This window comes from Rhodococcus sp. C26F (assembly GCF_053345925.1).
This window is the reverse complement of sequence record NZ_JBKFBA010000038.1, coordinates 1-53,948: the sequence shown is the minus strand read 5'-3', so window position 1 is coordinate 53,948 and position 53,948 is coordinate 1. Positions and strand designations below refer to the sequence as shown.

General features: G+C 65.1%; 45 protein-coding genes and 2 pseudogenes. 14 read left to right on the top strand and 33 right to left on the bottom strand.

Translation table 11 applies throughout. From position 1 onward, the window contains the following. Positions 1-407: 407 nt before the first annotated feature. The 6 genes from ACLBYD_RS25550 to ACLBYD_RS25525 all read right to left on the bottom strand — a co-directional run bounded on the left by ACLBYD_RS25550 (position 408) and on the right by ACLBYD_RS25525 (position 6,034). The gene (locus ACLBYD_RS25550) at positions 408-992 is read right to left on the bottom strand and encodes a hypothetical protein (protein ID WP_237211420.1); all 585 of its coding nucleotides are present in this window, start codon (positions 990-992) and stop codon (positions 408-410) included. Between the two features lie 163 nt (positions 993-1,155). After that, the gene (locus ACLBYD_RS25545) at positions 1,156-1,797 is read right to left on the bottom strand and encodes an ABC transporter ATP-binding protein (RefSeq protein ID WP_237211421.1); all 642 of its coding nucleotides are present in this window, start codon (positions 1,795-1,797) and stop codon (positions 1,156-1,158) included. Then, positions 1,794-2,660 (bottom strand): ABC transporter ATP-binding protein, encoded by an 867-nt coding sequence (locus tag ACLBYD_RS25540; RefSeq protein WP_237211422.1) that lies wholly within the window; start codon positions 2,658-2,660, stop codon positions 1,794-1,796. The genes ACLBYD_RS25545 and ACLBYD_RS25540 overlap by 4 nt, the downstream gene beginning before the upstream one ends. Next, positions 2,657-3,493 (bottom strand): ABC transporter permease, encoded by an 837-nt coding sequence (locus tag ACLBYD_RS25535; RefSeq protein WP_237211423.1) that lies wholly within the window; start codon positions 3,491-3,493, stop codon positions 2,657-2,659. Before ACLBYD_RS25535 ends, ACLBYD_RS25540 begins: the two co-directional genes overlap by 4 nt. Further along, on the bottom strand, positions 3,486-4,544 hold the full coding sequence (locus tag ACLBYD_RS25530) for an ABC transporter permease (RefSeq protein WP_237211424.1): 1,059 nt from the start codon (positions 4,542-4,544) through the stop codon (positions 3,486-3,488). The genes ACLBYD_RS25535 and ACLBYD_RS25530 overlap by 8 nt, the downstream gene beginning before the upstream one ends. After that, positions 4,541-6,034 (bottom strand): ABC transporter substrate-binding protein, encoded by a 1,494-nt coding sequence (locus ACLBYD_RS25525; protein ID WP_254584634.1) that lies wholly within the window; start codon positions 6,032-6,034, stop codon positions 4,541-4,543. Before ACLBYD_RS25525 ends, ACLBYD_RS25530 begins: the two co-directional genes overlap by 4 nt. A gap of 509 nt (positions 6,035-6,543) precedes the next feature. Between ACLBYD_RS25525 and ACLBYD_RS25520 the strand changes: the two genes are divergently transcribed. Further along, the gene (locus tag ACLBYD_RS25520; RefSeq protein ID WP_064257640.1) at positions 6,544-6,846 is read left to right on the top strand and encodes an ArsR/SmtB family transcription factor; all 303 of its coding nucleotides are present in this window, start codon (positions 6,544-6,546) and stop codon (positions 6,844-6,846) included. 374 nt (positions 6,847-7,220) lie between these two features. On the opposite strand, the gene ACLBYD_RS25515 is transcribed toward ACLBYD_RS25520, so the two are convergent. From ACLBYD_RS25515 to ACLBYD_RS25490, 6 genes are all read right to left on the bottom strand, one after another. After that, the gene (locus tag ACLBYD_RS25515; protein ID WP_447818594.1) at positions 7,221-7,634 is read right to left on the bottom strand and encodes a hypothetical protein; all 414 of its coding nucleotides are present in this window, start codon (positions 7,632-7,634) and stop codon (positions 7,221-7,223) included. 317 nt (positions 7,635-7,951) lie between these two features. Next, entirely contained in the window at positions 7,952-8,584 is a 633-nt protein-coding gene (locus ACLBYD_RS25510) for a hypothetical protein (RefSeq protein WP_237211427.1), read from the bottom strand. Between the two features lie 231 nt (positions 8,585-8,815). Beyond that, positions 8,816-9,505: a hypothetical protein gene (locus ACLBYD_RS25505; RefSeq protein ID WP_237211428.1), complete on the bottom strand. Its 690-nt coding sequence runs from the start codon at positions 9,503-9,505 to the stop codon at positions 8,816-8,818. A gap of 168 nt (positions 9,506-9,673) precedes the next feature. Then, a complete protein-coding gene (locus ACLBYD_RS25500; protein WP_447818593.1) occupies positions 9,674-10,123 on the bottom strand; it encodes a hypothetical protein in 450 nt (149 codons plus the stop codon). A 363-nt stretch (positions 10,124-10,486) separates the two neighbouring features. After that, the gene (locus tag ACLBYD_RS25495) at positions 10,487-12,928 is read right to left on the bottom strand and encodes a tyrosine-type recombinase/integrase (protein WP_237211430.1); all 2,442 of its coding nucleotides are present in this window, start codon (positions 12,926-12,928) and stop codon (positions 10,487-10,489) included. After that, a complete protein-coding gene (locus tag ACLBYD_RS25490; protein ID WP_237211431.1) occupies positions 12,921-14,120 on the bottom strand; it encodes a tyrosine-type recombinase/integrase in 1,200 nt (399 codons plus the stop codon). Before ACLBYD_RS25490 ends, ACLBYD_RS25495 begins: the two co-directional genes overlap by 8 nt. 127 nt (positions 14,121-14,247) lie before the next feature. On the opposite strand from ACLBYD_RS25490, the pseudogene ACLBYD_RS25485 reads away from it, so the two are divergent. Continuing rightward, positions 14,248-15,563: pseudogene (locus ACLBYD_RS25485) on the top strand (IS256 family transposase). Positions 15,564-15,643: 80 nt separating this feature from the next. On the opposite strand, the gene ACLBYD_RS25480 reads toward ACLBYD_RS25485, so the two are convergent. The 3 genes from ACLBYD_RS25480 to ACLBYD_RS25470 are packed head-to-tail and all read right to left on the bottom strand — an operon-like array spanning position 15,644 to position 19,263. Continuing rightward, positions 15,644-16,684 (bottom strand): flavin-containing monooxygenase, encoded by a 1,041-nt coding sequence (locus ACLBYD_RS25480; protein WP_237211432.1) that lies wholly within the window; start codon positions 16,682-16,684, stop codon positions 15,644-15,646. A gap of 16 nt (positions 16,685-16,700) precedes the next feature. Then, positions 16,701-17,918, bottom strand: coding sequence for an MFS transporter (locus ACLBYD_RS25475; protein ID WP_237211433.1), 1,218 nt, complete (start codon positions 17,916-17,918; stop codon positions 16,701-16,703). A 4-nt stretch (positions 17,919-17,922) separates the two neighbouring features. After that, a complete protein-coding gene (locus ACLBYD_RS25470) occupies positions 17,923-19,263 on the bottom strand; it encodes an NAD(P)-binding domain-containing protein (RefSeq protein WP_237211567.1) in 1,341 nt (446 codons plus the stop codon). Between the two features lie 94 nt (positions 19,264-19,357). Between ACLBYD_RS25470 and ACLBYD_RS25465 the strand changes: the two genes are divergently transcribed. The 5 genes from ACLBYD_RS25465 to lspA all read left to right on the top strand — a co-directional run bounded on the left by ACLBYD_RS25465 (position 19,358) and on the right by lspA (position 23,770). Then, positions 19,358-20,263 (top strand): metalloregulator ArsR/SmtB family transcription factor, encoded by a 906-nt coding sequence (locus tag ACLBYD_RS25465; protein ID WP_237211434.1) that lies wholly within the window; start codon positions 19,358-19,360, stop codon positions 20,261-20,263. Continuing rightward, the gene (locus ACLBYD_RS25460) at positions 20,257-20,586 is read left to right on the top strand and encodes a DUF2703 domain-containing protein (RefSeq protein ID WP_237211435.1); all 330 of its coding nucleotides are present in this window, start codon (positions 20,257-20,259) and stop codon (positions 20,584-20,586) included. Before ACLBYD_RS25465 ends, ACLBYD_RS25460 begins: the two co-directional genes overlap by 7 nt. Positions 20,587-20,937: 351 nt before the next feature. Continuing rightward, positions 20,938-21,315 (top strand): ArsR/SmtB family transcription factor, encoded by a 378-nt coding sequence (locus ACLBYD_RS25455; RefSeq protein WP_237211436.1) that lies wholly within the window; start codon positions 20,938-20,940, stop codon positions 21,313-21,315. Next, positions 21,312-23,270, top strand: a complete 1,959-nt coding sequence (locus ACLBYD_RS25450) for a heavy metal translocating P-type ATPase (protein WP_237211437.1) — start codon at positions 21,312-21,314, stop codon at positions 23,268-23,270. Before ACLBYD_RS25455 ends, ACLBYD_RS25450 begins: the two co-directional genes overlap by 4 nt. Continuing rightward, entirely contained in the window at positions 23,267-23,770 is a 504-nt protein-coding gene (lspA, locus tag ACLBYD_RS25445; RefSeq protein WP_237211438.1) for a signal peptidase II, read from the top strand. Before ACLBYD_RS25450 ends, lspA begins: the two co-directional genes overlap by 4 nt. A 96-nt stretch (positions 23,771-23,866) precedes the next feature. Here the strand turns inward: lspA and ACLBYD_RS25440 are convergent, their stop codons facing one another. From ACLBYD_RS25440 to ACLBYD_RS25415, 6 genes are read right to left on the bottom strand one after another with little or no spacing between them, the layout of a single operon-like run. Next, the gene (locus ACLBYD_RS25440) at positions 23,867-24,901 is read right to left on the bottom strand and encodes an ArsO family NAD(P)H-dependent flavin-containing monooxygenase (protein WP_237211568.1); all 1,035 of its coding nucleotides are present in this window, start codon (positions 24,899-24,901) and stop codon (positions 23,867-23,869) included. A 29-nt stretch (positions 24,902-24,930) separates the two neighbouring features. Then, positions 24,931-25,914: a thioredoxin-disulfide reductase gene (trxB, locus tag ACLBYD_RS25435; protein WP_237211439.1), complete on the bottom strand. Its 984-nt coding sequence runs from the start codon at positions 25,912-25,914 to the stop codon at positions 24,931-24,933. 52 nt (positions 25,915-25,966) lie between these two features. Next, the gene (locus tag ACLBYD_RS25430) at positions 25,967-26,398 is read right to left on the bottom strand and encodes an arsenate reductase ArsC (protein WP_005195323.1); all 432 of its coding nucleotides are present in this window, start codon (positions 26,396-26,398) and stop codon (positions 25,967-25,969) included. A gap of 28 nt (positions 26,399-26,426) precedes the next feature. Beyond that, complete coding sequence (locus tag ACLBYD_RS25425) at positions 26,427-27,086, bottom strand: arsenate reductase ArsC (RefSeq protein WP_237211440.1); 660 nt, start codon at positions 27,084-27,086, stop codon at positions 26,427-26,429. Positions 27,087-27,109: 23 nt separating this feature from the next. Next, the gene (gene arsB / locus ACLBYD_RS25420; protein WP_237211441.1) at positions 27,110-28,195 is read right to left on the bottom strand and encodes an ACR3 family arsenite efflux transporter; all 1,086 of its coding nucleotides are present in this window, start codon (positions 28,193-28,195) and stop codon (positions 27,110-27,112) included. Next, positions 28,192-28,593 (bottom strand): ArsR/SmtB family transcription factor, encoded by a 402-nt coding sequence (locus ACLBYD_RS25415; RefSeq protein WP_237211442.1) that lies wholly within the window; start codon positions 28,591-28,593, stop codon positions 28,192-28,194. The genes arsB and ACLBYD_RS25415 overlap by 4 nt, the downstream gene beginning before the upstream one ends. A gap of 79 nt (positions 28,594-28,672) precedes the next feature. On the opposite strand from ACLBYD_RS25415, the gene ACLBYD_RS25410 reads away from it, so the two are divergent. From ACLBYD_RS25410 to arsA, 3 genes are read left to right on the top strand one after another with little or no spacing between them, the layout of a single operon-like run. Beyond that, entirely contained in the window at positions 28,673-29,092 is a 420-nt protein-coding gene (locus ACLBYD_RS25410) for an arsenate-mycothiol transferase ArsC (RefSeq protein WP_237211443.1), read from the top strand. A gap of 19 nt (positions 29,093-29,111) precedes the next feature. Beyond that, positions 29,112-29,522, top strand: a complete 411-nt coding sequence (gene arsD / locus ACLBYD_RS25405; protein ID WP_237211444.1) for an arsenite efflux transporter metallochaperone ArsD — start codon at positions 29,112-29,114, stop codon at positions 29,520-29,522. A gap of 11 nt (positions 29,523-29,533) precedes the next feature. Further along, complete coding sequence (gene arsA, locus ACLBYD_RS25400) at positions 29,534-31,309, top strand: arsenical pump-driving ATPase (RefSeq protein WP_237211445.1); 1,776 nt, start codon at positions 29,534-29,536, stop codon at positions 31,307-31,309. Between the two features lie 65 nt (positions 31,310-31,374). On the opposite strand, the gene ACLBYD_RS25395 is transcribed toward arsA, so the two are convergent. The 3 genes from ACLBYD_RS25395 to ACLBYD_RS25385 form a co-directional block, all read right to left on the bottom strand. After that, positions 31,375-32,001, bottom strand: a complete 627-nt coding sequence (locus ACLBYD_RS25395) for a hypothetical protein (RefSeq protein ID WP_237211446.1) — start codon at positions 31,999-32,001, stop codon at positions 31,375-31,377. A 365-nt stretch (positions 32,002-32,366) separates the two neighbouring features. Continuing rightward, positions 32,367-32,873 (bottom strand): hypothetical protein, encoded by a 507-nt coding sequence (locus tag ACLBYD_RS25390; protein WP_237211447.1) that lies wholly within the window; start codon positions 32,871-32,873, stop codon positions 32,367-32,369. A 333-nt stretch (positions 32,874-33,206) separates the two neighbouring features. After that, positions 33,207-34,175 carry a DUF4192 domain-containing protein gene (locus ACLBYD_RS25385; protein WP_237211448.1) on the bottom strand — a complete coding sequence of 323 codons (969 nt, stop codon included), beginning with the start codon at positions 34,173-34,175 and terminating at the stop codon, positions 33,207-33,209. A 210-nt stretch (positions 34,176-34,385) separates the two neighbouring features. Between ACLBYD_RS25385 and ACLBYD_RS25380 the strand changes: the two are divergent. Both ACLBYD_RS25380 and ACLBYD_RS25375 read left to right on the top strand, forming a co-directional pair. After that, positions 34,386-34,523: pseudogene (locus tag ACLBYD_RS25380) on the top strand (DUF2510 domain-containing protein); the annotation flags it as partial. Between the two features lie 39 nt (positions 34,524-34,562). Then, positions 34,563-35,066, top strand: a complete 504-nt coding sequence (locus ACLBYD_RS25375; protein WP_232238176.1) for a hypothetical protein — start codon at positions 34,563-34,565, stop codon at positions 35,064-35,066. A 202-nt stretch (positions 35,067-35,268) separates the two neighbouring features. On the opposite strand, the gene ACLBYD_RS25370 is transcribed toward ACLBYD_RS25375, so the two are convergent. The 5 genes from ACLBYD_RS25370 to ACLBYD_RS25350 all read right to left on the bottom strand — a co-directional run bounded on the left by ACLBYD_RS25370 (position 35,269) and on the right by ACLBYD_RS25350 (position 42,672). Beyond that, a complete protein-coding gene (locus ACLBYD_RS25370) occupies positions 35,269-36,051 on the bottom strand; it encodes a TatD family hydrolase (protein ID WP_175428178.1) in 783 nt (260 codons plus the stop codon). Beyond that, entirely contained in the window at positions 36,048-37,301 is a 1,254-nt protein-coding gene (locus ACLBYD_RS25365; protein ID WP_237211449.1) for a hypothetical protein, read from the bottom strand. Before ACLBYD_RS25365 ends, ACLBYD_RS25370 begins: the two co-directional genes overlap by 4 nt. 44 nt (positions 37,302-37,345) lie before the next feature. Next, positions 37,346-37,819 (bottom strand): hypothetical protein, encoded by a 474-nt coding sequence (locus tag ACLBYD_RS25360; RefSeq protein WP_254704862.1) that lies wholly within the window; start codon positions 37,817-37,819, stop codon positions 37,346-37,348. Between the two features lie 364 nt (positions 37,820-38,183). Then, positions 38,184-40,109, bottom strand: a complete 1,926-nt coding sequence (locus ACLBYD_RS25355; RefSeq protein ID WP_237211450.1) for a KAP family P-loop NTPase fold protein — start codon at positions 40,107-40,109, stop codon at positions 38,184-38,186. Positions 40,110-40,401: 292 nt separating this feature from the next. Next, positions 40,402-42,672 carry an exonuclease domain-containing protein gene (locus tag ACLBYD_RS25350; protein WP_175428177.1) on the bottom strand — a complete coding sequence of 757 codons (2,271 nt, stop codon included), beginning with the start codon at positions 42,670-42,672 and terminating at the stop codon, positions 40,402-40,404. Between the two features lie 278 nt (positions 42,673-42,950). Here ACLBYD_RS25350 and ACLBYD_RS25345 point away from each other — a divergent pair, with 278 nt between their 5' ends. After that, positions 42,951-44,468, top strand: a complete 1,518-nt coding sequence (locus ACLBYD_RS25345) for a hypothetical protein (RefSeq protein WP_254584630.1) — start codon at positions 42,951-42,953, stop codon at positions 44,466-44,468. A gap of 523 nt (positions 44,469-44,991) precedes the next feature. On the opposite strand, the gene ACLBYD_RS25340 is transcribed toward ACLBYD_RS25345, so the two are convergent. Beyond that, on the bottom strand, positions 44,992-45,417 hold the full coding sequence (locus ACLBYD_RS25340) for a hypothetical protein (RefSeq protein ID WP_237211452.1): 426 nt from the start codon (positions 45,415-45,417) through the stop codon (positions 44,992-44,994). Between the two features lie 586 nt (positions 45,418-46,003). Next, positions 46,004-46,579, bottom strand: a complete 576-nt coding sequence (locus tag ACLBYD_RS25335) for a hypothetical protein (protein ID WP_237211453.1) — start codon at positions 46,577-46,579, stop codon at positions 46,004-46,006. A gap of 444 nt (positions 46,580-47,023) precedes the next feature. On the opposite strand from ACLBYD_RS25335, the gene ACLBYD_RS25330 reads away from it, so the two are divergent. Next, the gene (locus ACLBYD_RS25330; protein WP_447818592.1) at positions 47,024-51,799 is read left to right on the top strand and encodes an N-6 DNA methylase; all 4,776 of its coding nucleotides are present in this window, start codon (positions 47,024-47,026) and stop codon (positions 51,797-51,799) included. Between the two features lie 186 nt (positions 51,800-51,985). Here the strand turns inward: ACLBYD_RS25330 and ACLBYD_RS25325 are convergent, their stop codons facing one another. Both ACLBYD_RS25325 and ACLBYD_RS25320 read right to left on the bottom strand, forming a co-directional pair. Beyond that, positions 51,986-52,339, bottom strand: a complete 354-nt coding sequence (locus ACLBYD_RS25325) for a hypothetical protein (protein ID WP_254584758.1) — start codon at positions 52,337-52,339, stop codon at positions 51,986-51,988. 834 nt (positions 52,340-53,173) lie between these two features. Beyond that, on the bottom strand, positions 53,174-53,948 hold a 775-nt coding region (locus ACLBYD_RS25320; protein ID WP_447817834.1), incomplete at its 5' end, for an ISL3 family transposase.

Below are 53,948 nucleotides of genomic sequence, written 5' to 3'. Positions count from 1 at the left end.
GCGGGGCGGCGTACATCGCTATGCCAGCAGGGCTCAGAGAAGACGGTCAGAGCGTCAGGTCACGCTTCAGTGTGTTCTGCTGCGATGACTACCTTCCGAAGATTGGCTCCGACGCCAGTTTCACGAGGTCCCGATGCTCTGCTGGTTCCGGAAGATCCGTCTGCGCTACCTGTCCCAAGCGCTTCCCCCGGCAACTCCTCATGAGGGGGTCCGGGGTAGCACCAGGTTCTCGTAGTCCAGCGTTAGCTTGTGACTTTGATGCTTCAGTGCAGCGGAGACCGCGCAGGACACTGTGAGGCTATTGGGCGCACCCGCGCGGCATCCGACCTGAAATGTGGCACTTTGCGGCCGTCTTGACTCAACGCTCGATGGGACGTTGAGAGCAGCCGGCGTATTAACTCTTCCGCTTAGTTCCGCGTGAATGCGCGTGCTGACTTGGCAAAGATCGAAGCGATCCTGGTATGGACTGCATGCCAGGATCGACGCAGCGGACGTTCCGGCTTGTCGGGGATGGCGGTTCGCGCCGCGCCACTCGATGATGCTTCGAGGCGAGCAGCGTCGACTTCGGACGCCGTCGCACTTGGTGTCCGGCGGTTTTCAAGATGTTCGCCATCGAAGGTGCTTCCGGTGTACCAGTTTGCAGCGAAGGTAGCCGCATCGGCGGCAGCCCGCTTAGCCGCCCTTGCGGACGAACCCGAGTGATGCGCCTGGCGCAAGAGGGTGATCGCGGCGCGCTTCATCAACGGTGTGGTGGCCGCTTGCCCGGCTTCGCGAGCAAGTTCGGCCGCGGCCTGTGCGTAAACGTTCGCGGTGCGAGCTGCGTGTCCTGCTTTGGCTGCGGCGTCTACGGCAGAGTTTGCGGTGCTGCACTGTCGGGTGCGGGTGACGTGTGTATGAGTGGCGGCCGCGGCTTGGGAAGCCATCTGTACGAGTCGAGCGATTTGGGTTGCGCGGTCGCGGTCACTTCGAATGCGGTCGTCGAGGAGCGTCATGGGGGATGTCCTTCTGTGCGGGTTTATTGACCGCAAGCATCGGTTCCGCCGGACTGGGTTGCGGCACCACGCGTGTGGATCCTGAGCACCATGGTCGGCAAGGTTCTGTTTTCCCTCTTGGGGATCGTTGGGATGGTGCCTGGACGCAGCGAGACGCTGTGGTTCACACAGGATGTGGGTGCAAGTCGGTGATGTCTACGCGGGTGTCTGCCCAGGCGTCGAGGAGTGCTTGGTCATGGCTGATCGCAAGGAGGCCCGCTCCCGTGTTGGCGTAGGTGGACAGCACGTGGGTGAGGGTTGCGGTGGTTGCGGGGTCGAGCATCGCTGTTGCTTCGTCGCAGAGCAGGTAGGCGGGTCGGGCGGCCAACGCACGGGCGAGGCAGGCTCGTTGGAGTTGTCCGTCGGAGACCTGTCCGGGTGTGCGGTCGAGGAGGTCCGCGGTGAGGCCGACGCGCTGGGCTAGTTCGATCACCGTGTGGTGGGGGCCGCTGCGTAGGGGTTCGGAGATGATCTGACCCAGTGTCAGCCGTGGATTTGTCGCGGCGCGGGGTGATTGGTGCAAGAGTCCGATCGTTCCCGACATGCGGCCACGCCGGGTGATGATGGGCTGTCCGTCGCAGGTGACGGTGCCGGAGTCGGGAATGTGTAACCCGGCGAGGATCCGTGCGAGGGTTGTTTTTCCGCTGCCGGAGGGACCGGTGAGGCCGACGATGCGGCCGGGGGTAAGCGTAATGCTGACGTTGTGGAGGATCCGCTGTGGGGACGTGTCGTATCCGCAGGTGATGTTGGATGCGGTGAGGGTCATTGCGTGGGCCTTCCGGTCGCTGCGCGGTCGGCGAAGGTGTAGGTCGGGTCGAGGTTGGTCAACTCCGGCGGTAGTCCCGGGATGGGGTGCAGTCCTCGCGACGGGAGAGCTGCGAGTAACGCGCGACTGTAATCGTGGCTTGGCTGGTTGAGTACCGTTGTTGCGGGGCCGGCTTCAACGATTCGGCCGGCGTACATGACCGCGATGTCGTCAGCTACTCCCAGGGTTTCGAGTGCCTGCACGTCGTGGGTGATCAGCAGGACTGCGGCGCCGCGGTCGGCATGGGCGCGTAACAGCCGTAGTACGTGTGCGGTGGCCTGCGGGTCGAGTCCGGCTGTGGGTTCGTCTGCGAGGAGCAGTGGCGGGTCGGCGCACAGTGCTGCCGCCAACCCAATTCGCTGCGCCATGCCGCCGGACAGTTCGTGCGGATACGAGTGTTGAAGGTGCGGTGGCAGGCCAACGTGCCCGAGTAGCGCTTCGACGGTTGTGGCCGTGTCCGTTGCTGAGATGGTTTCCGTCAGTTGCCGGCCGATCGTGCGGGTGGGGGTGAACGAGGCAGCGGCTGATTGCGGGGCGAAGCCGACGGTGCGGCCGCGCAGGGTCTGCCAGTGGCGCTCGCGTGCGCGGCTCATATCGCGGCCGTCGACGATGATGGTGCCTCGGCGCAGGCTTCCTGCAGGAAGTAGCCCGCTCAAGGCGGAAGCGAGGATGGACTTGCCGCAACCGGATTCACCGACCAGTGCGGTGATCGTGCCTGATGCTAGAGCCAAGGACACCTCAGTGGCGGCGTGAACCACGCCCGCGCGGGTATGGATCCGTACCGTGAGGTCGTCGACGAGTGCCACTGGGGTTGTGCTGATCATCGGGCTACCTCCTGAGTATCGGTGGCGACGCGGCGGGAGGTGGTCAGCGCTGCGACCGCCAAGGTTGTGACGACGAGTGCACCGGCGGGGGCCGCCAGGGTCCACCATGCGCCGGTCAGGAGATCTCCGCGAGCCTGCTCCAGCAACGTTCCTATGCTCGGTCGGTCTGGGGAGAGTCCGAAGCCGAGAAAGCTCAGCGTCGATTCGTGCCAGATGGCGTGGGGAAGCAGCATCAGCACTGCGATGAGTGCCTGCCCGGCGGCGGCTGGCAATAGGTGCTGGCGCATCACGTGTGTGCGGCTGGCACCCCACAGGTAGGCGGCCTCGACGTATTCGGCGCAGCGCACAGCCAGAATTTGTCCACGTACGAGTCGGGCGACTTGCGGCCAATGGGTAAGTGCGATCGAGGCAATGATCGCAGGTAAGGAGCCGGGAAACATGGCCACGATGACGATGCCGAGCAGCAGATGTGGGAGGGCGTTGACCGTGTCGGTTCCGCGCATCAGGACAGCGTCGAGCCTGCCTCCGAGGGTTGCTGCGACGGCACCGATGCTCACGCCGATCAAGGTGGAGGTGATTGCGCAGAGCGCGGCGATGGCCAGGGAGATTCGCAATCCTTCGGCGGTGCGGACGAACAGGTCGTAACCGAAGTGGTCGGTGCCGAACCAGTGCGTTGTGCTTGGTGCAGTCCGGGATGCGGTGAAGTCGGCGGCCTGCGGTCCGGCGATCCAGGGGGTGAGTAGGGCGTAGCCGATCATGATCACCAGAAGTGCTACACCAACACGTTGACCTGTGGTGATGGCATGTCCCTTGGTGGGTGTGAGATCAGACATCAGCGGTGATCCTCGGATCGATGAGCAGATACAGCACGTCAGCCAGCAGTGATCCGGCGAGCACGACTGCCGTCGTCGCGACTGTCAATGCTGCGAGCAACGGGAAGTCCATCGCCTTCGCTGAGTCCACGACGGCGGCCGCCAATCCTGGCCATGCGAAGACCTCCTCGATGAGGACAGCGCCGACAATCAACTCCGGGAGGCGGGCTCCGATCAACGTCACCATCGGGGTCAGCGACATGGGCAGGACGTGCTTACTGATCACCGTGGAGCGGGTCAGCCCACGGGTTCGCGCGCCGCGCACTGCCGCAGAACCCACCGTCTCGGCGACGGCCGACCGCACCGCCAGTAATAGCCATGGCACCTGCATGACCGCCAGGGTCACGGCGGGGAGCACGAGGTGCCGGCCGACTTGTCCGACGCTGTAGGCCGCTCCTGGATCGGTGGCGCCGGAGACCGGTGCCCAACGCATCAGTACCGCGAAGACCAGCACGGACGCGAGAGCGAGAACAAAGGGTGGCACGGCCTGGACCACTACCGACACGGCCACGCACAGCCGGTCAGACCACGATCCAGGACGCAGACCGGCGAGGGTGCCGAGCAGCAAGGCAATCAATGCCGCGAGTGCCAGTGCGGTGGCGGACAGTAGCAAGGTCCACGGCAGTCGTTCGGCGAATACGGAGGTCACCGGCTGCGTGTAGATCCGCGATTGCCCTAGATCCCCCCGGGCGCCGGCAGTGAGCCACTGCCACCACAGGTTCCACCAGGGTGCGTCGAGGTTGAGTGCAGCGCTGATGCTGGCACGGTCTGCTGTGCTGGTCGCCTGATAGCGATCCCCCAGATATGCCGCTAGTGGGTTGAACGGTGACCGGTTGGCCAAGAAGAACACCCCAGCGGATACCGCCAGCAGTAGCGGGATGCTGATCGCGATTCGGCGGAGTATGAGGTGGCAGAGGTCGCGGCGGCGGCGCTGCCATCGTCCGGTCGGGGTACAGGTTAGGGCCGGGGTGCTGTCGATGGCGGGTGAGGGGCCGGACGTCAGAGTGGTCATCGCTGCCACCTGGCGACGTTCCACCATGGCCCCCAGGTGGTGCCGTGGGTGTGCGGTTCGAGTACCAGAGGTCCGGTGTCCCACGTGTTGTCGGTGGTGGCGTAGGTGTGGTCGAGGAACGCAAGGAACACATGGGTGGGGTGCTGGATGTATGCGTCCTGCACCTGCTGGTATGCCGCTGTCCGCACGTGCGGGTCGGTGCTGCGGCGCGCCGATTCGAGGGCTTCGTCGACGCCGGGGATGGTGAAGTTGGCGGGGTTCGAGTAGGTGGGGGTGTTGGGGCTGCGTGAGTGCAACGTCTCGTAGACCTGGGTGTCGATGCTGTACGGCTTGTCTCCGCCTCCGAGCAGGATGGCTGCGGATTGTGCGTGTCTTTCGATCTCGTCCCAGGTGGCACCGTGCAGGGATACGTCGATGCCCAGCGGTTGGACAGCGGAGGCGAAGGCGTGTGCGAGGTCTCGGCGGGTGGTGTCCGAGGCGGGGTACATCAGGGTGAACTCGGCGCGATGGCTGCCTTTGGTGCGGATACCGTCGGCGGCAGGGATCCAGCCTGCGTCGTCAAGAATGCGCTTGGCTTCCTCTGGCGCGTAGTCGAATACGGCATGGGGATTGTAGGAGTCGCCGTAGACGTCGTTGAACGGCGTCGATGCGGGTTCTCCGTACCCGCCGAGGACGTGCTCGATGATCGAGTCTCGGTCGACTCCGATGTTCAGAGCGATGCGGGCACGTTCGTCGCTGGTGAACGGGTTGGTTGAGGGGAGCGAAACGCCTCGCCAGTCCGCGGTTCGAACCGCAACAATCGACACCGCGGGGTCAGTGAACGACGACGCCAGCAACGGTGGGATCACCGTGCCTGATAGGGCACCGGATCGCAAGTGCTGCGCACGGGTGTTGTCGTCCGGTTCGTAGGTGAGGACCAAGTTGGTGACTTCGGGTTCTCCGGCCCAGTAGTTGGGGTTCGCTTTGAATACGGCTTGGTCGGGCCGCAACTCGGTCAGGGTGTACGGGCCGGTACCGACTGGTTGAGTGTTGAGCTGCGAGTCGCGGGCGGGGCCGTCGGCGATGAGTTCGGATGGCGCGATTCCGAGGAGGAGTCGAGCGGGGAAGTCGGCGTAGGGGTAGCGGAGTACGAACTGGACGTGCAGCTCGTCTACGGCGGTGACAGTGTCGATCATGTCGTAGGACGCTGCAATCTCCGATCCGGTCCCCGGGTCGAGCACTGAGCGGTAGGTGGCCACGACGTCGCCTGCATCGAGCGGAGTGCCGTCGTGAAAGTTCACTCCTTCGCGCAGCGCAACGTCCCACACGGTGTGGTCCGGGTTGCTGATCGGCTGTGATGCAGCCAGAGCTGGGACCAGTTCTGGAATCGCGTTGTCCGACTGTGATTGTGGGCGCAACAGCCCGTCATAGAGCGGTGAGACCCCGAGTTCTCCGTAACCGTTGATGGGGTTGTACTCCCCCAGCGGTTGCGCGTCGGCAAGGACCAACATGCCAGATCTGTCGCTTGTCGGGCTGCTGGTTGCCGTGGAGCAGGCCGCGGTGAGGGCTGCAAGCCCTGCAATCGCGGCGCGCGTGTAGATGCGGGCGCGTGAACGCATTCAGTGTCCTTGTGGTTGTACATCTCCGATGTGTCCAGTTGAACACATGTAGAGGTGATGAGCCAGAGACAGGGGCGATATATTGCCCTCCACCTGGCAACTGACGTGTAGTCGCCACAATGCGGAGGGTTCATGGCTGACAGGGGGCCTCTAGACAACTTATCCACTGCGGAAGGTGGCGACGAGCCGGCGCCGGGCCTGGGGAACGCAGCGAACAAGCCATCACGCTTTTCCGGCAGCAGTGACGACGACCTGGAGCTATACCGTTCATTCGGCGTGAAGGCGTACGACAGGGGCGACCTCGAACAAGCTGTGAAGGGACCTGAACGCGTCGTCTGGCCGTGGCATCAGGAGCCATATTGAGACTCTGCGCCGTCGCATCGACAATTAAGGACAGATCCATGCACACTCACACCGAATCGGGCCTCGACATCCCCGGATGGTCGAGTCGATTTCACCTCCTCGGAGACCCGACACGTCTGCGTCTCCTGGCCGCGATGCACCATGCCGGCCCCGGGACGGCCACGGTCACCGAGCTCGCCGAAGCTGCGCAGATCACGAAAACTGCGGCGTCACAGGCATTGCGCGTACTGCGGTTACAGGGATGGGTCCGTGACGAGCGAATCGGTCGCACTGTGCGCTACACCCTGATCGATACGACGGTGCACGAGTTGCTGCACCTGATGGGTGCGACCCACGACTGATCTGGTCAGTCGCAGGGCCGCGTCACCGCATGACTACCTAGCGCATCGCCCGAGGTCACGGACGTACTCGCAGATGGATCGATGCGGGATTAGGTCCGCTTCGCCGTCTACATAATGCTCGGTATCCCACATGGGAGTTCGGCTCTCCCACGACGAACCTGCTTCGTCCGTCCTCTGAAGGCGTTCCTCGACCTCATCGGCGGTCATCGACGTTTCCTTCAGGAGGTAGGCGTGCATCTGGTCTCGGGTAAGCACTCCGGAGACCGGTCCATCGGAGACTGTGGTCCACCAGACATATTCGTCGAGTTCAGGAGCGGATTTGTAGATGATTCTGGGCACGATAGATCCGTTCAGGAAGGTAGCTGGAGGGGTGGTCAGTGCGGGTGGCAGGTCACGCAACCGCGTCGGGTCGCGTGCAGGATACGTAGTCCCGCGTGTATGTCGTCGTCGCTGGTGACGACCACCGCGTAGGGGTGGCCACCGATGTGCTCGACGTAGTTCTCGACATCAGAACCGCGGACTGGTGTGCGTTGCTCCCAGCAGGCGTATTCGATGGCATTCGAGATCCACCTGCGGATTTCGGCGACAACGATGGGAACCTGCACCGCTGCGGTGAGGTTTACCCAATCCTCCGAGAAGACCGTCCTGGCCTGCTCGTCTGTCATCGGGATGTCTTCGGTAAGGAGTTCACACACCGAGTTGGCAACTTCGATGATTGTGTTGTCTGGGATTGCGTCGAATGCTTTCTGGAGCGTGTGTTGTGCGACCTCACCTGCGATCGGGCGCATCGCGGCGTCGTGTGGATACTCGATGATGACCGGGCGGTGAATCGTTGCTGCACTCACTGTTTCGGGTCCCTCCGTCTGCTGATTTGTTCTGCCCGATCCTGGCTGTGGGCTGGGGAAGGTGCGGCATCTTGCGGAGGTTGTTCGTGTGCGGCGGCCGGTTTGTCGGGCGCTGGCGCGTCTCGGAGGGACGGGTGTGGGCAGCGGTGGCGCGGCGGCCGTAGGCCGTGCGGACAGGGCATCCGGTGAAATGGAACGAGCCGGAGAACCGTCAGGGATTCTCCGGCTCGCAGTGTCCCGAGGGGTGAAGGGGACGTAGTTCAGGGCACGCGGTCAGGTTGGGGATCATCTGAACCCCAGGGCCGCCCGGCGTCGGTCCAGTCCCCATAGAAATGCATCTGTGCAGCGTCGACGGCCTGCTGTGCCGCGTCGACGCCGTAGGCATCAGCGGTGTACAGCAGCAGGTTCGCAATGGTGTCGCTGATGGCGGTGATCGGGTCACTTCGGCGACCGGGCCTCGCCGCGGTTTCTGCAAGGGCACGTCCTCGACGAATCGCCCGGAGCAGCGATTCGTGCTCGGTGTTGGTGCACGCAGCCTTGGAGCACGCCAGGCACAGGTCGGTCGATGCACGAGCTTGCTCTCCACCATCGTGCGCACCCGCAACCTGCATGGAAGGAAGACCCACCGTGGTGTCGAGAACATCACCGTCGTTGACGACGAACATGATGCGTTGTCCTTCAGGGGCGTCCACGCCTACGAGAAGCGCACCTGCCACCGTGTTCGATCGGTGTGCGTAAATCTGCGCGTCGACGCCTGAGACTCGGGTCCGCACGAGCCCATCGTTGTCGCTCGTGTCGGACGCTCTGCTCGCGTCGTGCTCACCATCGTGGCCCGGAGCCCCGTAATCTGCCATGCCGCATGAGCACCTCTCGATTGTGGCGGTGTTGTCCATCGCGTCTCCTCGCCTTGTACTGATTCGCTCACACATCTCATCCGACGAGGTTCGGGTGCGCGGCATGACTGGAGACATGACGATCAGGGGGCCGTGCGACGAAGCCCGCGCAGCTGGCATCTGAAGGCGCGCGAAGGGCGGTCACAGCTCGCATATGCCGGACAGGTTTACACGTCGACCCGGTCTCGGGGTCGAAAGATTGCGACCCCGAGACCGACGTTGCTTGAAGGATCAGAAGACACTGAGGAGGGGACGCTGGTACACGTCCCACGTGACGCCTCCGATGTCAGCCCATTGCACGAGAATGTCCTCGTCGCTTACGTCCGGATTGAATGCGTTCGCGGCGCTCACTCCGGAAGCTGCGAGCTTCGCCGCGTCCTGCTTCGCCCATTCAGCCAGGATGGCGGTGGTTTTACGTCGGTCTTGTGTCACCGCGATGTGGTCGAGATCGTGATCGTCGACGGACTGCATCTGCACGATCCACACGGGGTCGGTGTCATAGACCGTGGTGCCGTCGTCGTTGTGCACCTCTCCATCGGCGACGCGCCAGCGCCAGCGGCTGTAGTCCTCGCCTTCGCAGATGATCTCTCCGTCGATGCCTTCGGCGGCGAACACCCCGAGCAGACGTTTCACGTCATCGTCGTCATGGCGGCCCTCACCACTGGCCCACAGCACCGTGTCGGTTTCGTCGGCGCTCAGGTCGACTCTCCCTTCGGCGCAGGTGCCGTCTGTCACCCCGAGTGCTTCCATCAGGGCTGTACCGACGATAAGCACTGCATCGTGGTGATCTTCTGGTTCGCTGAGGTCGAGCGGGCAGTTCGGTAGTTCGAGTATGGTTTTCGCGGTTCGTCGCAGCTTCTCCTGGCCTTCTGGGGTGCCGGGAACGGTGAACGACGCGGATGAATAGACGTCATAGCCCATGTTCTGCCTCCTGTGATCGCGTTACGGCAACACAATGGCGGGCGGGAGATCGGACTGCGGCACGATGACGCCGGCGTTGCTGCACCGTTCGCGACTAGTCACGGATGGGCCGGACAGGGCGCCGGCGTCGCCGCTGGGTGAAGCGTCAGGCTTCACCCAGCTCGCCGGTCAGGCTGCGGCTGGCGCCTCGAGTGCATGCGCAGTATCTGACCACCAGTGGTCGAAATTGCGGTGTTGCTTGTCGGCTACCACGGCTGGCGCGACGGTGTAGAGCTCTTCGAGAGTGGGGAATTGGTCGCCTCGACGTCGCAGGTAGGCGCGGGTGATCAGCCCGTCGACCTCGACGTCGCTTCCATAGTCCCTGGTAAGTCGGGTGAGCATGGTTCCGCGGGAGCCGGTGGCGATCCGTTCTACGGCGCGGGCGGCGTTCGCCATCTTGGTGGGATCGCTCTTTGATGGCCGCAGGATGCGTCGTACTCGGTAGAGCGCGTGCTCGGTGCGGTCGAGTTCGTCGGTGAATGCGGTGAGCACGTGGTGATGCTGACCGTTGGAGGCGAGCAGGTCGATCAATCGTTTTCCGGCGATGAGTCCCTGGTTGGCGTTCAGCGCCAACGCCACGTGTTCCATCGTCAGAGCCAGCGCGGCCTCATCGGGTCGCTCTGCGTACCGCTGTAGCGCTTCGATACGGGATGTCTTGTTCGACAGGGCGAACGGGCAGTACACGCACGCTGATTTCGAGATGGGCTCACCGACGACATCGACGATGAAGTCCTGGCAGTCCTGGCGAGTCCACTGCCAGTCGATTAGCGGGTACTCACCGGTTCTCAGAGCGGTGTTGAAACGGGTGTCTTTGAGGGCCCTGGACTGTTCGTGCAGCTCGAACCCGAGTACGTGCCGGTATGGCCGGCCTCGGGTGATGCGTTCGATGACCGGGTCGAGGCAGTCGCCCTTGGCGTGGACGCTGCTTTACTGCACCAACTCCTACGGGTCCGGTGGCCCGACCCCGGGCATGCCGATGTCGGTCATCGCCGCGCGTTGTGTGCGTTGAGCCTCCGCCCGCTTGCCTGCCAGGAACTTGAGTGTCAACTCGATACCTTCAATCTCGCCAAGCCATCCTTCGAGTTGTGCGCGCCGACGGCGGGAGAGTAGGTCCTCCTCTATCTCGTCAAGCCTGACGATCATCTTCGGGTCGACGTGCAGCATGGGGCAACGAATACAGGAATGCTCATGCGAACAGGGTGTGCCGTATGGACGACCGCAGGATCCGAGCTCGATTTTCCGCTTGTCGAAGTGCTCTTCGAACTCGAGCCACTCTTCGTCCGTCACCTGGCGGTACTCGTCATTGGGCCGAGAGGCGCGTCGCCGGTCGAGGTAGGCCTGGTAGTGGCGGACGATGTCGTCGTTGAACACCGCGGTGTACCCCCGCGTCGTGTTGATATTAAGGTGGCCGAGCAGGGCCGCTCCGATGTGGATCGGCAAGCCGTTGTTGACCACATCGGTGGCGAACAGTCGCCGAAAGTCATGGGCGGTGAAGTGAATACGCTCGCCGACCGGCATCGCTGCGACCAACCGCTGGCTGGCGTTCTTGAGTGCGTTGTTGACCGACCCGGTTGATACGACCCTGCGTACCGCACCGACTTGCCGCTGGAACAGGAACGGTAGGGGTTCGGTCCAGGCACGCTCAGCGGCGTCGTAGCGCGGAATCACGGGAACAGAGCCGTTTGCAGTCTGCCGGCGAATGATCGTCGCGATGACGTGGAACAAGTCAGCCGACATCGGCAGTACGCGCTCGCGGTCGGACTTCGACGGTGCGATCACGAGCAGCGCCACCACTTCCCCGTTGGAGCGTTGATACTGACGGATGCTGGTGTGTGATAGCTCGACTAGCTCTTCGACTCGAATGCCTGTCTGTCGCAGTACTTCAACGTACGCCCATGCCCAGAAGGCTGAATCCTCCTCGGCGACCGCGTCGATGACGTTGCCGGTGATGTCGTCCACGACTCGGACAGTTCGCGCGCGCTGCCGGGAATTGAGCCGATCGGTTCGAGAATCAGCGCGACGGTAGTCCTTGCCGCGGAACACGAATGACTCCCCTAGTTCACACGCGGTCGCTGCCGCCAGGAGACCACCGAAGAACTCTTTGCGTTCTTCGGCGAGGGCCACGAGTCGAGGGAGAAGTGGCTGAAGTTGGCGTGTACGGTCATCCATCCTCTCCTTGATCCGGCGTCGACGTGTGGCGAAATCACGCAGGTCTGACTGAGGAATGGGACAGCGTGCAGCCCAGACGGCCCACCGCGCAGGTTCTTCGAGTGCCCAGCTTTGAATATCCATGTAGAACGCGCGGACCGGGAGGAGGATCGCGTGAAGGTCCATGCGCCGCTCGCCGCCCGCGCGGTGGCGAATCGTTTCACGCCACTGTTCGTAGAGGGCGTCGGGAATGTTGAGGTCGGGGTGGCCCGGGGACAGCTCCTCGATTTGTGACCAGAAACGGCCTGCCAAGGCGCCTGCAAGGTTGACTCGTGTCGTGTAGTCGGTGTCGCCCTGCCTGGCGATGAGGTATTCGATGAGGAGCTGACGGATCCCGAAGTTCTTTATGTCGTACCGGTCGACGAGTTGTGCCGCACTGAGTTGTCCGGTGTAGAGGGCCTTGCGTAGCGACGACGGGGTCCCTGGTGGGAAGTGGCCGGACGCGGCCATGACGTCCCACGCGAGCAGGCCGACAAAGTGACCGCGGTGACGATGGGCAGATGCAGCCTGATTCTCGAGCTTGCGCGTCTCGAGCGAGTAATACAGGAATGCCTGCCACGTCAATGCCGATACCGGGATTCCTTGCGTTGTGAGTGCGCACGCGATGTCGTACTTTGCCCGATGCCGAAACCGCGGGTGGGTATCCGCGTCGTCGCACGCATCGAACAGCTTCGTCAATGCGGGGTCTGCGGCACATGCTGCGAAGTAGTTGGCGTAGTCATAGAACTTCTGGGCCCGAAAGGCTTGTAACGACGGACGGATGACCCGAAGAGCGAATAGGGCCTGGACTCCCCAGCTCAGCTCGTAGCCTTCGTCCTTGGTCGCGCCTAGTGAGGTGACCGATGTTCCGGCGTTGTCCAGCCCACTGCTGTTCCAGCGCTGCTGCCAGGTGCTGCCGTCGAACCGGTACAGGTACTTGAGCAGCTTCGTAGTGCCGCGCCGACGCTTGCCTCGTTGCGTGCGGTTCTGAGAGCCGAAGCCCTCCGTTGCGAGCATCACCAGTTCAGAAACGGACACGCCCGACAGATCCCCATAGCGAAAATCAGCGAGAGCTGCCGGCTCTGCCGGGGCGGCGTCGAGGGTATCCAGTTCGAACCTCGAAGCTCCGTATGTTGTCGACCGGAGGTTGGTCGGTCGCGGCGGCCGGCGGGCCCGGATTGTGAATGATTCAGGCACCGAAGACACTCTCCATGTCCGCAGGGTCGTATCCCGGCGCGAGGCGGACTTCGGGAGTCGGCCGCTGATAGTGCTCCTGCAGCCTGTCGACGAGGTCCTCCAAGCGCGCAAGTTGGTATCGGCCAGTGGTTTCCACGTTCGCGTGCCGCAGGATCGTCTGAGCCTCGGCGAGGCTGATATTCGGGTCGTTCGCCAATCTGACGGCCGCTGTATGCCGCAGGTCGTGCCATGTCCAGTTCGTTCCCAGGGTTTCGTTCGCGCGCTGCAACACTCGCCTCAAAGCGCTGTAGCTCAACGGGCGGCGTGCGCCACGGCGAGTACGCCAGATCGGCTCATGCGGGTCGAACGGGCCTTCCGCGTCCATGTACCTCCGCAGCATCCGTAGCGCTTCAGTCGACGTCGGTACCTGCTGGCGAGCACGAGTGCCTTTCGAGACGACGTAGAAGGTCATCTGGGCCCAGTCGATGTCAGACGGTGTCACGCGCAGCAGCTCTTCCGCGCGTGCACCACTAGTGACGAACAGCAGCAGTAGAGCCCGGTCGCGATCACACCGCATAGCCTCGAACAGTTCATTCCACAGCCGGTCCGGTATCGACCGAGGAGATCGAGTCGGCACTCGTTGGCGCAGGGAGCCACGGCGGTAGCTGGCTGGTGGCTCGATCGGGCTTCGGTGACGCACCGCCGCGTCCCGATCGGCGTTCGCGGGCACAGGATTGATCACAGGTCCGCGCCCCAGGCTGGCATGGAATTGATAAAAGGACGAGACCACACTCAAGGTGTGGTTGATCCCCGCTGGGGCATACCCGTCGCGTAGCGTCGGCTTTCCAGTCCTCGGGTTTACCGAACCCGCGTGGGTTCCCGAAGCCGTGGAGCGGCTTCGCTGGGGATTGCGACCGCTTCTCAGTACACCGACGAGTATCTCAACCTCGCTTCGCTGCGCATTCTCCCAGTTGGCGTCAAGTGCCCACAGCACCCGAAACCAACGCAGAAGGCCGTATGCATACGCACGAACGGTTCCCGGCGCCATGTCACACAGAACCAATTCCCGCAGATACCGCGTGACCGCCTCGACCTCACCACCGTTGGTATCGATAACGATCCACGGAGGAGTCAGCCCGTCGGATGCCACTACCTTCCCGACGCGAGGTACAACCGCGTCCCCGTCGATCAGAGCGCGGCGGAAGTCCGACATAGCTCAAGGCTCTCAGTAGTCGGAGCGCAAGGCGGTATGACACGCCGCTCTGCATACCTATGCGCTGCGTATCCTCGGGGACTGTCCGGAAAACGGTGTGTGAAGGTCCGGTCCGACCCGAAAGGAAATGACCGTGACTGACACGACAGAAGTGCTGGGCGAGGCGATCATTGATCCCGTGACCGGGGAGATCATCGATCAGAAGGAACTCGCGGAGCGTCTGCTCGCGCAGGCGAAGGAACAGGGCGTGAGCCTGGTCGGGCCGGGAGGCCTGCTGAGCCAGCTCACGAAGAGCGTGCTCGAGACCGCTCTGGAAGCAGAACTGACCGAGCACCTCGGTCACGAACACGGCGGAACACCGATCGCGGAGAACATGCGCAACGGCACCCGCACCAAGACCGTACTGACCGAGATCGGGCCGGTCGAGATCGAAGTTCCCCGGGACCGGGACGGCTCGTTCGAACCGGTCATCGTCCCGAAACGCAGACGTCGGCTCGACGGGATCGATCAGATCGTGCTCTCGTTGACCGCCCGCGGGTTGACCACCGGTGAGATCGCCGCGCACTTCGACGAGGTCTACGGGGCGAAGGTCTCCAGGGACACCATCAGCCGGATCACCGAGAAGGTGACCGCCGAACTCGCCGAGTGGTCCTCCCGGCCACTGGATCCGATCTACCCGGTCATCTTCGTCGACGCGATCGTGGTGAAAGTCCGTGACGGACAGGTGCGCAACACCCCGTTCTACGTCGTGATGGGCGTGACCGTCAGCGGTGAACGCGACATCCGCCCCCGCACGCGGGAGGAACCCCCAGGCATCTGGGCCGGCGACGGTGCTGAAGGCGCCCGGTTCTGGTTGCAGGTGTTCAGCGAGTTGAAGAACCGCGGCGTCGAGGACGTATCCATCGCCGTGTGTGACGGGCTGAGAGGACTTCCCGAGGCGATCAACACCACCTGGGAGCACACGGTCGTCCAGCAATGCATCGTGCACCTGATCCGCAACAGCTTCCGGTACGCCGGACGGCAGCATCGCGATGCAATCGTCAAGTCCCTCAAGCCGGTCTACACGGCTCCGAGTGAGCAGGCCGCGAAGGATCGATTCACCCGAGTTCGCCGCCGAGTGGGGCGAGCGGTATCCGGCGATCGTGCGGTTGTGGGAGAACGCCTGGGCGGAGGTCGTTCCATTCCTCGAGTACGACGTCGAGATCCGGCGGGTGATCTGCGAGGGCGTTCGCGATCGAGTCGATCAATGCCCGCTATCGGCGGGCAGTCCGCGCCCGAGGGCACTTTCCCAACGAGGCATCGGCGCTCGAGTGCCTGTACTTGGTGACGCGGTCCCTTGACCCCACGGGCGGGGGCCGCGCACGCTGGGGGATCAGGTGGAAGCCTGCGTTGAACGCGTTCGCGATCACCTTCGCCGGACGGCTCGAAAGAACCATCCGCTAATGAGAACTGCCGGGCTCCATACACCGTTTAAGGACAGACCCTATCCTCGACCAAACGAATCGAATGGACCGTGCCGACCGTCAACGTCCCAGCCGACTAGCGAGATAGAGCGCGTCGCGACCGACTCCGCGTAGGGACGCGGAGGAGAGGCTGCGCTGCCATTCGAGGCCGATGTAGCCGAGTCCGGTGTGGGTGGTGGACAGGCCTTTCCGTTGCAGGGGGCGTCCGGCCTGGTCGAGGGCGCCGATACCGGCGAGGTAGGGCAGGTGGGGTGTGTATCCGGTGGCGAGGATGATCGTGTCGACGTCGGTGGTGGTGGCGTCGGGCCATACTGCGGTGTTGCCGTCGAGTCGGGTGAACATCTCTCGGGGGGCGGGTTGGGATGCGGCGAGGGCGGCGCGGTAGCGGCCGGTGTCGAAGACCGGCACGGTGGGCGGGTTGGTGATCCGGTGTCCGATGGGGAGGGCGTCGATGCCGGTGATGGTGAACCAGAAGTGCATGTCGCGGCCGAGGGGGCGTTGCGGGGCGAACTTCACCGGTGCACGGCTGGCGAGAGTGACCGTGGCGGTGGCGGCGAGTTCCGCGGCGATCTGGACCGCGGAGTTGCCGGCGCCGACGACGATCACGTTCTCGCCGGTGTGGTCGGCGGGGGTGCGGTAGGTGCTGGCGTGCAGCAGTTTTCCGGTGAAGGTGTCTTGTCCGGGCAGTGCCGGGAGGTGGGGTGAGCCGAATCCGCCGGTGGCGGCGACGAGCCGGGGTGCGGTGAAGGCGGTTCCGGTGTCGGTGTGGGCGGTGAAGGTGTGTCCGTCGTGGTCGACGGCGTCGACCCGGTGGTTGAGGTGGATGTCGACGTCGAGGCCCTTGGCGTAGCGGCGGAGGTAGTCGACGACTTCGTCGCGGTGCGGGTAGTGGTCGGGGTCGCCGGGGAAGGAAAGCCCGGGTAGGGAGCTGTACTTCGCGGGCGAGAACAGGGTGAGGCTGCCGTAGTAATGCGGCCAGGATCCGGCGGTGTCGTCGGAGGCTTCGAGGAGTGCGGCGGTCAGACCGCGCTGGCGCAGGGCATGGGCTGCGGCCAGGCCGGACTGGCCGGCGCCCACGATGAGGGCGTCGTAGTGGGACATGTGGGGTCCTTGAAGGTCAGGTGGCGGCGGGGCGGCGGGGGACGCTGGCGGCCGCGACGAGGGCTGCGAGGAGTGCGATGGCGCCGAGGACGAGGTAGGCATGGGCGTAGCTGCCGGTCCAGTTCGACAGGGCGGTGCCGGCCCAGGGGGCGAGTGCCATAACGATGACGATGGGTGCGGACATCAGGCCGTTGAGGCGGCCGTAGTGGGTGGCGCCCCACCGGTCGGTGATGGCGGTGGCTTGGACGAGGGTGAACAGTCCACGGATCAGTCCGGCGCCGATCGCGACGGTGATCAGGGTGGCGACCGTGGTCACGACGCCCAGCAGTGCGGTGCTGACGGCGGTGGCGACGAGGACGCCGATGGCCCGGCTGCGGGCCGAGGTACGGGCGGCGAGGGGCAGGTAGCCGATGCGGCCGAGGAGCTGTCCGGCCCCGCTCAGGCCGAGAATCAGGGCCGCCAGGGATGGGGAGAAGCCTTGTTCGATGAGTAGCGGGACGAGGTTGAACACGCCGGCGAAGGCAGCGAACGCGCCGAGGCTCAGCGCGACGACGAGGGCGAGGAACGCGGGGCTGCGGGAGGCGGCGCGGTGATCGGCCGCGTCTCCGTGTGCAGGTGCGGGTGGGTGCGGCCAGCGTCCGCGCAGCCCCCACAGGTGGGCGGGGATGGTGATGGCGGTGAGGATCGCGGCGAGGATGAGATAGGTGGCGCGCCAGTCGGTTCGCTCGACCAGCGTCGCGGCCAAAGGCGCGAACACGGTGCTCGCCAGGCCCGCGGCGAGGGTGAGGATCATCAGCGCCTTGACGTAGCTGTCGCCGTACCAGCGGGTCAGGGCCGCGAACGCGGGCGGATAGAGCACGGCGCCCATCGCGATACCGGCGACGATCCAGCCGGCGTAGAACGTCGGCAGGTTGCGTGCGGTCGCGATGAGAAGCAGTGCGGGCACGGCGAGTACGGAGCCGGCGGTCATGATGGCGCGCGGGCCGATGCGGTCGATGATGCGGCCGACGGGGATGCCGGTGAATGCGGCGGCGAGCTGGCCGATCGAGAACGCGGCCATGATCGTCTGCAGGGACCAGCCGGTGTCGTCGGCGATGGAGACCGACAGCACGGGGAACGCGTAGTAAAGGATGCCCCAGCTGGTGATCTCCGTCAGGCACAGGATCGCCAAGACCCGCCGCAGACCGGCCGCGGGAAGGGTGTCGGTCTGCGGCGGGGCCTTGGTGTCCGTCATCGGGCTAGCGTGCCCCGCCGGGTGCGGTCAGGGTCACCAACTCCGGCTGCGGCGCGCCGCAGCAGCCGCCCTCGGAGGCGTCGGCGTCGGGCTCGTCGAATACCCCTGCGCCGCCGCAGACCCCGGTTTCGGGGAGGATCAGCTCGACGCGGGCGGCGGCCTCGTGGTCACCGGCGATGGCGGCGGCGATGCTGCGGACCTGCTCGTAGCCGGTCATGGCCAGGAACGTCGGTGCGCGGCCGTAGCTCTTCATTCCGGCCAGGTAGAAGCCGGGTTCGGGGTGGCTGAGTTCCTTGGCGCCGTGCGGGTAGACGGTGCCGCAGGAGTGCACGTTCGGGTCGATCAGCGGGGCCAGCTCCGTCGGCGCCTGCAGGACCGGGTCGAGGCCGAGGCGGATCTCCGAGAGGAAGGACAGCTCGGGCCGGAAGCCGGTGAGCACCACGACGCGGTCGATGGCGTCGACTCGCTGACCGTTGTCGGAGGTCAGGGCAACCTGGTCCTGGCCTGTGGGTTCGACTGCGGCGGTGCGGAAGCCGGTGACGACGTTCAGCAGGCCGTCGTCGACGGCCTTCTTCGCCTTCAGGCCCAGGGCGCCGCGGGCGGGCAGCTGGTCGGATTCGCCGCCACCGAACGTGGAGGCGACGTCGCCGCGGCGCAGGATCCAGGTGATCCGGGTGCCGGGTGCTTCCTTCTCAAGCGCGGCGAGAGCAACGATGGCGTTCAGTGCCGAGTGGCCGCCGCCGGCGATCGCGGTGTGCTTGCCCGCGTACTGGGCGCGCACGGCCGGGTCGTCGAGGTCAGGGACGCGGTAGGAGATGACGTCGGCCGCGGCCTTCTCGCCGAGCGCGGGCAGTCCTTCGCCGCCGAGCGGGTTGGGGGTGCCCCAGGTGCCGGAGGCGTCGATGACCGCCTGCGCGAGCACACGTTCCTCGGTGCCGTCGGCGCGGCGGATGTGCACGGACAGCGGTTCGGTGTCGCGGCCGGAGTCGACGACGAGGTCGCGGCCGCGGCGGGCGACGCCGATGACCTCGGTGCCGAACTGCACGGCGTCACCGAGCGCGGCGGCGAGCGGGGCGAGGTAGTCGCGGACCCACTCCTGCCCGGTCAGATACGCCTCATCGTCGGGGGCATTCCAGCCGGTCTGGTCGAGCAGGCGGCGGGCGGCGGAGTCGATGACCTCGGCCCAGCGGGAGAACAGTCGCACGTGGTTCCACTCGGCCACGGCAGCTCCTGCGCGGGGGCCCCGCTCGAAGACCAGCGGGGTGAGCTGGCGTTCGCGCAGTTCTGCGGCGGCGGCCAGACCGATGGGTCCGGCACCGATCACGACGACGGGCAAGTCGTTCATCATTCGACCTTTCATCGATGTTCTTCGATCAATGCCACAGTATCGATGGTCATCGATGAATGCAACCATCGATGCCGATCGATATACTGAGTTCATGGTTACGTCCACTGAGTCCGCCGAGTGCCGTGTCCCGCCCCGCGCTGGTGCCGGGCATCCGTCGGCCGGTCTAGCGGCCGAGGACGCGGCCACCTACGCCGGTTGGTTCGCCTGCCTGGCCGAACCGACCCGTGTCCGGCTTCTCCACGAGGTCGCCAGCACCCCGGCCGGGGCCAGCATCGGGGAGCTGGCCACACGGCTGGGCATCGGCCAGCCGACCATCTCGCACCACGTCCGCAAGCTCGCCGACGTCGGCTTCGTGACCGTCCACAAGGACGGCACCAGCTCGGTCGTGGTGGTCAACCCGGCGTGCTGCACCGGTCTGCCGAGCGCGGCCGACGCGGTCATGGGCCTGCTCACCCAGCGCCCGTGCTGCCCGGACGATCTTCCCGGTGACGTCACCGTTCGGCCGATGACCGACGAGGACTGGCCGGCGGTGCGCCGCATCTACAGCGACGCCATCGCCACCGGTCTCACCACCTTCGCCACCGAGGTGCCGCCGCGGAAGACGCTCGACACCCAGTGGCTCCCGGATCACCGGTGGGTCGCCGAGATCGACGGCACCGTCGTCGGGTGGGCCGCCCTGACCGCGGCGTCGCCGCACGAGCATTTCCGCGGGGTCGCCGAGAACGCGGTCTGTGTCGCCGACAGCTGGCGCGGCCGCGGCGTCGGCAAGGCCCTGCTCCGGACGCAGGTGATCGCCGCCGATCAGGCCGGCCTGTGGACGCTACAGACCTCGGTCTTCCCGGAGAACCGGGCCGCGATCGCGCTGCACCACTCGGCCGGGTTCCGCACCGTCGGTGTCCGCGAACGCATCGCCCAACTCGGCGGCGAGTGGCGCGACACCGTCCTGCTCGAACGGCGATCCGAGGCCGGAGCCCCCGCCAGCTGGGCGGCGTGCTGACGGTCATGGACATCGAGCTGCTCTACTTCGACACCTGCCCCAACTGGCAGGTCGCCCGGGAACGGATCGCGCAGGCCCTCGCTGAGACCGGGAACGCCGGCACACCGATCACTCTCCGCACGATCGACACCCCGGACGAGGCAGAACGCGAAGCATTTCCCGGTTCGCCCACCATCCGCATCGACGGAGTCGACGCCTGCGGGCCGACCACCGGAGTGGGGCTGACCTGCAGGGTCTACCACACCCCCGACGGCCCGGCCGGAGCACCGACAGTGACCGACCTCGTCGCAGCGATCCGCCGGGCCGAGCTGCGGCGACACTGACGACAGACACTCGGTCCGGGCGCGCGGAGCATGCGTTCGAGCATCTTCGAAAATGTCGAATGGCGGAAACCGAACCGATCAGCGACCTCGTGAGTGAGGGCAAAGATGCCCGCTCGTTCCGCCCACAGTGCAGCACTGCACCGAAGGCGACACGAGCGGGTTCACGGCCAACGCAACATGCGACCTAGCAGCAGCCCGTCATCGGCGTGCACGCGCACATCTCACATGTTCCGTTCGCCATCATTACCTGACAGGCCCACCAGGCCTGCAGATTCGTCAGCCAGTTCTCCATGTCCTCACCTGATCTCCGACCCCCACCTAACATCGTAGTTCACCGGTTATCATCGCCATATGGCGATTAATAGCGCGGATGGGTGCCTGGCATCGAGGGGTACCGGCTCGACCCTCGACGCGGCGGTGGCGCTGTTCCACAGCCTCTCGGACGGGACTCGGTTGGCGATCGTGCGCCGCCTCGCTGCGGGTGAGGCTCGGGTGGCGGATCTGGTCGGCGAGTTGGGGTTGGCGCAGTCGACGGTGTCGGCGCATGTGGCGTGTCTGCGGGACTGCGGGCTGGTGACCGGCCGCCCGCAGGGGCGGCAAGTGTTCTATGCGCTGGCCCGGCCGGAGTTGATGGATCTTCTCGCCTCGGCGGAGACGCTGCTGGCGGCGACCGGGAACGCGGTCGCGTTGTGCCCGAACTACGGCACCGACGCCGAGGAGAAGTCATGAGCGACGCATGCGGCTGCGGCCACGACGAACCCCGCCCCGAAGGCGAGGAAGAACACGAGCCCGAAAAGCTCTGGCACATCACCGAGATCCGCGCCGCCGCCGCGGCCGGAGTGCTGCTGGTCGCGGCGCTGATCGTTCGGCTGACCGGCGGAGCCGATGCGCTCGCTGTGGGGCTCGAGGCGGCCGCTCTGACCGTCGCCGGCTACACGTTCGTCCCGTCCACGCTCAAGAGGCTGACCAAGGGCAAGATCGGCGTCGGCACGCTGATGACGATCGCCGCTATCGGCGCGGTCCTGCTCGGCGAGGTCGGCGAGGCCGCCATGCTCGCGTTCCTGTTCGCGATCAGCGAGGGACTCGAGGAGTACGCGGTCACCCGCACCCGCCGCGGCCTGCGGGCCCTGTTGTCCCTGGTCCCGGACACCGCCACGGTGCTCCGCGGTGGCCGCGAGGAGACCGTCCCGCCGGCCGATCTCTCGCTCGGCGAGATCATGATCGTCAAGCCCGGGGAGCGGATCGCGACCGACGGGCGCATCCGCACCGGACGCACCGCCCTGGATACCTCCGCGATCACCGGCGAATCGGTGCCCGTCGAGGCCGGCCCCGGAGACGAGGTGTTCGCCGGATCGATCAACGGCACCGGCGTCCTCGAAGTCGAGGTCACCGCTGGCGCGCAAGACAACTCGCTGGCCAAGATCGTGCGGATCGTCGAGGCCGAGCAGTCCCGCAAGGGCGAGGCCCAGCGCCTGGCCGACAAGATCGCCAAGCCGCTCGTCCCGGCCGTGATGGTCGCGGCCGCGGCCATCGCCGCAGTCGGCAGCCTCGCCGGGGACCCGCGGGTGTGGATCGAACGCGCCCTCGTCGTGCTCGTCGCCGCCTCACCGTGCGCGCTGGCGATCGCCATCCCCGTAACGGTCGTCGCCGCGATCGGCGCCGCATCCAAGCTCGGCGTCCTGGTCAAGGGCGGTGCCGCCCTCGAAGCGCTCGGCCGCATCCGCACCGTCGCGCTGGACAAGACCGGCACCCTCACCCGCAACCAGCCCGTCGTGATCGACGTCGCTACCGCGAACGGCGCCACCCGCGACGACGTCCTCTCGGTGGCCGCGGCGTTGGAGGCCCGCAGCGAACACCCGCTGGCCCGAGCGATTCTCGCCGCCGTCGACCACTACGTGCCCGCCGACGATGTCGACGCCGTGACCGGCGCCGGACTGACCGGCCGCATCGACGGCGCACCGGTTCGGCTCGGTCGACCCGGCTGGATCGACCCCGGCCCGCTCGCCACCGACATCGAACGGATGCAGCACGCCGGCGCCACCGCGGTCCTGATCGAACGCGCCGGAACCGTGATCGGGGCAGTCGCCGTCCGCGACGAACTCCGCCCCGAGGCCCGCGAGGTGATCGCCGGCCTGCACCGCGACGGCTACAAGGTCGCGATGCTCACCGGCGACAACGACCGCACCGCCCGCGCCCTGGCCGCCGACGTCGGCATCGACGAAGTGCACGCCGACCTGCGCCCCGAGGACAAAGCCCGCATCGTCGGAGCCCTCCGTTCTGCACACCCGACCGCGATGGTCGGCGACGGGGTCAACGACGCACCCGCCCTCGCCACCGCCGACCTCGGTATTGCGATGGGTGCGATGGGCGCCGACGTGGCGATCGAAACAGCCGACGTCGCTCTGATGGGTGAGGACCTGCGCCACCTGCCCCAGGCGCTGCACCACGCGCGCCGGTCTCGGACGATCATGCTGCAGAACGTCGGCCTGTCCCTGGCGATCATCACCGTCTTGATGCCGCTGGCCCTGTTCGGTGTCCTCGGCCTGGCCGCGGTCGTCCTCGTCCACGAAGTCGCCGAGATCGTCGTCATCGCCAACGGCGTCCGCGCCGGACGCGCCCGTACCCTCACCGCAGCGGAACCCTCGGCGATCACGCGCGAGCCGATCGCCGGGGCTCGGTCATGACATCCGCCGAGCCCACCACCTCGACCTCGGCCAGGTGGCGCCGCGGCCGCCGCACCCTCGTCGCGGTCGCCGTCGCCTTAGCTGCGATCGCGCTGGTCGTCGATCCGATTGCACGCGACACTCTTTCCGGGGGCCGGGCCATCGATCTCGGTCTGCTACAACTGCGCCTGACCTACAACACCGGGGTCGCGTTCAGTCTCGGTGACCAACTCCCCACCGCCGTCGTTCTTGCCGCCACCGCGGCCATCACCGCCACGATCAGTGTGTTCGCGTGGCGTACCGCACCCGACAGTCACCCGATCCAGACCGTCGGGCTCGCCGCGATCGTCGCCGGCGCCGCCGCCAACGTCATCGACCGTCTTCTCGACGCCAAGGTCACCGACTACTTCCACACCGGGTGGTTCGCCACCTTCAATCTCGCCGACACCTACATCACCTGCGGCGTCGTCCTCGTCATCGGCGCATTGCTCCTCGAATCCAACGAGGAACACGCACCATGACCCGCATACCCGAGCACCTGCGCAACGCCCACACCGCGGAAGCGTCCGGGTGAACGTGGGCGCGCTCGTCGCCGGCCCCTTATCGGACGAGTGTGGTCAGTTGTCGAGGTCGAGTTGGGCGACTGCGGCTTTGGCGGTGCGTCCGACGCCGAGGATGGTCGCCGATCCGGGACCGGTCCAGTCGCCGTAGCCGAGCAGGTGCAGGCGGGGCTCCTTGAGCGCCTTCGTGCCCGAGACGGCGATCGTGCCGTCGTGCTCGCGCAGCCGCAGCGGACGCAGGTGGGCCAGGGCGGGCCGAAAGCCGGTGGCCCACACGATGACATCCGCGTGCTGCTCGAGGTCTCCCCAGGCCACGCCGTCGCGGGTGAGGCGGTCGAACATCGGTAGCGCCTGCAGGACACCGCGATCGCGGGCGGCGCGGACCTCGGGAACCATGACGATGTCGCCGAGCGACGCCGGTCCGCCGGGATCGGGTTTCCCGGTGGCGATCGCCGCGGCACGCTCGGACGCGACCTGGAACAGCACCCGCCCGTCGACGTCGTCGGCGAGGAAGCGGGGTGGCCGGGTCGTCACCCACGTGGTGGCGGCTGCGGTGGAGATTTCGGCGACGAGCTGGGCGGCGGAGTTGCCGCCACCGACGATCACCACCCGGGCGCCGGCGAAGTCCGAGGCTCGGCGGTAGTCGACGGTGTGGAGTTGGCGGCCGGTGAACTCCCGCGCACCCGGGTAGAGCGGCCAGAACGGTTGCTGCCAGGTGCCGGTCGCGCTGATCACCCGCCGGGCCCGCCAGATCCCCCGGTTCGTGGTGACGGCGAGGTGCTGCCCGCCGCGGTCCACACCGGTGACCCGGACGGGCCGCTCGATCGGCAGGTCGTAGCGCTCCTCGTAGGCGGTGAAGTAGTCGACCACATGCGAGGCGGGCGGGAATCCGTCCGGCCACGGCGGCATCGGCCATCCCGGCAGGGCCGCGAACTCCGCCGGGGAGAACAGCCGCAGCGACGGCCACGTGTGTGGCCATGCCCCGCCCGCGATCGGCTGGTCGTCGAGGATCACGAACCGGTGCCCGGCTCGCCGCAGGTAGTAGCCCGCGGCCAAACCTGCCTGACCGCCACCGATCACGACCACATCCATGTCGGTCACCGATCCCTGCTCCATCACGCTCAGGCGGTAACGGGCTCGCCCGCCGCGGCCAGGGTGTTCTCCGTGATGTCACCCTGCTCGGCCAGCCAGCGCTCGGCGTCGATCGCGGCGGCACAGCCGGTGCCGGCCGCGGTGATGGCCTGACGGTAGGTGTGGTCCACCAGGTCGCCGGCCGCGAAGACGCCCTCGGTGGAGGTGGCGGTGGTCGGCGACTGCACCTGGACGTAGCCGGCGGCGTCGACGTCGACCTGGCCCTTGACGAGCTCGCTGCGCGGGTCGTGGCCGATGGCGACGAACATGCCGGTGACGTCGAGCGTGGACTGCTCGCCGGTGACCGTGTCGCGGACCACCAGGCCGGTGACGCTGTTCTCACCCAGCACCTCGACCGGCTCGGCGTTGGTGACGAAGCGGATCTTCTCGTTCGCCTTGGCGCGCTCGAGCATGATCCGGGACGCGCGGAACTCCTCGCGGCGGTGCACGAGCGTGACGCTGCGGGCGAACTTGGTCAGGAAGGTGGCCTCCTCCATCGCGGAGTCGCCGCCGCCGACCACGACGATGTCCTGGTCGCGGAAGAAGAAGCCGTCGCAGGTGGCGCAGGCGCTGACGCCGCGGCCGAGGAGCTTCTCCTCGCCGGGGATGCCCAGGTAACGGGCGGCGGCACCCATCGCGAGGATGACGGCGCGCGCGTAGTAGGTCTCGCCGTTCGCGGCGACCTTCTTGACCGGCCCGTCGAGCTCGATCTCCTCGACGTCCTCGGTGCGGATGTCCGCGCCGAAACGCTTGGCCTGCTCGCGCATCTCGTCCATGAGGTCGGGGCCCATGATGCCCTCGCGGAAGCCGGGGAAGTTCTCCACCTCGGTGGTGGTCATCAGCGAGCCGCCGAACTGGGTGCCCTCGAAGAGCAGGGGCTCGAGCTCCGCACGGGCGGCGTAGACGCCGGCCGTGTACCCGGCGGGTCCGGAGCCGACGATGATCAGGTCGTGGATGGTCGCGTCAGTACTCAATGAGGAGCCTTCCGTGCGGCCCCCGCGGGGGCGTAGAGGTGGACGTTTCCGGTCAGGAGCGGGCGGGCTCGGCGGTCAGTTCGGCGATCAGCGCCTCGACCTTCGCCTTGATCTCGTCACGGATCGGGCGGACCGCGTCGACACCCTGCCCGGCCGGGTCCTCGAGAACCCAGTCGCGGTAGGACTTTCCGGGGAAGACCGGGCAGGTGTCGCCGCAGCCCATGGTGATCACGACGTCGGAGGCCTGCACCGCGTCGACGGTGAGGATCTTCGGGGACTGGGTCGAGATGTCGATGCCGACCTCGGCCATCGCCAGGGTCGCGGCGGGGTTGACCTGGTCGGCCGGGGCGCTGCCCGCGGAGCGGACCTCGATCCGGTCACCGGCCAGCGCGGTGAGGAATCCGGCGGCCATCTGGGAGCGGCCGGCGTTGTGCACGCAGACGAACAGGACCGACGGCGTGGCGTTCGGGGAATCGGTGGTCATCGAGAACCTTTCGGGAAGATGGAGGGGGTCAGGCCTGGGTGGTGGTGGTGAGTTCGGTGAGCAGGCCGCGGACACGAACATCGATTTCGTCGCGGATCGCGCGCACCATGTGCGGCGATTGCCCTTCCGGGTCGGGTACCGACCAGTCGAGATACCGCGTGCCCGGATGGACCGGGCAGGCGTCGCCGCAGCCCAGGGTGACCACCACGTCGGCGACGGCGACGACCTCGTCGGTCAGCGGCTTGGGATACGCGGCGGCCAGGTCGATTCCGGTTTCGGCCATCACCGCGAGGACGGCGGGATCGATCCCGCCGGTCGGGGCCGAGCCCGCCGAATGGACGTGGACACGGCCGCCGCTGTGGTGGTCGAGCAGCGCCGCCGCCATCTGCGAGCGGCCGGTGTTGTGGGCGCAGACGAACAGCACCTCGGGCGCCGTCTTCACCACGGCACCGTCGGTGTGGGCGCGGGCGGTGAGGCGTTCGGCGGCCAGCCTGGGCGCGAGCGCCGTCAGATGGGTGTGCACCGTGGCGGTCTCGCGCAGCGCGGCGTACGACTCGAACACCGTCCGCTCCACCGTTTCCGGGGAGAAGACCCCGACGTATCTGCCGGCGAGATGCTCGGCGGCCCGCCGCAGGACCGCCTCGGGAACGAGTAGTTCGGACTGATGGCGGTCGACATGCTGGGACATGTTCGTCTCCTGGCCTTCTCGGGTCACGAAGCGATGGGTGCGGGAGAATCCGTGCGGTTGAAGCGTTTGCGTAGCGCGAGGGAGACGTAGACCAGGCCGACGAGGACGGGGACCTCGATCAGCGGTCCGACGACCCCGGCGAGGGCCTGGCCGGAGGTGACGCCGTAGGTGGCGATCGCGACCGCGATGGCGAGCTCGAAGTTGTTGCCGGCGGCGGTGAACGCGAGGGTGGTGGTGCGCTCGTAGCCCAGTCCCATTGCGGCGCCGAGGGCGTAGCCGCCGCCCCACATGATCGCGAAGTACGCGAGAAGCGGGATCGCGATCCGGACGACATCGAGTGGCTGCGAGGTGATCTGGTCGCCCTGTAGCGCGAAGAGGATCACGATGGTGAACAGCAGGCCGTAGAGCGCCCAGGGGCCGATCTTCGGCAGGAACCGCTTCTCGTACCACTCGCGGCCCTTGGCCTTCTCCCCGAAGTGGCGGGTGAGGAACCCGGCGAGCAGCGGGATGCCGAGGAAGATCAGTACGGACTTGGCGATCTGCCACGGTGAGGTGTCGATGGTGGTCTGTTCGAGGCCCAGCCAGCCGGGCAGGACCGAGAGGTAGAACCAGCCGAGGACGGCGAACATGATCACCTGGAAGACGGAGTTGATCGCGACCAGCACGGCGGCCGCTTCGCGGTCGCCGCAGGCGAGGTCGTTCCAGATGATGACCATCGCGATGCAGCGCGCGAGGCCGACGATGATCAGGCCGGTCCGGTACTCCGGCAGGTCCGGCAGGAAGATCCAGGCGAGGGCGAACATCAGCGCCGGGCCGAGCACCCAGTTCAGGACCAGTGAGCCGGCGAGGAGCTTGCGGTCGCCGGTGACGGTGTCGAGGCGGTCGTAGCGCACCTTCGCCAGGACCGGGTACATCATGATCAGCAGGCCGAGTGCGATCGGCAGGGAGATGCCGTCGAGTTCGACGGCCCCGAGCGCGTCGCCGAGGCCGGGGATCATCCGGCCCAGGAGCAGGCCGGCGACCATCGCCACGCCGATCCACACCGGCAGGAACCGGTCCAGTGTCGAGAGCTTGCCGACAACAGCGGGATGGGTGGTCGTCTCGGTCACCGGGCCACCTCCACGACCGCGGCTGCGGGCACGCAGGCCGAGCCTTCGACGACACCGGCTTCGGACGACAGCACCGCCGAGAGCTGCGCGAGCGCAGAGGGGATCACCCGGTAGTAGACCCAGGTTCCGCGGCGCTCGCAGTCGAGCAGCCCGGCCTCACGCAACACCTTGAGGTGATGCGAGATCGTCGGCTGCGACAGCTCGAACGCCGGGGAGATGTCGCACACACAGCTCTCGCCGTTCTCGTGGCTGGCAATCAGGCTCAGCATCCGTAGACGCACCGGATCTCCGAGCGCCTTGAACATCCGGGCCAGGTCAGAGGCCCAATCCGAGGTCAACGGCTCCCGCGTGATGGGCGAGCAGCAGGCCTCGACCCCACTCGACGATTGATTCGACATACGTCTATATTGACTCTTATCGATTCAACTCGTCAACCGAACGGCCGGTGAACACGGCCACCCCCGGAAGGATCCGAGCGTGCACAAACCTTCGGTGCTGTTCGTCTGTGTGAAGAACGGCGGCAAGTCCCAGATGGCGGCCGGGCTGATGCGCAAGGCCGCCGGCGACGCGGTCGAGGTGCACTCGGCCGGCACCAAGCCCGGAGCCGCGGTCAACGCCCTGTCCGCGCAGTCGCTCCTCGAGGTCGGCGTGGACATCACCGCCGAGACCCCGAAGGCGATCGACCCGCAGCTGCTGCGGGCAGTCGACGTGGTGGTCACCCTCGGACGCGAGGCCCACGTCGATCCCGTCCCAGGGACCCGGTTCGAGAACTGGGACACCGACGAGCCGTCCGAACGCGGCATCGACGGCATCGACCGCATGCGCCTGGTCCGCGACGACATCGCCGCCCGCGTCGACCGGCTCGCCGCCCAGCTCACCGCCCCCACCCACCCCTGAGAACTGAGAGGACCCCCTGATGACCCGTATCGAGGTTTTCGAGCCCGCACTGTGCTGCAACACCGGAGTGTGCGGCGACGACGTCGACCAGGCCCTGGTCACCTTCACCGCCGACATGGACTGGATCAACACCCAGGGCGGCGACGTCGCCCGCTTCAACCTCGCCAACGAGCCCCTCGCCTTCGCCGAGCGGGAACCGGCCAAGGCGTTCCTGCAGCTCTCCGGCTCCAAGGCCCTGCCCCTCGTCCTCGTCGACGGCGTCACCGCCGTCACCGGCCGCTACCCCGACCGCGCCCAGCTCGCCAAGTGGGCCGGCATCGCCGCCGAACCGGTGGCCGCGCCCGCCGGGATCCAGATGCTCGGACTCGCCGACACCACCGGCGCCGGATCCTGCTGCGGCGACGGCCCGGACAACACCAGCTGCTGCTGAAAGGTCGACCCATGAAGTTCCTCGACGGTGCACCACGGTTCCTGTTCTTCACCGGCAAGGGCGGGGTCGGGAAGACCTCGATCGCCTGCGCCTCCGCCGTCGCCCTCACCCGCGAGGGCAAGAAGGTCCTGCTCGTAAGCACCGATCCCGCCTCCAACGTGGGGCAGGTCTTCGGGTTGAGCATCGGCAACACCATCACCGACGTTCCTGCCGTCCCGGGACTCTCGGCGCTCGAGATCGATCCCGAACAGGCAGCTGATGCGTACCGCGAACGCATCATCGGCCCCGTCCGCGGGCTGCTCCCCGAGAAGGAACTCGCGTCGATCACCGAACAGCTCTCCGGGTCGTGCACCACCGAGATCGCCTCGTTCAACGAGTTCACCGCGCTACTCACCGACGAGACCACAATCGCCGGGTTCGACCACGTCCTGTTCGACACCGCCCCCACCGGCCACACCATCCGGCTGCTGCAGCTGCCCGGGTCGTGGACCGACTTCCTCGACGACGGCAAGGGCGACGCCTCCTGCCTCGGCCCGCTGTCCGGGCTCGAGAAACAGCGCACCATCTACGCCGGCGCCGTCGCCGCCCTCGCAGACCCGCAACGCACCCGCCTCGTCCTCGTCGCCCGGCCGCAGCGCTCCCCGCTGGCCGAGATCGCCCGCACCCACACCGAACTCGCCGACATCGGACTGACCGAACAGCACGTCGTCATCAACGGAGTCCTCCCCGCCCCCGACCGCAGCGACGCCCTGGCCACCGCGATCTACGACCGCGAACAGGCCGCCCTCGCCGCCCTACCGGGCGACCTGCGGAAGCTGCCCCTCGATCAGATCGAGCTCAAGGCCACCAACATGGTCGGCATCGACGCCCTCGACACCCTGTTCACCACCGAGTCGAACACCACACCGGCACACCCCGATTCCGAGACCGCTGCCGACGTGCCGGACGCACCGCTGTCCGCGCTCGTCGACGAACTCGCCGCCGACGACCACGGCCTGATCATGTGCATGGGCAAGGGCGGAGTCGGGAAGACCACCATCGCCGCTGCCGTGGCCGTTGCGCTCGCCGAGCGCGGCCACCAGGTCCACTTGACCACCACCGACCCGGCCGCGCACCTCACCGACACCCTCGCCGGCAGCCTCGACAACCTGACCGTCTCGCGGATCGACCCGGCCGAGGCCACCGCCGCATACCGGGAGCGGGTCCTCACCAGCAAGGGCGCCACCCTCGACGAACAGGGCCGCGCCAACCTCGCCGAGGACCTCAAGTCCCCGTGCACCGAGGAAGTCGCTGTCTTCCAGGCCTTCTCCCGCATCATCCACGAATCCCGCCGACACTTCGTCGTTGTCGACACCGCCCCTACCGGCCACACCCTGCTCCTGCTCGACGCGACCGGTTCCTACCACCGCGAGATCGCCCGGCAGATGGGCGAGAACACGAACTTCACCACCCCGCTGATGCGGCTGCAGAACCCCGACGAGACCAAGATCCTCATCGTCACCCTCGCCGAAACCACACCCCGCCTCGAAGCCGCAACACTGCACGCCGACCTCGAACGCGCCAGCATCCACCCCTGGGCGTGGGTGGTCAACAACTCCACCGCCGCAGCGAACCCGACATCACCACTGCTCCAACGCCGCGCGGACACGGAACTCGCCGAAATCGACGCCATCACCAGAACACACAGCAGGCATGCGATCGTGCCCCTGCGGCCCGCCGAACCGCGCGGAGTAGCGGCCCTCTCCTCGCTGGTACGAAACGAGTCGACTTCTACGTCACTCAGCTGAGATCGGACGGGGTGCGCCACCGATGAATGGGCTCGTCGGTGGCCTCACCTCGCCCCGAGGATCGATTACAGGGAGGCAAGTCTGAACAAGCCGGCGCGCACCCACTGAACGATCGTGACTGAAATGTGCACTACAGCTTCGGCCTCCGTTTGGGTCGGTGTCCGTGTCGCACCAGTGCCGTGGCGGTCCGGGTTTGGCCACGCCATCTTCAGCAGCGCGTGAAGGGTCTCCACACTTCCGATGCTGTTGCTGTCGAGTCCAAACCCCCACTTCGACGGCTTCGCGGCAATCGCCTTTTCGATCGTCCCGAGCGTGGCTTTCGGATTGTTCGGTACGACGACCGGCCACAACGCCGCTTCCATCGCCTTGATGGCGTGATCCCATGCGTCCGACGGATTCGGATCGCGGCCGTACGCGTTTGCCCATGCCTCAGCGAGCTCCCTCGACGCATCGTCCGCTGCACTTGTCGCAGCCTCGAATTGCTTGCGCGCACTCGCATCCACCCGGCGTTCGAGAGTCTTCCCTCCGGAGGCCACTGCCCATGCAGATCCACCGTCGAGGAGCATGCGATCGAGACCGGAGTCGGCTACTTCAGGCGACAAACTCAGAAGTGCGTCCAACACGTCGAGGAAGGCGCCTTCGTCCTTCAAACACACGCCCAGAATGTCGTTCATCAAGTCGCCGCGGGTCACACCAGCCCGCGTAGGGATTCGAGCACGAACCGCAACCTTAAACATCAAGTCGTCACGCATCGCGGACCGCCCCGAGACCGGCCTACTCCGGTACCCGAACTGGTTCTGCAGGTAATAGATCAACACTGGAGAGAGATGCGCCGACACCCCCTCGTAGAGGGCGTAATTGGGCTGCCCAGATTCCCGAGCCGATAGCGGTCGCCAGGCAGCCATACGTGTCCCCCTCTCCAACCGCAGTCTGCGGTAGTTGACTTCGCACACGCTATCGCCGCTCGCCGACGCTGCGACTCCTAACACCGCGCTTCGCTGTCCACGGCCCAAGAACAGGCGAAGTTCACGACACCCCTTCAGACGAGTCCTGCACCTCATGACTGAACACCTGCATTGAGCAAGACAACCGAGTTGGTGCAGTCAACTGAGCATAGACGTGCCCCACCAGCTTGCGGAACTGTTCCTGCCGAGAGCATTTCGTCGGAGAGCTTGTAGCGGCCTTCGGTGAACATTCGGTCGGGGCTACGCGTGTCCGAGAGTACGACGATGCCCTTTCCTGTGGAGGTGGCATAGCGGTCTGATCGGGCTACCTGAATGAGCCGGATTCGGTGCGCTCGCATCAGGGGAAGCACGAGCTTCTCGATTTCAGTACGCGCGGTGGCTTTTTCGTCGCCGGTCTGAGCGGTGACGACCGCGAGGTCGTCGAGCTCGAAGTTCCGGCTGGTGGGGTCGGTGAGCCAGCGTAGGAGGATTGCGCAGCTATCTACGCCCATTCCGAATCCGAGCACAACTTTGGGGATCGACTCGTCGTGATTGAGGCCATCGAGTCCTGGAATGCGTGCTCGGGGGCTGTCGAACAGTGGGAGCGTCTCTGCGATCAACGGTGTCTCCTACGAGATCAAGGGGTTGGATGCCACCGCAACGTAGGAACGGTCAGCCGTGAGCAGGGCACGGATACGTGCAGGTCAGTTGGGTTTCCGCTGGCCCAGGATGGGCGATGGGTGCTCTTGTCGGACAGGGTGTCGACCCCCTGCCGGGGATGGTGCGCGAAGGGTGCGCGCTGGGTGCGCGCTGGGGGTGCGCTGGGTGCGCGCTGGGGGTGCGCTGGCGGTGCGCTGGCCAGGGCTGCTTCGGCGGGGTTGTCGCCACTCGGGATTTCGGACAGTCCATGCGGAGCGGTGATGGCCCCGCCTGAGTGGGGCCATCTGCGTCGATCAGCTGATGAAGTCGATACCGAGTTGCGCCGCGGTCTGCGTCGCTCCTGCGGTGAGTACTTCGTTGATCTGCGAGGGCTGGATGCCGTTCTGCAACGCGATATCGAGCAGATCCACCAGTCGGTGCAAGGGGTTGCGCCGTTTGACCATGGCGATTGCGATCCCTGCAAGCGGGCCGTTGCCCGTCATGTATGTCAGGGCTGCAACCACCGCAAGAGCTTCGACGCGGCCCTGTCCCCGTGTGCGTCGCGCCACGTCGGCGAACAGATCGATTGCTGCGTGCGATCGGTCGCCGGACCCCATGCCCAGGGCTAGGTCGCGCACTTTCGGGTTGAGGATTGCCCCGGCTACGGCCTGCACATCGCTGCTGTCCACAGGTTTCCCGGCGGCGCACGTGTCGACCGCGTCGTACACGACCATCACTGCTGCGAGGATGTCCTCGTCGTCGGGACGGGCATCAGCATCCAGTCCCTCACCGGATGCGGCGAGCGTGCGGGTCAGCTCGTCTCGGGACGGTGCAACTGTGCCGCCTTCCATTGCTCGGACCACTGCCAGTTCGTGCACAGCGGGATCTTCGAGCAGTCCGGTCGTACCGGTACGGGTCTCGCACCATAGTTCGCCTTCGCCGACGGCGGCGATGTGCGCAGCCATCTTGACGGGGTAACCGTGCTGTTCGATGGTTTCGACAGCGCGGCTCAGCCGAGCTTGGCGGGCGTCGACTTCGGTTCCCACTGCGACGACAACGACGGAATCCAGTCCATCGACCGTGGCTGTGCGCGCCAAGGTGTTGACGAGCTGGTGACGTCGCTCGGGGTCGTCGATGAGGTGGATGTCGAGCCGGTACGTGCAGACGACGCGGTTTTCCTCGTTGAGGGCTGCGGCGATGATCGATTCCTCCGGCACGAACCCGAACATTGCGGGAATCATGGCGATGACCGATCCGAATCCTTCAGCTCTCGCTACCGTCATGTCGGCACCTCTTTCGTTGCGTTCCGATTTCTTACGCAGCAAAGGTCTCGCAGCGCGAGAAGTGGTGCGGCACGGCAATTTGCGGGCGGGCGTGCTTGTGGTGGTGACGATGGTTCGGTGGTGGACAGATGTCTCATCCTGCGGCGACCGCACCTGCAGAATGCCCGTTACGTCCGGTTACAGGAGTAACGCGGTAGGTAGTGCTGCTCGATGCAGGAATGCAGAACCAAGAGAAAGCACCGATGCCCGATGAACACTCCCCCTGGTTGGTATCCCGATCCCGCTACCCCTGCACAATTGCGATGGTGGGACGGGCAGAACTGGACTGAGAAGACCACCCCTGCCCCAGCTCCAGCTGCTTCAACCCAGGCCGACCCGCTCACCACCATGAGCATTCCCACGCACCCGGATCCGTTCGCCACCGCGCAGCCGTTCGCTCCTCCCCCGGCCCAGATCGCCGGCAGCGGACAGCCACCCACGTCGACGACCAACTACCTACCCAACCTCATCGCCGCTATTGCCGCGAGCGTCGGGATCGTCATCGGCAGTATCGGCCCCTGGGCAACGTTCATGGCCGTGTCGAAGAACGGTATCGACGGGGACGGCGCGGTCACCTTGGTACTGGGGATCGTCTCCGCCATTGCCCTGTTCTCGATCCTTGCCCGCGGTGGAAAGTCCCGCATCGGTGACCGGTGGCTCGGTGTTGCTATCGGTGTCGTCTGCTTGGTGACGTCGATCGTGGACATCGTGGACGTCAGTTCGATGACCACCGAGGTCTTCGACCGGACAGTCGGAGTACAAATCGGGTGGGGCCTGTGGTTGACCGCACTGTCGTCTGCGGTGCTGTGTCTGACCGGTTTGACCGTCGCCAAGCAAACCCGCAGGAAGTAGCCGCTGCGCGATGACCGGCGAGTGCGGAGTACAAGCCCACCAACCAGTTCGGTGCGGCTCCTACTTCGCGGCGTCGGGCATCACCGCACCGACCATCCGTAGAGGCACTGCCCGTGGAGCTTCGACCTTGTTTCGCAAACCCTGCCGCGCAGCCACCTGCCCCTAACCGCGCCTGCGACTTATTACTGCCGCAACTGCGGCCTCACCTTCCCCTACCCCGCGCGACCGCGAGCATCGCCCTTACCGGACGAGGAAAGAAATCGTCGAGCCCCAGTGAACACGACAGTGCCGCCAAAGTGGCCCAAAACTGGGCCCGGACCTCTCCTGGGGAGACCCCATAGGCTTCGGCCACAGCCACCTCAACGTCGGACGTCCACCCAGGCTGCCGGAGACCACTCCCTCCTCGATTGCCGGCCGGATGGTCTGTCTCTGGCAGAAGCCGCGTCAGCGGAACTCCTGCATTGCGAAGGCGGCGACAGTCCATGCTGCGGTTCACCGAGAAATGGCAGCCGAGCTGCAGGGCCTCCGCGGTTTGATCAATCGTTCCGAGCCACCAGTGCAGGATGACACCCGATGCACCACATTCGGCGATGATGTCGAGAACTGGCGCCGTGGCACGTTTGCTGTGTACCGACACCAATCGGGGCGTCTGTGCTGCGAGAACGAGGATCGACCGGAAGGTCTTTGTCTGGACTTGGATGTCAGTCTTTGCGGCACCGTCGAGCCCTACCTCCCCTAGATAGGGCGTGCGCTGAATCAGCTCGGTGTAGCGCTCGACATCAAACCCGGCCAGCGCAGAGGCCACGCCTGGATGGCACCCTAGACCCCACACTGTCACCCGATCCGAACGATTCAGGGTATGTTCAAAATCGTCGGCATCTCGCGTGGCTACGAATACCACAGCCCCAAGCCGTTCGAGCTCATACGGCGCGATTCCGGTTTCGATGTGCGCGTGCATATCAAGCGGGGGGAGTTCTCGTCTCATGAGAGGAAGCTCCGTAGTTCGCTGATGCCGCGCCGGCATACATCGAGAGCGTCGCTAGCCGGATAGTCAGGTGGCAACGACATGACCATGATGTCCCTTGCGCGGATCCCGCGGCCCGCGAAATCTCTCATGGGCTCGACGACCGACTTCTGGCGCACGAAGTCCGAGAACTGACCTGTGGTGTCGTCACAGAGATACTCGGTGGCATCCGGGATGTCCGCTGCGGCAAAGGATGCACGCCGGACCAGGCATCCGAAACAGACACCACAGGAACTCCCCGGTGGAGCACCGCTGTAGCGGGCATCAGTGTGCGAACAAGAGTTGGTAGCGCTGAGGTAGACCGACGCCGGGCCGCGACCGATGCCGTCTCTGAGCCGAGTGAACATCTCCCCCTTTGTTATGCGTTCGAACGGATTGCTGATTCGTCCGTAACCGCCAATACGCTCGACAAGCGCCTGAAGGTCACGCAGGAATCGCGGGTGCGTCGTGTGGGTAGAAAGGGCGCCGCGACGGTCAGCTCCGAGTGGCGGGTTTAGCGAGGCGAAGCCGTTTTCGGGAATCCACAGCGGGTCGGCGGCCCATTGTGCCACCGCGAGACCCAGTGCCAGAAAAAGCAACGATCGGGAACGCGTCGACGTCTCGTTGCGGAATGTCGTACCGTCGAGGCGCCGGGTGCCACGGTTGAGGTGGAATTGGTGGTGAACCTCGCGGACTTTGGGTGTATGGCCGACGATCGTCTCGACGAGCCCCTGTTGAATCGGTGAGAGCGCCGTCGAACTGTACTGCGAGACAAGTGCTTGCGAGGTATCGTCCGCGAGTTCGAGCGCCGAGATCAGCGCGCCTGTTGCGGAGTCCGCGCCACCGCTGAGGAGAACTGTTCGCTGGAAGTCGAACTCCTCGATTTGCGGTGGGTCGAGGTCGTCTGCCACCGCCTGCTTGAACTCGAAACTCCACCGGTCACCGGTCAAGAAACCGACCAGAGTCGCGAGGTTGCTCGCCTCCCGCGCCCAGCTGTCTGGGTCACCTACCTCGACATGTAGCTCGAAGGTGCGGGTGTTCCAGGATGCTCCGCCGCCTTCCCGCTGCACGGATCTGTCCGCGGCGAGAACGCCGAGAGCGATCCGCACGAGGTCGACGTTTCGTGGGTTGACCTTGCCGAGGCACTCCAGGTACGGGCTGAGGGTGCCGGTGAACGTGGACTTGGCCGAGCGGGACCAGAGGAAAACCTCGTCGAACACGGTGCCGGTCATCGCGTCGGCAGCGTCCTGTTCCGAAATGGTCAGTAGGCAACGGGTCATGACGTCACCCCGTAGATGATGCCGAGGTCCCGGACGCCGTTCTCGATGGCGGTCGCCATCTCCTGTTCGGTGGCCCCAGTGGGTGTCAGCGATGCCTGGCTCGCCATCTCGGCCGCCAGGTCACGGATGGCCTGCTCGGTCTGGCGTCGCCGCTCGGGGGTTGCGCCGGTCTCGTAGATGCGGGCGGCAACCTCCGTCAGAGCGACCTCAGCGATTGTGATCTCGATCGATTTGCGCACGATGTCCTCTGGGGAGGGTGCCTGCCCTTCAGGGTGTTCGAGGATCCACTCCACGACCCCGGCCACGATGTCGCGTGTCTCGGAGTCATCGAGGGTGCTGTTGGCTTGTGTCTCGAAGGCAGCCTCGACGATCTTGATTCCGACCGACAGGGGGTCACCGAGGGACCGTAGCTCGTCGTAGTTCAGCCCGGCTTGAATGAGTGTTTCGCGATCCCCGGTGGAGTACGCCACGGCGAGCCGTCCGGCGCGCCCGGCCGCACGCGAGACCCGGCCGACTGAGCGGCTGACACCTCCGGTTGAACGACCCCCACCGCCACCACCGACGGTTCCACCACCGCCGCTACCGTTGCCTGGGCCGTCAGCGCGACCGGAACCGCCGCGCGGACGAAGCAGCAAACCCAGTGCTGGTGTCAGGTCAATCTGGTGTCCATGCGCGGAATCCGGGCGTTCCTCGCCAGGACTGAGATCCTCGGAAGTGCCGTCAGCCGGTGCATTGCCGGTCGGCTCCGCGGGCTCATCGAAACCGTCGATCCAGTCCGCAATCGAGTCCCGAAGGTCGGCGGCGTCACGACCGGCGCTGCCGCCGAAGGATCCACTAGTTCCCACGGGTCCCCCAGTTGGTGCGGACAAGCCCGATGGTTCTCCTCAACTCAGGGCTCGGCTGGCTACCTTCCCATACGTCAAGGACCGGTTCGTAGGTCGTGGCGTCGAGAGTGCGAAGCTTGAGTGCCGTCACGGGTTCGACGTCGGCGACCGGGATTGCTTGAAGCGCAGTGACCACACCCGACTGGGTGCCGGGGTGAACGTATGCAATGCGGAGCATGCTGTCGACGGTGAACTTCTGAATGCGCGGCTGGTCCCGTGTACGGCGACCGAGGTGACTCACGAGCGTCCGAGCGTCGGACTCGGGCAGACCACTGAGTACCTGGTCGCTGATGCCGGCGCGCTCGACCTTCAGACTCGAGCTGAGTGCCGCGGCCAGATCTCGGAGCCGCTCTGGCAATCCGGTGTCGATGACCTCGATCTTGGCGAATGACGCTGCCAGGTAGAGATAGCCGGAGATTGTGGTGGCGTCGAGTGTCGGCGGGAGCTTGGCCCACCGGACCAGAGTGTCGCTGAACGATGCGTCCGTGGTGGGTTCTGATTCGGGTGTGGTCACCGGGCCGGGTTGCCCCGTCGTTCCCTCAGCGTTCGCCTCGCCGCCAAGGTCTGTATCAGTGACGGGTGTCTCCAGCGGTACCTGATTGGCCAGAGCATCGAGAGCCTCCAGACGATCCCTCAACTGGTTGGTTGCCAACCAGTCGAGAACTGTCTCGAAGTCATCTGCAAGCAAACGCTCCAGCACCATGAGCTTGGCGATGGCATCGGACTCGAGTGTGATGCCACGCCGACCGGCGACCGCCTGGCGAACGTTCAGGTCATTGAGAAAGCGCTTAATCCGGCGGGGGTTGCCGTGAAACTTCTCGTACAGGATCGGGGTCAACCGGGCTGCCGTGGCCAGGTGCTGCGTCAGGTCCGAACCTTGAGGCAGCTCGAGGTCATCGATGCTGTCACCGGCACGGCGGAGTTCGTCGCACTGCTCGACAAGGGCAGTGAAAGTGTCCTCCGAATCAAGCTCGCTCCGGACCAGCAATAGGAATAGGTAGGCATGCGTATCGAACCGGCTCAGCCCGGGCAGTGGGATAGTGGTCTGCACGATCTTGTGCAGGTACAGCTTGGCCGGAGCCTCATGCTCCTCACCCGCCGCAGGCGGCGTTTTGAACTTCTGCTGGATCGCCTCGGCAACCCGATCCTCATCTGCCGCGATGACGAACGACATGCCCTTAGCCGAGAGGAAGAGCCTGATTGCCTCCAAAGTGTCAACCACCGTGTCCGGCAGGCAGCGGTCCAGATCGTCGACCAACACCACAATGCGCGACACATGCGCAAGCGCCGGTTCCGACAGCAATTCCTCGAAGGCTTCACGGAAGCCGGCCATCCCCTTATCGCTGTCGAGACTCTCAGGGTCATCACTGACCAAGCTGAAAACATCGTCGAGTGTGGGAATCTGCATCGTCACCGCGGTCTTGGTGGCGAGCTTGACTGCCTTCGACCAGTTTACTTTGCGTACAAGTTTTTTGATTCCCTCGAGTGCCACCTTTCCCGCGGGGTCAGTGTCGGTGAACTCCTTACTCAGCGCGCCGAGTACCTCAGCGATGAGGCTTTCCTTGGGTCCGACCGCTGGGTCATACCGCCAGGGCTGGGTGGGGATGACCAAAACCTTGGAACCTGCATCCAGGGAGCGCTGGTCAATCTCGGCCTTGACGAGCTCAAGCACACTGGTCTTCCCGCTCCCCCACGCCCCCGACAACCCGATCGCAACCGGATCCAGGGCCTCGTCGAAAAGCGCATCAGCAACCGTGGCAGCAACAGCTCCGAACGAGAGTAGATCCTGGACAGCAGGCTCATCCGACCACAACGGAAATGTCGAAGGTACCGCTTGGCTCATCACTTGCCCCCAATCGACGAACGCGAACGGCACGGGCCCGAAACCATCACTCGGGTTCCCAGCCTCCGCGCCTTTCCGATGCGCTCGAACAGCATCTGTTCCGCACCCGAACAGGCCGACAACCCCAGGCTCGGATCCAGGGGCGAACACGAAGACACCACGAACTCCACCTTCAAATCGGAACGGACAAACCGGATAGCCTCACTTTCAAATCGACGTGGCCAAACTCTTCGTTACGGAAAACGTCCGTGTTTGCACCCGACTACGCGCGAGGCAGACGATCGACCGGCCTGCCCGTCCCTTGTCGCTGGAGAGCATCGGACACTCACAGCAGCATGCCGTCCTGAGGTGGCGTCAGACCGGGAATCAGCGGATCGTGACCGTGCGCAGCGTTGATCTGCTCGACAGCGCGGGAAGTGACCAACAACCCGGGATCGAGGTGCCGCTTCGCTCTGGTCAAGCCCACGTAGGCAAGCATCTGCTCGTCCCGCAGAGTCTCCGGGTCCATCGGCTTCTCATCCTGAGTCGCCTCAATTTCCCAGTCGTAACTGATCCGTACCCGGTCGAACTCGAGACCTTTGGTCTTGTGACAGGTCGCGGCAATCATCTCGGCCCGCCCCGGAGACACCACCGCACCCATCGCGGACCGAACATCGTCCACACCGTAGGTATCGACCAACTCGACGAGAGTCTTCAGGTCGGAGGCCCCGGGCGCATGTTCGACGTAGTCCTGCAACTCGCCCCAGGTTGTGAAGGCCGCCAAGTCCGCATCACGCGGCGACTGCCCGGCCTTGAGCAGTTCTGCGGACTCGCAGAATCGGGTGGCTGCGAGCGTGTCCCCGATCAACGCTGTCTTCTTCCCTGCGTGCTGCGCTGCCATCAGCTCCCGCAGGGCCGCACCGTTTGTTCGACAGAGCACGGCGTCGACAGGATCTGCATCGGTGATCAGTCGGGAGTCGATCCGGTCGTTGCCGACCACACGCAAGGTGGTGCCGAGTTTGCGCAGGTAAATGTTCGCAACGTCCGCAACGGCAGCACCGAAGCGCCACGATTGTGTCAACGACAGATAAGTGGCACCGGCGATGTTCGACATCGCGTCGATCGCGCCGGTGAACCCGTAGATGGCCTGGTTCTGATCTCCGACACGGACTCGCTGTAGGTGCGTTTGATCGCGCACAATGCTGTCGATCAAAGGGTTCGCATCCTGAGCCTCATCGAGCATCAAGTAGTCACCTTCACGCCCGATGGTCGGGTGCATGTCGGCCCAGAGCTTGAGCATGTGAGTCGGGGTGAACTTGATGGTCCAGGTGTGTGGGCTACAGATCGAGGCCCAGGCCCGACGCGCGAGGGGAACAATGTGCTCGACCAGTTCAGCGCGGTGGTTGGTCCCGTCCTCAATGCCGGCCTGTGCTGGTACATGCTCCGGCCCGATTTGTTCGTCCATTGTCGTGCAGAATCGCTCGACAGTGGCCAAAGCCAAACGCGTGACCGGGTACTGGGCAAGGAGAGCTGGCCCGTCACCACGTGACGCGAAGTAGATCGAACGTGAATCAATGGCTGTGGCGATCTCCCTGAAGGTCGCCCGGCCACCGTTGAGTTTGGCCAGTAGCGGTCCGTATGCGGTGGAGCGTAGGTGACGGAGTGCCAGGGCGTGTGCTGTCGATGCTTGGACCTGGTCGGGGAACTGCGACTTCGCTTCGTTCGCCACCGACCTGTTGAATGCCAGATACAGACCATGACGCCGGGGATGGCGTTGCGCTTCAAGACGCGCGATCCCCTTCAACGTCGACGTTTTTCCGGTGCCCGCCAAGGCACAGATCACCAGTTCGGCACCAGAGTTGAATGCGTCCAGGATGCGCGTCTGCTCGGTTGTCGGATCAAAGCCACCCATCGCGGTACGTACGGCGTTCTGGTCGATGACCTGGGGTTCATCACGGCCGGTCAGGTCGATGGCCGCTGTCGGTACGCTACATGTCGGTGAGATGGTCGGAGCGTTCAGCGGCACCAGATCACTGACACCGGCGCGTTCGATCATGGCGGCCATCAGGAGACCACAAGCGCGAGCGTCCTCGTGTGCACGGTGACTGTTGACGGCCGGTAGATCCAGCAGCTTGAGCAGTGTTTCAAGCTTGTAGTTGGGTGCGATCAGATGAGCCCGCGCCGCAGCCAGTGTGCAGATTCCCTGCCATGACGGTGCTTGTGTGCTGAGCCGCTCGTACTCGGCACCGAGGAAACGACTTTCGAACGAAAGGTTGTGTGCGACTACCCCGCAGGAACCGACGAATTTCGCCAAGGCTGCCAGCACCTGCTCTGTGGGCGGGGCCGACCACACCATGTTCGGGGAGATACCGTGTACTCGTTGGGTATACGGGTTGAGCGGTACGTCGTAACCCGGGTTCATCAGGGACGTGAAAGAGTCCAGGACCTCGCCGCGGTGATTCATTTTCACCGCGGCGACTTCGATAACTCGGTCCGTCGCCGAGTTCACGCCGGTGGTTTCGACATCGATGGCGACGAACGGAGACAGGGTCAAAACACCTGGGACGTTTCCCTCCGGTTTCCGTACGGTGCGGGCAGTAATGATGCGGTTGGCCATGATGTCCCTAACGTGTGTGATCTCCGATAGTGGGCACTGTACGAACGTGTTCTGACGTGTGCGGCAGGGATACTCACGCAACGTGCCGACGCTTCTGCATGGCGCGCGGGACCTCATATCCCCGGAACGGGGCTGTCTACGGTAGCCGCGTCATTGATGCCAAGGAGTTGGGAGATGCCGTGTGCCGAGTCGGTCGTCGGTGCTTTCCGCATTCGGCACAGCGGCTCGACCGGGCCGAGGCAGAGGCTCAGCGCCTCCAAATGGTGTACGACAGTCGCTTGTCCTACGCGGAGAAACAACCGGTATCACCGGCGTGGATCAACCAGGCAGCAGAAGAGCTGGCCACTGCTCGCCGGCAGCTGCAGAAACGCCAGATCGAGTTCGCATCGACTGCCCGCGGAGCTCACAACCTGCTGCTCGAGGTGCACGCTCTCGAGGAATGCGGACAGCACGATCGGGCGGGCGATCTACGCCGACTGGTCATCCGAGGGATGGCGAAGCGCAGGGCAGCCGACATCTCCGAAAATCCTGAGCGAGCACACAACTGGACGCCTCCCCAAATCCGGGGCGGAGGGGAACGCTGCCCTGCGTGCGGGCAGTTCATCGGGGCGGCGCATCGGTGCCCTCCCGCAATTCTCGAAGCCAGGCGCAACTCCCTACAAACAACAGGGGACGTGCCACATGCCCAGGCAGGAGCGACGGACGCGGGCCTTGCCGCTGCATCGGAACTGTCCGATCGGATGTACCAACACATCCCGATCACCACCGCCGAAGACGCCGACGCCATCATCGAAACGTGCTTCGACGACCGCTACGGTCCACCGCTCGAAGGCCTACCGGACATCCCGTACGGACCTGACGGCAAGGTCGATACCGACAGTCCCGAGTTCGCTGCCTATCGCGACGCCGCGCTGCTTCGCGCACACGAAGCCTGCTTCGAGGACGAGTACATCGACGGTGAGCCCGTGCCGGTGGTGCTATCGCAGGGGGCGATGGAGCCATTCGCAGTGCCGGCCAAACGGGAAGCCGCCAACCGGCTCGGCGATGAACTCGTCGGCGTGGACGATCGGGATCTGTTCGATCACGACGAATGTGCCGCTCTGGCCGATCCTGACAAGGTTCAGTGGGGATCCAGCGGCTACGGTTTGTGCTGGCGGACAGGCGACGACCAGCCGTGGCGCCAGATCGGGTCCGGTGAGCGTGTGTACGGGCCGCCCAATACTTCGGTGGATCCTTCACAGGTTCCGGTACTTGCTCGCCGCACGATCGCCTCTCAGACGATGGCTGCGTGGGCCGCGCACACTGAACAGAACGTCTCGCCGGTGGCCTTGCAAACCCAAGCGGCAGTCCGGGACCTGTTTCTCTCGTCCGATACCGACGCTTCGACGCGCCCGGACTCGCTGGATGCGCGCCGCGCTCGGGCGGTGGTGCGTGCCCAATACGACCTCACACAGCGATATTTGGCCGAGCAGTCGATCTCCGAGGTGACGGTCTCTCGGGGTATGTGGTTCTCCACGGACGGATCGCTTCCTGCGTGGGTTCCTCCCGAGAAAGGCGCACGTCACAACGCTGATGTGACGTTGAATCCTGCTGCGTCGTTTACGGTGCGCAGCGAAGTCGCATCGTACTTCGCGCGTCGCGAGTGGGATGAGGACGAGTACGTGTCGGTGCGACTGCACGGCACAGTACCGGCGGCGCGGGTGCTGTCACTTCCGAGGACCGGGATGGGATGCTTGGCTGAAGAGGAGCTTGTGGTGATCGGTGGCGGCGGACAGTGGGAGGTCGAACGTGTCTGAGAAGAGCCGTCGTCCGCTGCCGGCACACCGGGACCTGCGGGCGTGGGACGTACGTTCAGCCGATGGGCGGTTGGTTACCGACGTGGCCGGGTTGGGGTTGGTGCTCGGTATGTCACCGTCGGCGGCCGCAGCATGGGTGCGCGCCCAGGAAGGTCAGCGGGCGATGCCTGATGAGTTGGTCGTGGAGGCTAACGCGTTCGAGTGAGTGACCGGCTATGGCGCTGCGGTCAATTCTGCTGAGGGTGTTGCGCCCGATAGTCGGAGAACAGTCGACGGTGGATCGTGTCGGTGGTGTTCGGTTCCTTCGTGTCGGGCGAGGGCGAGTGACTTCCCAGCGAGGTTTCCCGATTGCGGTCCGCCCGCCGTGCGCTTGTACTGCGGTGATTCATGCGAAGTGCCTTTCCGAAGATCTCTGCGGCCAGCAAACCGCACTTTACCCGCCAGTAAGATGCGCCCTACGCAGGAGGCGGCAGGGCAGCTGCGTGTCGCAACCATCCTGCCGCCTCATACAGGAAATGCCCGATCAAGACGCTGCGGCCAACAACTCCTGCGCGCCGATCTTCACCTTTTCCAGCAGCGCCGACGGCGCCTTCCATTCCTTGCTGCCGTCACCGTTAGCCACAGCGAGCTTGAACGAAGAACCCGACATGCCCACGACGACGAAAACGTGGCCGTTGAATCGGGGGTCTCGCACCGTCACCAGAGAACCGATGGTGACCAGATCCGAGGGGTCGACGGTTTCCACCGCTGCGATCTGCTCCGGTGTTGCCGGAACAACCCCGTACGGAGCCACCCGCACACCTCTACCCACACCAGAAAGCGGATCCGTAGTGATGGTTTTCTGGTTGATCTTGCGCACGATGTACACGACGGGCTTGTCTCCCGGCTTGCGGAAGTCCTCGTGGAGAACAACCTTGTCGCCGACCTTGGGGCTGTACCGCTCGCTCATGAAATGCACTCCTGGCTCGTCGTTTCGGGAACACCACGAACGTATGGAGCTGTCAGCAACTGTGCGGCACCAAGCATCCCAAGCGACGGTGTCGACGCTGCAGAGTGCGCGTCATCAGGTCCTGCGCTGCGGACAGCGCGCGGTGATCGCGACAACCAGGAAGGGTTCCGAGCTCCTGGCCGAGATCGACAGGCCACTTGAGGCAGCAAAAGGGACGCTCAATTATCCGCGGGATGATGTCCGTGTCAGAAGCAACCGGTGCGTTCTCCGCATGGACCAGGGTCGACATACGACTTGGGTGCCTCACTGCGTTAGTGAGGCACCCAAGTTGATTCAGCGAGCTAGTTCTCGGCGAAGTGCACGGCGTTCGCGGCGAGACACACGCGCCTTGATCGCCTTTCGCTCGCCCGCTTTCCAATGATGGGCGTGGCGACGGCGGGAGAATGCATCGACCTCGTCGCCGCCAACAGTCTTGCGCTTCATGTTGCCCCCTCGGTATCCGGCGTGTTCGACACCCACTCTCGCTACCGCGTCCGAAGAGTGCGGCATCACCGCGGTTTGATCGACGATCGACGGAGGGGAAACCTCAGACCGTGACGGTCAGCGGGATACGTCCCAGCGCATCCGGCTCGCCCGCTGTCAGCTCGGGGAACTGCTTCGTGTATAGCTCGGCGACCTGCGTGTTTTGGGCTTTCATTTCGACGCGATGCGGAAGTGCGCCCACCCAGCGCGCGACCTCGGCACGCAGGACTGCCGCCGAGGTGTCCCGCGGGAGCCGGCCGTGGTTGCTGAACGTCACCACGTCCTCGTTGAACTGCACATCGAGCACCGCACCTCGTGTGGAGGACAGGAGGACGATGCGTCGCCGGTCCAGCAAGCGCCAGACGGTGTGGCAGAGAACTTCGCCAACGATCGCGACGATGACGAACAGCATGAAAGCTGCCCAACCCCCAACGGCCAATCCCCAACTGGTGCCGAACACCAGTGTCGTGGCGACGATATATGCGGTATAGGCCGTGGGCACCGCAATCAACGCGGCCAGCATCGCACGTTGCTTCCGCACCGCCCTCCACCGCGCCGCCCACGATATGACCATCACCTGCCGAAAGTCGGACCAGTCCGCCACTGTTGGTCCGAGGGGCCGCGTCGCCGGGATCGTCATCACCGCAGAATAGCGGGCTGACAGCCGCTTGCTCGGGTGTGCGCGGTCAGTACTGATGGGTTGATCAGGACAGGATGCACATGACCTAAGCGGCTGCTGTCGCCTGCACAAAGCCACTCGGGCCTGATCATCTCGATAGTGAAGCGACGCCGGCGGCAATTGCAGACCCGGTCGGGCACGCCCTTCCCTGCGTGCGAATCGCCAGCTGCTCGATGTGGGTTCGGCCCGGGACGACGGCGACCCGTCGCATCTGGCAGCTCGATCGAGGCTCCTCCCTTGGCACATCATCTGCAGCCTTGCTGTGTTAGCTGTGGTGTACATACACCACAGCTAACACTTATAGGTCTTTACCTGCGTGTTTGATTTGGTGCCGCGCTCCTTCTGGGTCACAGTCATCGTTTTTGTCATCACGCACACTTGTTCGATTCTGGGCCACACCGGCATATGCGGTGGCCAGAAAGCGGGTTCGCCATGTCATCTACACGTCAAGCCGTCGCGTCGGCGCTCAAGGCACTCGAGTTGCTGCGGAGAATCGGCGACAGCCCCTCCATCAGCGCGGAGGAACGAGCAGTTCTGGAGGCCTGGCCAGGTTGGGGTGTCCTGGCGCCAGCTTTCGCCCCACAGCCGTCCGGGATGTGGCTGGAGATCGCTGATCAGCTGGATCTACTTCTCGACGAAGCGGCTTGGAGCTGCGCCGCTGAGGTGGTCGATACCGCGTTCTACACGCCGCGGTCTGTCTCAGAACATCTCTGGGGAGTGCTCATGTCCGCTGGATTCGAGGGAGGCCGAGTCCTCGATCTCGGATGTGGGCACGGAGCACTCATGAACGCTGCTCCGACTCATCTGCCCATCCAATTCTGCGGCGTCGAGGTAGATCCGACATCTTCTCGAATCGCAGCCCTGCTGCACCCATCTGCGCAGATCCACACCGGCCGGTTGCAGTCGCAGTCACTGCGAGACAATCATTTTGATGCGGTGGTGGCGAACGTTCCGTTCTCCTCGGTGCGCGTGTACGACACTGCCTACGAGCTACACGCGCCGCTGCATACGTACTTCGTGCGGCGAGCAGTACGCGCCGTGCGTCCTGGCGGATACGTCGTGGTCGTGGTGTCGCGATTCCTGATGGATTCCGGTCATGAGCTCGGTGAGATTGCTCGGGAAGCTGATCTGGTAGGCGCCGTGAGGCTTCCGACCGGAACCTTCAATGGCACCGACGTCGTTGCGGATGTTCTAGTGCTGCAGGTACGCCGAGCAGGGCAGCCCCGCTCCGGGTGGAACGATTCGGTGAACTTTACGAGGAACTACGCCTCGACCTACGTCGGAAATCGCATCAGCGACTGTCGCGATGTGGTGGATGCGCCGGTCTCTGAGGAGATCTCTGCAAGTCCCGTGCGAGTGAACAAGTACTGGGCGGCACACCCGGAGTACGTCGCCGGCGCGATGCGTGTGACGGGAAACCGGTTCAACGGTCTGGCAGTTGTGGCCGAGCATCCCACGGAAGCGACATCCAAGGCCTTCGCCGCGATGTGCGCAGCGCTGCCACCTATCCCCGCTCGTCCAGTCCCCTGGCGCGACTGCGACGACATCCAGCTTGTCGACGCGCAAGGCCGCAAGGAACGATCGTTCCATGTCGTCGACGGTGAGGTCGTCACCGTTACTAACGGGGTACTGACCCCTGTAGCCCGACCGTCGAAAGAAATGCGCGCCCTCATCGTCCTGCGCGACGCAGCTGTAGCGCTGATGGAGCTCGAAGCAGATCCAGACCTGCCCGATGAACAGATCGCCACGACGCGAACGCATGCGCTTGAGCTGTACACCCAGTACGTCAATCAGTGGGGACCACTCAACCGCGCGACGGTGGTAGAGGGGAAACCGGACCCGGAAACCGGAGTTCCGGCGTTGTCGGTGCGTCGCCCGCCCATGGGTGGGTTCCGCCGCGATCCCGACTACCCTCTCGTCCTTGCGCTGGAGAAGTACGACCCCGACAGCGATACGGCCCAGCCCGCCGCGGTGCTGCTGGGACGAGTGAACCGTCGACCTGCTCGCGTCGAACGAGTCGACACCCCGGCCGAGGCATTGGCGGTCACCCTCGGAGAAACCGGTCATCTCGACCTCGCTCGCGTCGCAGCGTTGCTCGGACTCGACGACGAGGAAGCGACGGTCAACGCTTTGGGCGACCTGGTCTACCGCGATCCACAAAATGGCCGCCGGTGGGTAACCGCGCGCTCCTATCTATCGGGCAACATCCGAGCCAAGTTGGCCGCCGCACGGAGAGTTGCTGAGCGTGATCCAAGCCTTCTCCGCAACGTGACGGCGCTCGAGGCCGTCATGCCTACGCAGCTCGACGAGAACGACGTGCGCGTCAATCTCGGTGCTCCGTGGCTGACCCCGGAGGACATCGGTGCGTTCATGCGCGAAGAGCTGGGGGTTCGCTACGTCGGGACGATTTTGCACACCCCGCCGCTGGCGTACTGGGAGCTACCGAGGAATCTGCAGTGCTCCGCGGAAGCGAACATCAAGTACGGCACCGAACGGCTCTCCCCTATCGACCTGCTCCAGTGCGGATTGAATGGGAAGCGGCCGGTTGTCTACGACCACATCTACGACGACGGAGTGGACCGGAGAATCCGCAATCCGAAAGAAACCGCGGCAGCTGCCGATCGGCTACAAGCGTTGCACGAGCGCTTCAGTGTGTGGGTATTCGAGGACGATGAGCGTCGAATCCGGATTCTGGCTGACTACAACATCCGATTCAGCTCGCATGTCACCCGCCGACCTGACGGCTCCCACCTGGCCGTACCTGGTCTGTCTACCGACATCTCCTTGTGGCCGCACCAGCTCGACGCGCTGGATATGGCACTGACCCGACCCCGGGTGTTGGTTGGGCATGCAGTCGGCGCCGGCAAGACCCTGGAAATGGTGAGCCTGGCCGTGATGCTGCGCCGGTTCGGTTTGGCCAACCGTCCCTGCATCACGGTGCCGAAGCATCTCCTCGAGCAGATCGCACGCGAGGCCCAGCAGGCTTTCCCTTCCAGCCGTTTTCTCGTTGCGACCGAGGACGACCTCGCCCGGGAAGCACGCCGATTGTTCGCTGCCCGCTGCGCCACCGGGGATTGGGAGGCAGTGATCATGACTCACGAGGCGTTTACGTCCCTGGGAGTTGACCCTGAATCGGAGGCCGCATGGATTGAGGCGCAGAAGTTCGCGCTGCGCAGGCATCTTCACGACGGGCCTGACCGCGGGCATGGCGCCAAACAGATCGCTCGGGCAATCCGCTCATTCGAAGAGACATTGAGCCGATTGCGGTCGCAGGTCGCCGACTCCGACCAGATCACTCTCGAACAACTCGGCATCGATTACCTTGCAGTCGACGAGGCCGACAAGTTCTTGCGACTGCCGGTCGCGACCCGCGCCGATGGCTTCTCGCTCGGTTCCTCCAAACGCGCCACCGACATGCTGATGAAAGTCGAAACGCTGGCCGAGAGGCATCCGGGTAAACCCGTCGTGGCGATGTTCACCGGCACACCGTTCCGCAACACGTTGGCAGAAACCTACTGCTGGGCCCGGCTGATGGTCCCTGACCGGCTGGAGGAGATCGGTCTATCGCACTTCGACGCTTTCGCCGCCACGTTCATCCGATGGGAAACTCGGATCGAGGTTGCACCCGACGGCTCTGGGTTCCGATCCCACACCCGTCCATCAACCATCCAGAACCTTCCGGAACTCCGGCGCCTGATCGACGAGTTTGCTGATCTTCTTCCCGCACAAGCGCTCGACTTGCAGCGTCCGGATCGACGAGACCACACCATCGTGGTCGAGCCGTCCGATGAGGTACTGGAGTATGTGACTGGACTCGTGGCCCGCGCGGATGCTCTGCAGGGGAGCAATGCCCGGGTCGCCGGGACGGACAATATGCTGGTGATCTGCGGTGACGGCCGCAAAATCGCCTTGGATCCGGCACTAGTCGACCTCGACACCGTGTCTCCGAAGCTGATGCGGGCCGCTGACACCATCGCCGAGGTCTATCGGTCCCATCGTGATCGCGACTATGGCAGCAACTCATCTGGCGCGCTGCAGTTGGTGTTATGCGACCTTGGCACCCCGAAGCCGCATGACGCCTCCACCTATGGGCGGTTGCGGAACCTCCTTACCGCTCGTGGCGTGCCGGCCGAACGGATCCGGTTCGTGCACGAAGCAACTACCCCCAAGGCACGCGAAGCCCTACATGCGGAGTGCCGTGATGGCTCGGTCTCTGTGTTGATCGGGTCCACTCCGAAGGTGGGGATCGGAACGAACATCCAAACCCGGCTGGCGGCAGTGCACTTGGTGGCCCCACCATGGCGACCGTCAGATGTTGAGCAGGGACTGGGCCGGGCGTTCCGGCCGGGCAACCTCAACACTGTCGTCGACGTCTACACCTATGTCACTGAACGCACCTTCGATGCGTATTCCTGGGAGGTACTGCACCGAAAGGCACGCGCCTTCGCACACCTGTACTGCCCGGACCCGGAAGTACGCGAGATCGACGACATCGGCGATGCCACCCTGACCTACGCGGAAGTCAAGGCCGCCGCGTCCGGTAACGCGTTGCTCCTCGAGGAGGCCGAGATCAAGGCGAAGGTGCGGACATTGAAGTTGCGCAAGGCCAACCACCTACGCAACCTCCGGACTGCAGTGCAACGGGCCGAGCAGTATGTCGCGACGCGCACACACCTGCAGAGGGTTCTCGAGGCGTTCTGTGCGCTGCGCGACGCGCTCGTATCGTCCGCTATTCCCGCGGGGCCGTATCTGGCCGAGTCCGTCGCTTCCTTGCTGGAACGTCCTCACCGGCGGGCTGCGCTCGGACCGGTGACGTTAAGCGCCGAAGTTATGAACGACGTGGTCACCGGGTTCGCGGTCGACGTGGACTACGTCCAGGTCGCCAGTGTCCCGATCAGTGGCAAGCAACGACGGCGGGGGCTTACCGGAGTGCTTCCGGTCGTGGCCTCGATGCTGCGTGACCTCGACGAAGCAGGGCTCGAGGCGCGGATTGTGGGGATCAAGGAACGGGTCTCCGAGCTACTGAACGACGAGCAGGCCACGCGAGAGGCTGCCCGTGGTGAGTTCCCTGATGAGCAGGCCCTTGTCACCGCCGAAGCGCGTTTGGCTGTCATTGAGGCGGAGATCAGCGACACCGTTGCTGAGAGCGACACGGCCACCCCGATCCCCCAAGCGGCCTGACGCATGCGGGTGGTGGGCCACATCCCCCACCACCCGCATGGGTCGTGCCTCTTCCCGCGGATGTGGCGCACCGGCGGACAGGCCGGCGATGTCACAGGGTTAGAGTCAGCGTGGACAGCTCGGGGCGACCGCACAACAACGGGGGCGCACCGGCAGGTATCTGCCGGTGCGCCCCACGTCCGTGCTTCACCTTGTGTAGATGACACTTCCCGCGTCATCGAACCGAGCTTCGCCGCGCTCTAGAGTCCACCGGACGAATGAAGGACCGTCGTAGCCGATCTCGGTGCGCTCGACCTGACCTTCCACGCCGAGGTCGGCCAGCGCGCGCATTGCCGCCTCGATAGTCGGGGCAGCCTCGGCGGAGCCGGTGCCATCGAACACGATGTGCAGTTCGGCGCCGTCGCGTTCACGTGCGTGCCAGACGGAACCCCACGGTGTGTCTGCGCGGAACAGTCCTACCAGGACCGTTGCGAGGCGCGAATCCAAGCCTCCGGTACCGCTGGAACCGGACATCGTGACGCCAGCTTCGGCGAGGCTCACAAGTGCCACTCCGATGGTGCGATCCAGTCCGCACTCATCGTCGGAGATATCCGGAACGATGAACGATCCCCGAACCCAGCTCATTCCAGCGCTTTCCGTCATATCGACCCTCCTAGTTGATGACCTCCGATGACCACATCGTCGCCACTGCGCACGTACTGCGCGGCACGCGGAGATCCCGGAACTGCTGGTGACATCTGGATTCGGGCGGACAGGAGCATCGGACGAGCGGCTGGCTGCAACACAGCGCGGCCAGCCGGCAAGGTCGAGCGCTACATTGCCGCTGATGTAGTGACAGAGAAGATGGTGTGGCGCACTCGGCATCGCCAACCGTCACGGACCATTTGCATCGGCATCGAGCAGCACGCGGGAACCTCCCCGGGCGCGACGGGGCTCGGCTTATGAATCGGGGCGTGCCAATGTTCCCAGGGCAACAATCCCGAACCCAGCGCCCACCGTGCAGCAAAGTTCGAGTACTCACCCATCCAGCCGTGTCGTTGCAGATACGTCAGGTATTCGCCGGGGGTGGCAACCTCAGGAATGGGGCTGGTTCCACCAGCGCGACATCCGTTTTCATCGACCCAGCTGTAGTCGACGCCCGCCGCGTTCCATTGGCGGACTAGTCGCGTCTCGCAGACGCTGCACTGAGTGTCGGTTGAGGCGTGCACGAGGGGTAACGGCCGGTCCGGCCGGCATTCGGGGACGGTCATTGGTGGGACTCCTCGGTCGCTGGGATGAGGAGCCCACCTTCTCGGCCTGGTAGAAACTGCGAGGCACAGCGGCGTGCAGTCCGTGCGCATGGGCGCTGATGGGGGGTAAAGGGGCTCTTCGCGGTTAGCAGTGGCATTGATGCCGGCTGGGTGTGCTCCGCCGGGAGCGGCGGGTGCACGCCCACCGTACCCGGCGGCGTTGATTGTCGGGATTGCGGAATCCGAACGCGATCCGGCCGACGTGTTTGACGATCCGGTTGTAACCTTCGCTGCGTGCGTTGGTCAGGCCGGTCTCGATCGCCCGGATGATGGGGTCCTGCCAGGTTTCCACGGTGCGCGCGAGCGCGGTGACCTCCGGGATCGGGCAGGCGGCACAGAACTTGTAGAACCGATACAACGCGGCCCGGGTCTCGTACCGCAGCCCACCACGGGCGGTGCAGGCCAGCAGATCGCGCAGGAGCTCCTTCGCGATCCAGGCGGCGGCGATCTCCTCGCTGGGGTCGGCGGTCAGCAGCTTGGTGAACAGTTCGGTGCGCTGCTCGATGGTGAGGGTCTCGGCGCCGCGCAGCAACCGACGACGGTTGATCCACTCGACATCGCTCTTGCGGCCGCGCCGACCCCGCTGTGTCTGGGTGACCCGCCGGCGCACCGCATCGACGATCTCGTTGGCCTTCTTGACCAGGTGAAACCGGTCGACGACCAGCTCGGCATGCGGCAATGCCTCCCGTACCGCCTTGGCGTACACGCCGGACAGGTCGATGGTGACGTGGGTGATCTGCGCCTTCCATGCCTCGTCCCTGGCATCGAGCCAGTCGATCACCGCCGTCGAGGTGCGGCCGTTGACCTGGGCGAGCAGGCCCTGGTGGCCAGCGATGTCGACGAGGCCGGTGTCCCAGCGG

Coding starts and splice junctions, on each gene's coding strand:
- arsA (WP_237211445.1), top strand. CDS start 29,534: ATGAAGTTCCTCGACGGTGCACCACGGTTCCTGTTCTTCACCGGCAAG.
- ACLBYD_RS25475 (WP_237211433.1), bottom strand. CDS start 17,918: ATGACGGACACCAAGGCCCCGCCGCAGACCGACACCCTTCCCGCGGCC.
- ACLBYD_RS25385 (WP_237211448.1), bottom strand. CDS start 34,175: ATGACGGTAGCGAGAGCTGAAGGATTCGGATCGGTCATCGCCATGATT.
- ACLBYD_RS25415 (WP_237211442.1), bottom strand. CDS start 28,593: ATGTCGAATCAATCGTCGAGTGGGGTCGAGGCCTGCTGCTCGCCCATC.
- ACLBYD_RS25430 (WP_005195323.1), bottom strand. CDS start 26,398: ATGACCACCGATTCCCCGAACGCCACGCCGTCGGTCCTGTTCGTCTGC.
- ACLBYD_RS25455 (WP_237211436.1), top strand. CDS start 20,938: ATGGCGATTAATAGCGCGGATGGGTGCCTGGCATCGAGGGGTACCGGC.
- ACLBYD_RS25370 (WP_175428178.1), bottom strand. CDS start 36,051: ATGAGACGAGAACTCCCCCCGCTTGATATGCACGCGCACATCGAAACC.
- ACLBYD_RS25375 (WP_232238176.1), top strand. CDS start 34,563: ATGAGCATTCCCACGCACCCGGATCCGTTCGCCACCGCGCAGCCGTTC.
- ACLBYD_RS25470 (WP_237211567.1), bottom strand. CDS start 19,263: ATGAACGACTTGCCCGTCGTCGTGATCGGTGCCGGACCCATCGGTCTG.
- ACLBYD_RS25545 (WP_237211421.1), bottom strand. CDS start 1,797: ATGACCCTCACCGCATCCAACATCACCTGCGGATACGACACGTCCCCA.
- ACLBYD_RS25340 (WP_237211452.1), bottom strand. CDS start 45,417: ATGAGCGAGCGGTACAGCCCCAAGGTCGGCGACAAGGTTGTTCTCCAC.
- lspA (WP_237211438.1), top strand. CDS start 23,267: ATGACATCCGCCGAGCCCACCACCTCGACCTCGGCCAGGTGGCGCCGC.
- ACLBYD_RS25490 (WP_237211431.1), bottom strand. CDS start 14,120: ATGTCGGACTTCCGCCGCGCTCTGATCGACGGGGACGCGGTTGTACCT.
- ACLBYD_RS25510 (WP_237211427.1), bottom strand. CDS start 8,584: ATGGACAACACCGCCACAATCGAGAGGTGCTCATGCGGCATGGCAGAT.
- ACLBYD_RS25335 (WP_237211453.1), bottom strand. CDS start 46,579: ATGACGATCCCGGCGACGCGGCCCCTCGGACCAACAGTGGCGGACTGG.
- ACLBYD_RS25350 (WP_175428177.1), bottom strand. CDS start 42,672: ATGGCCAACCGCATCATTACTGCCCGCACCGTACGGAAACCGGAGGGA.
- ACLBYD_RS25540 (WP_237211422.1), bottom strand. CDS start 2,660: ATGATCAGCACAACCCCAGTGGCACTCGTCGACGACCTCACGGTACGG.
- ACLBYD_RS25520 (WP_064257640.1), top strand. CDS start 6,544: ATGCACACTCACACCGAATCGGGCCTCGACATCCCCGGATGGTCGAGT.
- ACLBYD_RS25535 (WP_237211423.1), bottom strand. CDS start 3,493: ATGTCTGATCTCACACCCACCAAGGGACATGCCATCACCACAGGTCAA.
- ACLBYD_RS25465 (WP_237211434.1), top strand. CDS start 19,358: ATGGTTACGTCCACTGAGTCCGCCGAGTGCCGTGTCCCGCCCCGCGCT.
- ACLBYD_RS25450 (WP_237211437.1), top strand. CDS start 21,312: ATGAGCGACGCATGCGGCTGCGGCCACGACGAACCCCGCCCCGAAGGC.
- ACLBYD_RS25440 (WP_237211568.1), bottom strand. CDS start 24,901: ATGGATGTGGTCGTGATCGGTGGCGGTCAGGCAGGTTTGGCCGCGGGC.
- ACLBYD_RS25480 (WP_237211432.1), bottom strand. CDS start 16,684: ATGTCCCACTACGACGCCCTCATCGTGGGCGCCGGCCAGTCCGGCCTG.
- ACLBYD_RS25425 (WP_237211440.1), bottom strand. CDS start 27,086: ATGTCCCAGCATGTCGACCGCCATCAGTCCGAACTACTCGTTCCCGAG.
- ACLBYD_RS25515 (WP_447818594.1), bottom strand. CDS start 7,634: ATGCGCCCGATCGCAGGTGAGGTCGCACAACACACGCTCCAGAAAGCA.
- ACLBYD_RS25525 (WP_254584634.1), bottom strand. CDS start 6,034: ATGTTGGTCCTTGCCGACGCGCAACCGCTGGGGGAGTACAACCCCATC.
- ACLBYD_RS25330 (WP_447818592.1), top strand. CDS start 47,024: ATGCGGTGGCCAGAAAGCGGGTTCGCCATGTCATCTACACGTCAAGCC.
- ACLBYD_RS25530 (WP_237211424.1), bottom strand. CDS start 4,544: ATGACCACTCTGACGTCCGGCCCCTCACCCGCCATCGACAGCACCCCG.
- ACLBYD_RS25505 (WP_237211428.1), bottom strand. CDS start 9,505: ATGGGCTATGACGTCTATTCATCCGCGTCGTTCACCGTTCCCGGCACC.
- ACLBYD_RS25365 (WP_237211449.1), bottom strand. CDS start 37,301: ATGACCGGCACCGTGTTCGACGAGGTTTTCCTCTGGTCCCGCTCGGCC.
- arsD (WP_237211444.1), top strand. CDS start 29,112: ATGACCCGTATCGAGGTTTTCGAGCCCGCACTGTGCTGCAACACCGGA.
- ACLBYD_RS25550 (WP_237211420.1), bottom strand. CDS start 992: ATGACGCTCCTCGACGACCGCATTCGAAGTGACCGCGACCGCGCAACC.